This is a genomic window from Alistipes sp. cv1 (assembly GCF_900240235.1).
GTDB lineage: Bacteria > Bacteroidota > Bacteroidia > Bacteroidales > Rikenellaceae > Alistipes_A > Alistipes_A hominis.
Genome location: NZ_OEPW01000002.1, coordinates 288210 through 345880, shown reverse-complemented (window position 1 = coordinate 345880; position 57671 = coordinate 288210). Strand labels below are relative to the sequence as shown.

General features: G+C 54.2%; 45 protein-coding genes (1 of these 45 only partly in view). 25 read left to right on the top strand and 20 right to left on the bottom strand.

Features of this window, described 5'->3' with window-relative positions:
- The 7 genes from clpB to C1A08_RS05805 all read left to right on the top strand — a co-directional run.
- A protein-coding gene (gene clpB, locus C1A08_RS05825) for an ATP-dependent chaperone ClpB (RefSeq protein WP_055202892.1) crosses the window boundary here: on the top strand, positions 1-497 show its end. It extends 2095 nt beyond the left edge of the window; the window shows 497 of its 2592 coding nt (coding positions 2096-2592); the start codon falls outside the window, past its left edge; it ends in the stop codon at positions 495-497.
- A gap of 296 nt (positions 498-793) precedes the next feature.
- Positions 794-1099, top strand: coding sequence for an NVEALA domain-containing protein (locus tag C1A08_RS13075; RefSeq protein ID WP_145996524.1), 306 nt, complete (start codon positions 794-796; stop codon positions 1097-1099).
- 15 nt (positions 1100-1114) lie between these two features.
- The gene (locus tag C1A08_RS05820) at positions 1115-2227 is read left to right on the top strand and encodes a 6-bladed beta-propeller (protein ID WP_101572004.1); all 1113 of its coding nucleotides are present in this window, start codon (positions 1115-1117) and stop codon (positions 2225-2227) included.
- A 41-nt stretch (positions 2228-2268) separates the two neighbouring features.
- Positions 2269-3381, top strand: coding sequence for a 6-bladed beta-propeller (locus tag C1A08_RS05815; RefSeq protein WP_101572002.1), 1113 nt, complete (start codon positions 2269-2271; stop codon positions 3379-3381).
- A 369-nt stretch (positions 3382-3750) separates the two neighbouring features.
- Complete coding sequence (locus C1A08_RS13070) at positions 3751-4047, top strand: NVEALA domain-containing protein (RefSeq protein WP_145996523.1); 297 nt, start codon at positions 3751-3753, stop codon at positions 4045-4047.
- Between the two features lie 22 nt (positions 4048-4069).
- Positions 4070-5263, top strand: coding sequence for a 6-bladed beta-propeller (locus tag C1A08_RS05810; protein WP_101572000.1), 1194 nt, complete (start codon positions 4070-4072; stop codon positions 5261-5263).
- Between the two features lie 8 nt (positions 5264-5271).
- Positions 5272-5802: a hypothetical protein gene (locus C1A08_RS05805; protein ID WP_101571999.1), complete on the top strand. Its 531-nt coding sequence runs from the start codon at positions 5272-5274 to the stop codon at positions 5800-5802.
- Between the two features lie 131 nt (positions 5803-5933).
- Here C1A08_RS05805 and C1A08_RS05800 read toward each other — a convergent pair whose 3' ends face one another.
- Entirely contained in the window at positions 5934-7463 is a 1530-nt protein-coding gene (locus C1A08_RS05800; protein WP_228385826.1) for a sensor histidine kinase, read from the bottom strand.
- 202 nt (positions 7464-7665) lie between these two features.
- On the opposite strand from C1A08_RS05800, the gene folB reads away from it, so the two are divergent.
- From folB to C1A08_RS05785, 3 genes are all read left to right on the top strand, one after another.
- The gene (gene folB, locus C1A08_RS05795) at positions 7666-8022 is read left to right on the top strand and encodes a dihydroneopterin aldolase (RefSeq protein ID WP_055202885.1); all 357 of its coding nucleotides are present in this window, start codon (positions 7666-7668) and stop codon (positions 8020-8022) included.
- A 129-nt stretch (positions 8023-8151) separates the two neighbouring features.
- Positions 8152-10734 (top strand): adenosylcobalamin-dependent ribonucleoside-diphosphate reductase, encoded by a 2583-nt coding sequence (locus C1A08_RS05790; RefSeq protein ID WP_101571997.1) that lies wholly within the window; start codon positions 8152-8154, stop codon positions 10732-10734.
- 167 nt (positions 10735-10901) lie between these two features.
- A complete protein-coding gene (locus C1A08_RS05785) occupies positions 10902-11225 on the top strand; it encodes a DUF3467 domain-containing protein (protein ID WP_055203553.1) in 324 nt (107 codons plus the stop codon).
- A 22-nt stretch (positions 11226-11247) separates the two neighbouring features.
- Here the strand turns inward: C1A08_RS05785 and ruvB are convergent, their stop codons facing one another.
- The 3 genes from ruvB to C1A08_RS05770 are packed head-to-tail and all read right to left on the bottom strand — an operon-like array spanning position 11248 to position 13480.
- Positions 11248-12252, bottom strand: a complete 1005-nt coding sequence (ruvB, locus tag C1A08_RS05780; RefSeq protein WP_101571996.1) for a Holliday junction branch migration DNA helicase RuvB — start codon at positions 12250-12252, stop codon at positions 11248-11250.
- A 47-nt stretch (positions 12253-12299) separates the two neighbouring features.
- Positions 12300-12869 carry a UbiX family flavin prenyltransferase gene (locus C1A08_RS05775; protein ID WP_101572079.1) on the bottom strand — a complete coding sequence of 190 codons (570 nt, stop codon included), beginning with the start codon at positions 12867-12869 and terminating at the stop codon, positions 12300-12302.
- Positions 12870-12871: 2 nt separating this feature from the next.
- Positions 12872-13480, bottom strand: coding sequence for a polysaccharide deacetylase family protein (locus C1A08_RS05770; RefSeq protein WP_055202880.1), 609 nt, complete (start codon positions 13478-13480; stop codon positions 12872-12874).
- 318 nt (positions 13481-13798) lie between these two features.
- Between C1A08_RS05770 and C1A08_RS05765 the strand changes: the two genes are divergently transcribed.
- On the top strand, positions 13799-15193 hold the full coding sequence (locus C1A08_RS05765; protein WP_101572077.1) for an aminopeptidase P family protein: 1395 nt from the start codon (positions 13799-13801) through the stop codon (positions 15191-15193).
- A gap of 342 nt (positions 15194-15535) precedes the next feature.
- Here C1A08_RS05765 and C1A08_RS05755 read toward each other — a convergent pair whose 3' ends face one another.
- The 3 genes from C1A08_RS05755 to C1A08_RS05745 form a co-directional block, all read right to left on the bottom strand.
- The gene (locus tag C1A08_RS05755) at positions 15536-17572 is read right to left on the bottom strand and encodes an alpha-galactosidase (protein ID WP_101571991.1); all 2037 of its coding nucleotides are present in this window, start codon (positions 17570-17572) and stop codon (positions 15536-15538) included.
- Positions 17573-17811: 239 nt separating this feature from the next.
- On the bottom strand, positions 17812-18381 hold the full coding sequence (gene efp, locus C1A08_RS05750; RefSeq protein WP_055202873.1) for an elongation factor P: 570 nt from the start codon (positions 18379-18381) through the stop codon (positions 17812-17814).
- A gap of 87 nt (positions 18382-18468) precedes the next feature.
- Positions 18469-20784, bottom strand: coding sequence for a patatin-like phospholipase family protein (locus C1A08_RS05745; protein WP_055202871.1), 2316 nt, complete (start codon positions 20782-20784; stop codon positions 18469-18471).
- 73 nt (positions 20785-20857) lie between these two features.
- Between C1A08_RS05745 and pheS the strand changes: the two genes are divergently transcribed.
- The 6 genes from pheS (at position 20858) to thiC (ending at position 28827) form a co-directional block, all read left to right on the top strand.
- A complete protein-coding gene (gene pheS, locus C1A08_RS05740; RefSeq protein ID WP_055202869.1) occupies positions 20858-21880 on the top strand; it encodes a phenylalanine--tRNA ligase subunit alpha in 1023 nt (340 codons plus the stop codon).
- 20 nt (positions 21881-21900) lie between these two features.
- The gene (locus C1A08_RS05735; protein WP_101571989.1) at positions 21901-23628 is read left to right on the top strand and encodes a tetratricopeptide repeat protein; all 1728 of its coding nucleotides are present in this window, start codon (positions 21901-21903) and stop codon (positions 23626-23628) included.
- A gap of 2 nt (positions 23629-23630) precedes the next feature.
- Positions 23631-24833, top strand: coding sequence for a murein hydrolase activator EnvC family protein (locus C1A08_RS05730; protein WP_055202864.1), 1203 nt, complete (start codon positions 23631-23633; stop codon positions 24831-24833).
- Positions 24834-24864: 31 nt separating this feature from the next.
- Positions 24865-25359 carry an rRNA maturation RNase YbeY gene (gene ybeY / locus C1A08_RS05725; protein WP_101571987.1) on the top strand — a complete coding sequence of 165 codons (495 nt, stop codon included), beginning with the start codon at positions 24865-24867 and terminating at the stop codon, positions 25357-25359.
- Positions 25356-27227 (top strand): tRNA uridine-5-carboxymethylaminomethyl(34) synthesis enzyme MnmG, encoded by a 1872-nt coding sequence (gene mnmG, locus C1A08_RS05720; RefSeq protein WP_101571985.1) that lies wholly within the window; start codon positions 25356-25358, stop codon positions 27225-27227. Before ybeY ends, mnmG begins: the two co-directional genes overlap by 4 nt.
- Before the next feature lie 76 nt (positions 27228-27303).
- Complete coding sequence (gene thiC, locus C1A08_RS05715; RefSeq protein WP_101571984.1) at positions 27304-28827, top strand: phosphomethylpyrimidine synthase ThiC; 1524 nt, start codon at positions 27304-27306, stop codon at positions 28825-28827.
- 146 nt (positions 28828-28973) lie between these two features.
- Here thiC and C1A08_RS05710 read toward each other — a convergent pair whose 3' ends face one another.
- The 5 genes from C1A08_RS05710 to C1A08_RS05690 form a co-directional block, all read right to left on the bottom strand.
- Positions 28974-29645 carry a hypothetical protein gene (locus C1A08_RS05710; RefSeq protein ID WP_180951531.1) on the bottom strand — a complete coding sequence of 224 codons (672 nt, stop codon included), beginning with the start codon at positions 29643-29645 and terminating at the stop codon, positions 28974-28976.
- 40 nt (positions 29646-29685) lie between these two features.
- Positions 29686-31374: a glutamine--tRNA ligase/YqeY domain fusion protein gene (locus C1A08_RS05705; protein ID WP_101571980.1), complete on the bottom strand. Its 1689-nt coding sequence runs from the start codon at positions 31372-31374 to the stop codon at positions 29686-29688.
- 82 nt (positions 31375-31456) lie between these two features.
- Positions 31457-33595 carry a S46 family peptidase gene (locus C1A08_RS05700; RefSeq protein WP_101571978.1) on the bottom strand — a complete coding sequence of 713 codons (2139 nt, stop codon included), beginning with the start codon at positions 33593-33595 and terminating at the stop codon, positions 31457-31459.
- A 34-nt stretch (positions 33596-33629) separates the two neighbouring features.
- Positions 33630-34574 (bottom strand): quinolinate synthase NadA, encoded by a 945-nt coding sequence (gene nadA / locus C1A08_RS05695; protein ID WP_257937053.1) that lies wholly within the window; start codon positions 34572-34574, stop codon positions 33630-33632.
- A gap of 500 nt (positions 34575-35074) precedes the next feature.
- Entirely contained in the window at positions 35075-36136 is a 1062-nt protein-coding gene (locus C1A08_RS05690) for an Mrp/NBP35 family ATP-binding protein (protein ID WP_055202850.1), read from the bottom strand.
- Positions 36137-36469: 333 nt separating this feature from the next.
- Here C1A08_RS05690 and sppA point away from each other — a divergent pair, with 333 nt between their 5' ends.
- From sppA to C1A08_RS05655, 7 genes are all read left to right on the top strand, one after another.
- The gene (gene sppA, locus C1A08_RS05685; RefSeq protein ID WP_101571974.1) at positions 36470-38266 is read left to right on the top strand and encodes a signal peptide peptidase SppA; all 1797 of its coding nucleotides are present in this window, start codon (positions 36470-36472) and stop codon (positions 38264-38266) included.
- Between the two features lie 118 nt (positions 38267-38384).
- Complete coding sequence (lpxK, locus tag C1A08_RS05680) at positions 38385-39458, top strand: tetraacyldisaccharide 4'-kinase (RefSeq protein WP_101571973.1); 1074 nt, start codon at positions 38385-38387, stop codon at positions 39456-39458.
- Complete coding sequence (locus C1A08_RS05675) at positions 39415-40218, top strand: purine-nucleoside phosphorylase (RefSeq protein ID WP_055202844.1); 804 nt, start codon at positions 39415-39417, stop codon at positions 40216-40218. The genes lpxK and C1A08_RS05675 overlap by 44 nt, the downstream gene beginning before the upstream one ends.
- A 57-nt stretch (positions 40219-40275) precedes the next feature.
- Positions 40276-40764, top strand: coding sequence for a single-stranded DNA-binding protein (locus C1A08_RS05670; protein WP_101571970.1), 489 nt, complete (start codon positions 40276-40278; stop codon positions 40762-40764).
- 25 nt (positions 40765-40789) lie between these two features.
- Positions 40790-41137 (top strand): translation initiation factor, encoded by a 348-nt coding sequence (locus C1A08_RS05665; protein ID WP_101571968.1) that lies wholly within the window; start codon positions 40790-40792, stop codon positions 41135-41137.
- Between the two features lie 2 nt (positions 41138-41139).
- Positions 41140-43986, top strand: a complete 2847-nt coding sequence (locus tag C1A08_RS05660) for a DUF2268 domain-containing protein (RefSeq protein ID WP_257937052.1) — start codon at positions 41140-41142, stop codon at positions 43984-43986.
- Between the two features lie 96 nt (positions 43987-44082).
- Positions 44083-46449, top strand: coding sequence for a transglycosylase domain-containing protein (locus C1A08_RS05655; protein WP_101571966.1), 2367 nt, complete (start codon positions 44083-44085; stop codon positions 46447-46449).
- Positions 46450-46648: 199 nt separating this feature from the next.
- Here the strand turns inward: C1A08_RS05655 and C1A08_RS05650 are convergent, their stop codons facing one another.
- Together C1A08_RS05650 and C1A08_RS05645 are read right to left on the bottom strand one after the other, a co-directional pair.
- Positions 46649-47461: a 6-bladed beta-propeller gene (locus C1A08_RS05650; protein WP_257937051.1), complete on the bottom strand. Its 813-nt coding sequence runs from the start codon at positions 47459-47461 to the stop codon at positions 46649-46651.
- 56 nt (positions 47462-47517) lie between these two features.
- On the bottom strand, positions 47518-47850 hold the full coding sequence (locus C1A08_RS05645; RefSeq protein WP_101571963.1) for a 6-bladed beta-propeller: 333 nt from the start codon (positions 47848-47850) through the stop codon (positions 47518-47520).
- A 356-nt stretch (positions 47851-48206) separates the two neighbouring features.
- Between C1A08_RS05645 and C1A08_RS05640 the strand changes: the two genes are divergently transcribed.
- The gene (locus C1A08_RS05640) at positions 48207-49217 is read left to right on the top strand and encodes an aspartate-semialdehyde dehydrogenase (protein WP_101571961.1); all 1011 of its coding nucleotides are present in this window, start codon (positions 48207-48209) and stop codon (positions 49215-49217) included.
- A gap of 80 nt (positions 49218-49297) precedes the next feature.
- Here the strand turns inward: C1A08_RS05640 and C1A08_RS05635 are convergent, their stop codons facing one another.
- From C1A08_RS05635 to C1A08_RS05605, 6 genes are all read right to left on the bottom strand, one after another.
- Positions 49298-51622 (bottom strand): glycosyl hydrolase, encoded by a 2325-nt coding sequence (locus tag C1A08_RS05635; RefSeq protein WP_101571959.1) that lies wholly within the window; start codon positions 51620-51622, stop codon positions 49298-49300.
- Positions 51623-51672: 50 nt separating this feature from the next.
- Positions 51673-52389 (bottom strand): methyltransferase family protein, encoded by a 717-nt coding sequence (locus C1A08_RS05630; protein ID WP_101571957.1) that lies wholly within the window; start codon positions 52387-52389, stop codon positions 51673-51675.
- Complete coding sequence (locus tag C1A08_RS05625) at positions 52386-52988, bottom strand: phosphatase PAP2 family protein (RefSeq protein ID WP_101571955.1); 603 nt, start codon at positions 52986-52988, stop codon at positions 52386-52388. The genes C1A08_RS05630 and C1A08_RS05625 overlap by 4 nt, the downstream gene beginning before the upstream one ends.
- 71 nt (positions 52989-53059) lie before the next feature.
- Complete coding sequence (locus C1A08_RS05620; protein WP_101571953.1) at positions 53060-54559, bottom strand: MBOAT family O-acyltransferase; 1500 nt, start codon at positions 54557-54559, stop codon at positions 53060-53062.
- A gap of 149 nt (positions 54560-54708) precedes the next feature.
- Entirely contained in the window at positions 54709-55983 is a 1275-nt protein-coding gene (locus C1A08_RS05610; RefSeq protein WP_055202826.1) for a GDSL-type esterase/lipase family protein, read from the bottom strand.
- A complete protein-coding gene (locus C1A08_RS05605; RefSeq protein ID WP_101571949.1) occupies positions 55980-57647 on the bottom strand; it encodes a hypothetical protein in 1668 nt (555 codons plus the stop codon). The genes C1A08_RS05610 and C1A08_RS05605 overlap by 4 nt, the downstream gene beginning before the upstream one ends.
- Between the last annotated feature and the right edge of the window lie 24 nt (positions 57648-57671).

Sequence of the window (57671 nt, the reverse complement as noted above, 5' to 3'; positions counted from 1 at the left end):
ACAACAAAGGCCGCACGGTCGATTTCCGCAACACGATCATCATCATGACGTCGAACATCGGTTCGCACATCATTATGGACCGGCTGTCGAAATACACCGACGATACGCCGCCCGAAAGCGTGCTCGAAGAGACTAAAAAAGAGGTTTTCGACCTGATGAAACAGACGATCCGGCCGGAGTTCCTGAACCGTATCGACGAGATCGTGATGTTCACGCCGCTGACCCGCGACGACGTACGCCAGATCGTCGTGCTGCAAATTCGCCAAATCAACGAAATGCTGGCCCAGAACAGCATCGCACTGCAGGTGACCGACAAAGCGATCGACTGGCTCGCCGCAGAAGGGTACGACCCGATGTTCGGCGCACGTCCGGTCAAACGGACGCTGCAACGGTACCTGGTCAACGAACTCTCGAAAGAGATCCTGGCCGGCCAGGTAGACCGCAACAGCACGATCACCGTCGACGCCGACGCCAAAGGATTGGTTTTCAAAAACTGATCATCCGGCGTTGCCGCACGACCGCCCGCCCGGCGCAAGGGCTATCCATAGGTTAATTTCATAAAAACACTCCGAAAAGTTTTTTTCGGAGTGTTTTTTATTCGTTCCAATTCAGATATTCATTCCGGCAGGCAACGCAAAACGCAACACTATAATCGTTGTCCGTCCCTAAAAATCTTATCTAAAAACAGATTTTCCCGCTTATATTTCTTAATTCAATTTTGATATATCAAAATTTTAATTTATTTTCGTATTCAAAATGACTTCGTTATATTATTAATTAAATTTAAATAATTATGAAAATTTTATCTATTTCAGCCCTTGCAACGCTGGTTGTAGCCGTATCCACCATGAACTACACAAGTTTTACGAGATTGAATGAAACTGATCTTTTGCAAGCCAATATCGAAGCGTTAGCCCGGGGTGAATCTGAAACAGGAGTAGCGGAAGCGATGATTTCTGTCACGAGAGGATCAGAAACCATCGAGAATGACAAAGGGGAAAAAGTTACTCTCGCATACACTAGATATACCACTACTGCTTGTATTGGCAAAGGCGAAGTATATTGTGTATCAGGACAAACGGTAACAGTTTACGACTAGCAGGCATCCTAGCTCATGAAGCGAATCCTTTTTTCTTTTTTTTCTATCCTGTTGTATTCGTGCACGTCTTCTCCTTTGGCGACGATGTCAATACCCGTCGTTGAACACAAACCGATCGACGATTCCGTATTATTCGATGCAAAGCGGATCGTTTTTTTGTCGTCCGATTCCTGCATGATAGGAAGCATCTCACGAATCGTCCTGTGTGACGACAGGATTTATTTATTAGACACTCAAACCGATGCGGTATGGATATACGACATGCAAGGGAATTATATCGGGCATATTCGGGCAGTCGGACGGGCTGCAAACGAATACATTAACCTAATGGACTTTTTCGTGGACAGGGAATCGAAACAAATCGTCCTGTATGCGGACCCTTCTAAATTTTTGTTTTACGATTACAACCTGAAACCCACCCGAGTCATGAAAGCTCCGGCTTTATTTTACGAAACCGTGAATTCCGGAGAACAAATTGTCTGTTTCAATGCGCGAACTGCCGATCCGGAGTGCTGCATTTCAGTACTTGCCGAAAAAAATGGCGACCCGCTAAAAATAAAAACTTCCGTCCCCCTGGCACAGCAAGATTACAGCGACGTATTCGTGTCCGGTCGCCAGCTTACCAAAAGCAAACGCATCAATTTTTCGAAACGGTTCGACAATTCCATTTACAGCGTGGAAAACGGAAGCGTAACCTTGCGATACACGATTGATTTCGGAAAAGCGAATCTTCCGGACGGTTTGTTACAGCAGAAACTCCAATTGCAAGAATTTATCGACAAGGTTGCATCGAAAGGATATATTTATTCGATCGTCAATTTGAAGGAAAACGACTCGCACATTTATTTCAACACTTCTTCACCCGGATTATACCGACTTTCTAAAACGGCTTTCACCGTTCAACACATCCCGGAGATCACAGACAGCGAATCCGGCATCCGACACTCCATGATGATCGCTACCGAAGATAAAAATAACGAATGGATCTGTTTCTGCAAAAACATGATGGAATTGAAAAACGAAGTGGATCTCGATAAAGGTCAGCAAAAAAATAACCCGTTCGTACAAAAAGTAAATTCTTGCAATGAGTCAGACAATCCCGTTCTTTTTTTCTATCATTTGAAATAATCCGACAAATCAAGGAACTGCCAATCTCTTAAATTTGACTTATGAGATATTATTTCCTCTTTTTTCTATTGCTTGTATCGTATTCCTGTTCCCGGGAAGATCAAAATCCCGATTCGATCCGGATCGACCTGTCGCGCAGCTACGGCAATGAACAACTGGAAAGCATCGTAGACGATATCCGTCTGGTTCCTCTGGAAACGAACGACAGTTGCATCGTCGGGCAGTACGACCGGGTAATCGTAAAAGGCCGGTCGATTTTCATTCTGGACAAAATGCAAAACACCGTTTTTTGTTTCGATACAACCGGCAAATTCCGACAGAAAATCAACCGACAGGGACGTTCAGGCCAGGAATATATCACGGCAGACGATTTTATCGTACAGGACAATACGCTTATTGTTTTCGACAACAACAAATCGCAATTACAATTTTACGACTTTCAGGGAAACTATGTAAAAACAATACCCGTTTGCCAGGGAGATCAAATCGCGGTTAATCCGGCAGGCGGCTACATCGTTTATTCATCCGTCGCGGACAAATACCATGTCTACACATTCAACGACAAGGGAGAAAAAACCGGCGAATACCTACCCGTCGAATCAAAAATAATCAACCTCCCGAGCGCATTTTGCAATAACAGATCCATCCTCTCCTATAATGACGAAACATTCATTCTCAATTTTTTCGACTACAATGTTTACTCATTGAAAAACAACGAGCTAAAAATCAAATACCGTTATGACTTCGGGGTGAAAAATATGCCCGACGACCTACTCGAAGTATCCGATCCGGCTTCATTCATGCAAAAAATAGCAAAAGACAAGAGCGTTCAACAAATTGAAAACTTTACCGAAACACGAAATTGGATAACATTCGATGCGCGCTATCCTGTCTATTACAACAAAAATGCACAAGTCTATTATGTATTCAACGAGTTGAAATTTCCTTACAGTCTTTTCTTTTGGCAAGCTCCTTTGGCAATAAACGACGACAATGAATATTTCTCGATCGTTTCCATCAACCAAATCCAGGCTTTGGTCCCGGCTGTGAAAAAATATACCGGACAATACCCTTTCATCGAAACCGTCGCAAGTGCGTCGATTAATGATAACGACAATAATTGGGCCCTGTTTTTCCGGCTGAAAAACAATTAATAATAAACAAATCAACCTTATAAATCCCCGAAAAGAGATCTCGGCCGGCAAGGTGGGCCGCAACAGCACGATCACCGTCGACGCCGACGGCAAGGAGGGATTGGTTTTCAAAAACTGATCGCGCGGCGTCGCCGCGCGACCGCCCGCCCGGCGCGAGGGCAGTCTTTAGGCTAGTTATAAAAAAACATTCCGACCTATTTCGGAGTGTTTTTTTTATAATCCATTAGCCTTTCTATACTATATTTAGACCTGAATAAACAAATAACGCTAATATATTCGTCTTATATTCGTTAATATATTTTCTGGAATCAAAAATATTAGACAATAACCTTATTTAACAAACTAACATAATCACTAAAAACAAAAATCATGAAAAAAAGAACTATTAAATTGTTTTGTGTCGGGATCGCCGGAGCTTTAGCGGTTTCAGCTTATATCCAAAAATTTCACAAATCTGAAACCGATTTACTGTTTTCCAACATTGAAGCATTGGCCGACCCTGAACAGTCGACAAATAAGTTTGATTGGGTTCCTCCCACAATAAATTGTTCAGTCTATGTTGCAAATAAACAAAATCCCACGCAAGAAGGAACCTATATTCCAGGGACAAAAGATACCTGTATTTCAGGATCACAACACTCAGGATGCCCCGACTGTTCAATATAATTGGCAAAACATCATACCATAAATGAAACTTTGGAAATCAATTCTACCTGTTATTGGTATTGCAGGATTATTTTCCTGCAATACCAATAACTCCAAATACAAAGTGGCGACATCGGACTCAATCACGATATTGCATGTACACGATATCGACCCGGACTTATCCATTGAAAACCTGATAGATTCGGTCGGGTATATTCAATTGGAAACGACCCCCGAATCCCTGTTTGCAGACATGCGAGGGTTGGAAATCTTGAATGACAAATTTTATATCCTCGATTTTAAAGGAACGACTATTCTGTCTTTCGACAAAAATGGAAAATTTCTCAGAAAAATTTCAGCCCAAGGAAGAGGACCAAATGAGTATATCATGCTGGACTGGATGCGTACGGATCCTTACACCAATAAGGTTCTGGCCGTCAATGGATTTTCGAATAAAATACTCATTTATGATGAAAACCTGAAGTTGGAAAAAATCGTGCATACCGATTTCCGTCCCCGAATCGTCATTGCGTTCCGCGACCAAAAACTAATCCATTACAATTATGTAAACAAGGAGCAAGAACCTCCCGGTCTACTTAAAGAGTTTGATCTGCATATTATCGACATGACGGGAAAAACGACGGGAGGTTATATCAAAAACCGGACTCCTGAACACAATATCTTAGGTACTCATGCAACCTCTTCACATGCAGACGGTAGTATCTCTTTTTTACCCATATTCGGCGATACTGTCTATAACATATCGGCCGACGGAACCATAAAGCCATCCTACATATTGGAGATGGAAGGCAAACATATCAAAGGATTATCGGAACGACAACGAAACGAAATCGAATCGGACGAAAATAACCCGTCCCACCGTTACGATTCCTGGGAAGAAAAGGGTTATCTCCTTCCTTTTGAAATATTCGATAACGGAACCCCGATCTCAATTACGTTCAATTCCAGAGAAAGCCTTCGTTACCTCTATTCACCGCAAAGCGGAAAATCATATTTATACAACCCGATGAAAATAGAGGGTAACAGTACGCTGAAATTTTTAACGCAGTCCGCCATGGCCCAACAAGGAGAATGGTTTTATCAGCCGCACAATGCGATCACAATGCAAAACCTGAGCGACTATTACAAATTCTCCGGCAAATACCTCGATATGATCAACGGAATGGAACCCGATGCCAACCCTGTGATTATCTATTACAGATTCAAACCGTTCTGAGCCGACGTATGAAAATTTCGCACCTTTTGTTGTGGGCGATCGTGTTGACGGCGCCGACCGGTTGCCAAAGGCGGATCGCCGAAAAGGATAAGTACATCGTAGAATTTCTGTCCCGCCCGGTTCGTTTCGACCATACGTATTCACCGGATCGGGCGGCCGATTCCCTCCTGTTCGGAACAAAACCGAAACTAATCCATTACGTCGACTCTTCGGGATGCATCAGTTGCAAATTCAGCGATCTGAAATTATGGTCGGTAGTCCATAAGCACTTCCGGATTCCGGTCGTATTGGTATGCGAAACACAAGACATCCCGTCGACACGATACAGACTGCAAAGCATAAACTGGCGGTTCCCGGTAGTGTACGATACGGCCGGCCTGTTTCGTACGAACAACCGGATCAGTACTCCGGTACTCCAAACGTTTTTACTGGACAGCGGCAATCATCCGCTGATCGTAGGAAATCCGATCGGAAATACGCAACTCTGGAATCTTTATGAAAAAGAGATCGCCCGGTTGACGGACATCCGGGAACGGTAAGAAGCAAATCACAATATCGTTACGGTCGAACTATTCCCGCGCCCCTCTTCATTTGATTACAAAGTCCTCATTATTAAACTGTTTACTTGTCGGCAAATAGCGATGAACGAATCCCGATCTCCGGTCGGAAATCACGATTCGCCGTCCAGCGGCAGCGTCACCGCAAAGCGGGAACCCTCCCCGAACCGGGATACGAACGACACCGTTCCGCCGAGCCGCTCGGTGATCGTCCTGCAAATCGGCAGGCCCAGCCCGGCACCCTGCACGAAGCTGTCCACTTTGAAAAAGCGTTTGAAAATGTCTCGCTGCTTATCTTCAGGAATTCCGCAACCGGTATCTTCGACGAACAGCTCCACGGTACGTACGTCCGCAGCGATCGCATAACCGAGGCCGATGTGCCCGGCAAAGGTGAATTTCGCCGCATTCGACAGCAAGTGGTCGAGCACCTGCCGCAACCGCACGGCGTCGGTCGTAATTTTCATATCCTCATCCGGAAGCATCAGATCGAACCGTACGTCCGGACGCATATCCAGCAAATAATTGTGATAAATATCGGACAACAACCGGCCGAGCCCGCATTCGGCGAAATTGTATTCCATCGTCCCGGACTCGATTTTCGACAGATCGAGCACGTCCGAAATCAAAGCCAGCAACTGGTTGCTGTTGGTATTGATCAGACTGACGAATTCCTGCCCCTCGGAACTGTCGATAGCAATATCTCCGTGTGTCAACAGATTTGAAAAACCGACGATGGCATTCAGCGGAGTACGGATCTCATGGCTTATATTGGTCAGAAACGCCGACTTGAGCCGGTCGCTCTCCTGCGCCCGATCGCGCGCGGCAATCAGGTTCTGCTCGACGATCTTATGATTCTGGATGCTCTGACAAACTCCCACGATCCGGTACGGAGCGCCCTCCGTCCGACCCAGGTAAACGGATTTCTCCTGGAACCATTCCCAGGTTCCGTCGGCGCGCTGCAAACGGTAGGTGAAAAGATCCGTATTCAATTTCCCGGCTATCTGGGACATCAGCGCTTCGATCAGGCCGTCCCGTTCCTCGGGATGCACCCTGGCGGCAAATTCGTCGGCCGTCAGCGTACAGTCTCCCACCGGAATACCCAGATGAGTGAACCAGCGGGCGTCGATGATCATTTTGTTTTGTTCGATATCGAAAAACCAGGGAAAAATCTTCGCATCGGTCAACGCCATTTCCAGAACGTATTCCCGGGTCAGTTCTTCCTCGATATTCCGGAACAGGAAAAATATCCGGATTAGTCGTCTGCCGTCATATTCTCCGATGAATTGACCTTTGACATAGAATTTATCTTCCGACCCCAACTTACGAACGTATGTATTCACAGGCAACTCAATGGATTGCTCTCCGCTGACAATACGCTCCATCAACTCGGAAAGAATATTGCGCCCGTCGTGGAAAATTCCGAAGAACTCCTGCATCTCCCGACCGGACACCTCGTATCGGTCCAACTTCAAATCACTCAGCGCCTGGGTATTGATCCTTCGTATTTTTCCGGATGCGTCGACGGCCAAAAGTCCCACGGACAATGTACTGAGCATATTGTCCTGCTGCATCTGCGAAACGCTCTGCGATCCGGAAGCACCGGACGAACGCCTGTTTTTTTTAAAGAACCGCATCCGACTCATCACTCGTAGCTTTGTTTGCCGGTACTAAGTTATACTAAAAAAATCGAATTGACCTGAGAATCTGAATAAAATATTGTATCGGCAACGATATCCGGCTCTTTCCGGGAGTCCGCTGCCGATAAAATGTCAATAAGTTCACACGCCGAAACCGGAAAGACCGGACAATTATACATTCCTTTGTATGCATAAAAACCGAAACGCAATGTCATTGACTGTTATCGAACTGGAAAACATGGAATTCCAGGCATTTCACGGCTGCTACCCGCTCGAACAAGTAGTGGGAAACCGTTTCCTGGTGAACGTTACGATCGAAGCCGACCTGTCGCTGGCCGCCGAAAGCGACGACGTGGCCGACACGATCAACTACCTGCACGTCTACGAAACCGTCCGCGAACAGATGGCCGTCAAATCGCACATCCTCGAACACGTCGCCCGGCGCATCATCGACGCGATCTACCGCAGATTCCCGCCGACACGACGGGTGCGGGTCAAAGTCTCGAAAATGGCGCCGCCGCTGGGCGGAAAAATCGAACGCGTTTCGGTAAGCCTTGAGAAATAGGGCATTCCGGAAAGTGTTGATAAAATATTGATAAGATTCGCCACCGGCGCTTCCGGAAAAAACAAAGAGTTCGTAATCTTGTAACGCCGAACCCTGACGAACACGGGACGGTTAACCGAGTTATTGATCATGTCTGAGAAAACACAAAACAACAGCAAGACCGACGCAATGAAGACGTACAACTATGCCGACGCCGTAGAGGTCGCCAAACGATATTTCAAGGGCGACGACCTGGCCGCAACGGTATGGGTGAGCAAGTATGCGCTGAAAGATTCGATGGGAAATCTTTACGAAGAGTCTCCGGAGCAGATGCACCGCCGGATCGCCGACGAAATCGAACGGATCGAACGGCGCTATCCGAATCCGATGACCGCCGCACAGGTGTACGACCTGCTGAAAGAGTTCCGCTACCTGATTCCGCAGGGGGGGCCGATGACCGGCATCGGCAACAACCTGCAGATCGCGTCGCTGTCGAACTGTTTTGTGATCGGACACCGCCATCCGGCCGACTCGTACGGCGGCATCATCCGCATCGACGAAGAACAGGTGCAGCTGATGAAACGCCGCGGAGGCGTCGGGCACGACCTGTCGCACATCCGGCCCACCGGCAGCCCGGTGCTGAACAGCGCGCTGACCTCGACGGGGATCGTGCCGTTCATGGAGCGATATTCGAACTCGACGCGCGAAGTGGCGCAGGACGGACGGCGCGGCGCGCTGATGTTGTCGCTGTCGGTAAAACACCCGGACGCAGAAAACTTCATCGACGCCAAAGTCGAAACCGGCAAAGTAACCGGAGCGAACGTTTCGATCAAGATCGACGACGAATTCATGCACGCCGTAATCGACGGCAAAAAATACCACCAACAGTTCCCGATCGATTCCGACAAGCCGATGTACGAGAAAGACATCGACGCGCGCGCATTGTGGAACAAAATCGTCTTCAACGCATGGAAGTCCGCCGAACCGGGCGTGCTGTTCTGGGACACCATCCTGCGCGAATCGGTGCCGGACTGCTACGCCGACCTCGGATTCCGCACCGTTTCGACGAACCCGTGCGGCGAAATTCCGCTGTGCCCGTACGACAGTTGCCGCCTGCTGGCGATCAACCTGTACAGCTACGTCGACAAGCCGTTCACGAAGGAGGCTTCGTTCAACTTCGATAAATTCAGGCGGCACGTCGCCGCAGCCATGCGGATGATGGACGATATCATCGACCTCGAACTCGAAAAGGTCGAAGCGATCCTCGAAAAAATCTCGAAAGATCCCGAAGACGAGGACATCCGCCAGGTGGAAGTGAAACTGTGGGAGAAAATCCGCGAAAAAGCGCTTCAAGGACGCCGTACGGGCCTGGGCATCACGGCCGAAGGCGATATGCTGGCAGCCTTGGGCCTGCGCTACGGAACCGACGAAGCGACTGATTTCGCCGTCGAAATACAAAAAACGCTGGCAGTGGAAGCCTACCGCACATCGGTCAAGATGGCGCAGGAGCGCGGTAAATTCCCGATATACGACGCCGGGCGCGAAGAGGGCAACCCTATGATCGAACGCATCAAAGAGGCGGACCCGGCCCTTTACGAAGAAATGGTGAAACACGGCCGCCGCAACATTGCGATGCTGACGATCGCCCCGACCGGAACGACCAGTCTGATGTCGCAGACCACCTCGGGCATCGAACCGGTATTCCGTCCGGTCTATACGCGCCGGCGCAAAGTGAATCCGGGCGACAAGGATGTCAAAGTGACTTTCGTGGACGAAGTAGGGGATTCCTGGGAAGAATACAACGTATTCCACCACAAATTCCTCGTCTGGCTCGAAGTGAACGGATACGACATCGAAGAGGTCAAAAACATGCCGATGACCGAAATCGACAAACTGGTGGCCCTGTCGCCCTATTACAAAGCGACGGCGAACGACATCGACTGGGTCAGCAAGGTCAAGATGCAGGGCGCCATTCAGAAATGGGTCGACCACTCGATCTCGGTAACGGTCAACCTGCCGAACGAAGTGACCAAAGAACTGGTCGCCAAAGTATACCTGACGGCCTGGGAGTACGGCTGCAAGGGCGTCACCGTTTACCGCGACGGATCGCGCGCCGGCGTGCTGGTCGACAAGAAGAAGAAAAAGGGAGCCAAGACGGAGGAAGCTCCGGTCAATCCGGACGGATACCGGCCGCCGCTCAAACGCCCGCTCGAATTGTCCGCCGACATCGTTCGCTTCAAGAACGGCGAGGAGGACTGGATCTCGTTCGTCGGCATTTACAACGACCGTCCCTACGAGATTTTCACCGGAAAGATCGAGGAGGATGCGATGTTCATCCCGCAGAAAATCAAAAAAGGCGTGATCATCAAGGTCAAGGACGCCGAAGGCAACAAACGCTACGACTTCCAGTACAAGGACAAATACGGGTACACGAACACGATCGGCGGCATCTCGCGCCTGTTCGACGAAGAGTTCTGGAACTACGCGAAACTGATTTCGGGCGTGCTGCGCAACGGTATGCCGATTCTGGACGTGGTGACTTTGATCGAATCGCTGCACCTGAACAGCGAGAGCATCAATACGTGGAAAAACGGCGTGGCACGTGCGCTGAAACAATACATTGCCAATGGAACCAAAGCCAAAGAGAAGTGTCCGAACTGCGGACAGGAAACCTTGGTTTATCAGAACAGCTGTCCGGTTTGCATGAGCTGCGGTTACTCCAAATGCGGATAACCGGCTCCCGGGAAACCGGGTTCGTCACAGCCGGCGAGTCGCGGACGGTTGATTCCCCGCGGGTCTTGGAACGGGCGTTTGTCGGGAGGCATCCCGAAACGGCGCCCTTTCCCGGACTAACGGGAAAAAACGGGAACCAACACACCCACACCTATAAAACGCGAAACATGATCGAACATAAATTTCCGGAAAGCCGGGAACTGGATATCGAACTGAACGACGAAATCGCCGAAGGCGAATATTCCAACCTCGTCATCATCTCGCATTCCACGTCGGAATTCGTACTGGACTTCGTCCGGATGATGCCCGGCGTATCGAAAGCGCGGATCAAAAGCCGGATCGTCCTGGCTCCGGAACACGCCAAACGGCTGCTGCTGTCGCTGCAAGAGAACATCGAACGCTACGAAGCGGTCGTAGGCACCATTAACCTGCCCAAAATGCCGTCCGAAGAGACCAGCATGGCCATGAGCTTCATCGGGGGCGAAGCCTGAAAAAACGGACGTTTAAAACGGGTTAAAACAGGGTATCCTGCCGGGTCGGCGGAATGATTCCGAGATGCGCGTAAGCCAGCTCGGTCGCTTCGCGTCCGCGGGGGGTGCGCTTCAGAAAACCTTCTTTGATCAGGAACGGTTCGTAAACCTCTTCGATCGTGCCGGTATCTTCGCTGACAGCCGTGGCGATCGTGCCGAGGCCGACCGGGCCGCCGCCGAACTTGTCGATGATCGTCGTGAGGATCTTGTTGTCCATCCGGTCGAGTCCCCGCGCGTCGATATTCAGCGCATTCAGCGCATAGCGCGTAATTTCCAGATCGATATGCCCGCCGCCCTTGACCATTGCGAAATCGCGCACCCGGCGCAGCAGAGCGTTGGCGATCCGCGGCGTACCGCGGCTGCGTAGCGCCACTTCCCGGGCCGCCTGATCGTCGATCGGGATGTTCAGGATACCGGCCGAACGGCGGACGATCCCGCTCAAAACACGGCTATCGTAATATTCCAGGTAACACTGTATCCCGAACCGGGCCCGCAACGGACTCGTCAGCAATCCGCTGCGAGTCGTAGCGCCGATCAGCGTGAACGGGTTCAACTCGATCTGGATCGAACGGGCGCTCGGCCCCTTGTCCAGCATGATGTCGATCTTGTAGTCCTCCATCGCCGAATACAGGTACTCCTCGACAATCGGGCTGAGCCGGTGTATTTCGTCGATGAAAAGCACGTCGCCGGCATTGAGATTCGTCAGCAAACCGGCCAGATCCCCTGGTTTGTCGAGCACCGGCCCGGAGGTCATCTTGAGGGTCGCCCCCATTTCGTTGCAAATGATATTCGCGAGCGTCGTCTTGCCGAGTCCCGGAGGCCCGTGCAGCAACACGTGGTCGAGCGATTCGCCGCGCATCAGCGCCGCCTGGATGAACACCGTCAGGTTGTCGACGATCTTGTCCTGTCCGCTGAACGTTTTGAGTTCCTGCGGGCGGATCTTGTTCTCGAAATCGAGGTCGGTCTCTATGTTCCGGATATCTTTCATCGGTTCGGCTTGACGCTGCAAAGATAACGATTATTTGCCGAAATACGCTACCGCTCGGCTCCCCATTCGTAATGCGGGGCATCGACGCCGAGCAGCGACAAGACGCGTTCGACGATCGTTCCGCACAGTTGTTCGACAGTCGCCGGCTTCGAATAGAACGACGGCGACGCCGGACAGACGATCGCGCCGGCCTCGGTCAGCCGCAAGAGGTTGTGCAAATGGATCGCGCTGAGCGGAGCCTCGCGCGTGACGAGAATCAGCCGCCGCCGCTCCTTCAGCATCACGTCGGCCGCCCGACACACCAGGTTGTCCGAAACGCCCGAAGCGATCCGTCCGACCGTACCCATCGAACAGGGAATCACCGCCATCGCATCGTACGAAGCCGAACCGGAAGCCGGCGCGGCGAACAGGTCGTCGTCGTCGTAACGGGTAAAACGGCTGTCGGACAGCCATTCGTCGCGGTCTTCGAACGCAGCGACGCGGCGGCCGTTCCCGGTGACGATCAGCGCGATCTCGCCCAATTCCGCGACGCGGGAAAGCGCTTCACACAGCAGGCGGGCATAGACGGAACCGCTGGCTCCGGTCACCGCTACGATGATTTTTCGTCGTCCGTCCATCTTCATAATTCGATTACGGAACATTCGAGCCCCTGTTTTTGCAAATACTGTAAAGTGCGCGGCAACGCGTAACGCAGGTTGCGGAACGACTTGACCGAATCGTGGAATACGACGATCGAACCGCCGCGCACGTGTCTGGTAACGTTGTGCAGACACTGCCGCGGCGAGATCAGCCGGCTGTAATCGCGGCTCAGCACGTCCCACATCACGATGTTGTAACGTTCGCTGATGCGGTGCGCCTGCGACGGCTTGATCCGCGCATAGGGCGGACGGAACAGATCGGTATGCAGGATATCGTTCGCGAAATCGACATCTTCGAGGTAACGTTCGAGACTCATGCCCCAACCTTTCTGGTGACTGTAGGTGTGGTTGCCGATGGCGTGTCCGGCGTCCACGATCATGCGGTACAGGTGCGGGTACTGCTCGGCGTTTTTGCCGAGGCAGAAAAACGTAGCTTTGGCGTCGTACTCGGCCAACTGGTCGAGAATCCACTCGGTAACGCCGGGCGTGGGGCCGTCGTCGAACGTCAGATAAACCCGGTCGCTTTCGGGCATCGACCAGATCAGCGAAGGAAACAGGCGTCGTATGAATTTAGGCGGTCGTATGTACATGGTCCGTTATATCCGGATAAAGCGTACCGGCGGATACGCGATACCGTAAAAAAGCGTTATTTTATACTGCACGGAGCAGGCCGGAACCTCCGGAAAATTTTCGCAAAGTAAGCTTTTTTGCTTCAATTGTCAAAACAACGCGATTTTTGCACGTTTTGTTGTTCCGCCGTCCGCAACCGCGCGCCCGAAGCGACGGCCGCCTATCGAAAAAATGAAGGTTCCCCGTTCCGATTCCGACAAAAAAAGCCTACTTTTGAAAACATGCCGCCGCCGTCCGGCACACCGGCGGCGCGGCGTAAAACCTCAACCGAAAAAGCCATGTTCGACAAACAAACCTATATCGCCCGCCGCAAGGCGCTGCACGCCAAATTGTCCGGCGGCCTCGTGCTGCTACCGGGCAACGACGAATCTCCGGCCAACTATCCGGGCAATACGTTCCGATTCCGGCAGGACAGCACGTTCCTGTATTTTTTCGGGCTGAACCGCCCGGGCTGCTCCGGCCTGCTCGATCTGGATTCCGGCGAAGACGTCCTGTTCGGCGACGACCCGACCCTCGAAGACATTATCTGGACGGGGCCCCAGCCTTCCCTGGCCGAACTGGCCGGCGAAGTCGGCGTCGAAAAAACACAGTCGGCCGCCCACCTGCAGAAGCGGATCGAAGCGGCCGTCGCCAAAGGCCGCCGCATCCTCTTCCTGCCGCCGTATCGCGGCGAAACCCGTTCGACGATGAGCCGACTGCTCGGCATCCGCGCCGACCGGCTGGCGTCCTACGCTTCGGCGGAATTGGCGCGCGCCGTCGTCGCGTTGCGCGAGGTAAAAGAGCCTGCGGAGATCGAAGAGATCGAACGGGCCTGCGAGACCGCCGGCAAAATGCACCGCCTGGCGATGCGCATGTGCCGTCCGGGGATTACCGAACGCGAAATCGCCGGGGCGATCGAAGGCGTCGCCCTGCAACACGGAGCCGGAGTATCGTTCCCGTCGATCGTAACGCAGCACGGCGAAACGCTGCATAACCACGATTACGACCATGTCCTGCAAAGCGGCCGGCTGATGCTGATCGACGCCGGCGCAGAGACGGCGATGAACTATTGCAGCGACTTCACGCGGACATTCCCGGTCAACGGACGTTTCACCGGCAGGCAAAAAGACGTTTACGACATCGTGCTGGCGGCCAACGACCGCACGTTCGAACTGGCCGGGCCGGACACGTTCTACTACCGGATGCACAACGAAGCGTCGATGGTGATCGCCGAGGGACTCAAATCGCTCGGCCTGATGCGCGGCAACATGCAGGACGCGGTCGGGGTGGGAGCGCAGGCGCTGTTCATGCCGCACGGGTTGGGACACCAGATGGGGCTCGACGTGCACGACATGGAGAATATCGGCGAAAAATACGTCGGCTACGACGAAGAGACGCTGCGCAGCTCGACGCCGGGGCTTTCGTCGCTCAGAATGGGCAAACGGCTGAAAGAAGGCTTCGTCATCACGGTCGAGCCGGGCATTTACTTTATTCCGGCGCTGATCGCCAAATGGGAACGGGAAGGACTCGGCGGCGGGTTCATCGACTTCGAAAAAGTGCGGGAATACCTCGATTTCGGCGGTATTCGGATCGAGGACGACATGCTGATTACTTATTACGGCAACCGGATGCTCGGCGGTAACCGCCCCCCGGTAACGACCGCCGGGATCGAAGCGTACATGAACGGCGGATAACGGCTCCGCCCGCCTGCCGCAGAGCGCAAAAAGCGGTTCCGTTTTTCCCGTCGATTTTCATTCGATAGAACAGCGGGGACAAGAATGTTTCGTTCGGGGTACGGAACCGCTTTCAGGCAAAAGTAAATAAAATTCCGTGCATTCCGTCCGGCCCCGAAATTTTTCCGAGACGGCACCGTTCGGAAAATCCTCGCCGCCGGAACGGGGCGGAGCGTCGGAACCCTTGCGAACGGAGCAACCGTCCCGGCAACCCGTACGGGACCCCGAATAAAAAAGATTCCGCCCGGCGGGGCGGAATCTTTTCCGTTTTCGTTTTCGGGAGCGCTCCTTCCGGCCGACGCATTACGGCCGGTCGACTTCGGAGATCCGGATCAATTTCGACTCCGGAGCCTGCGTAAAAGTGAACCGCAGCCCCTGGCCTAGCAGCTCCTGGCCGCCGAGCAATACGCTTTGCTGCGTATCCATATCGGTAACCCGGTACCGTTTCTGCGGATCGAGCCCTTTCAGCCGGCATACGCCCGAATCGTAGATCGACCCGGCCCGGTTGAACATCTGCACGAAGCCCGTACCCGTCTCGGGACGGAAGAACATCCAGCCGATCCACACGTCGTCCTGCAAGCTGTACGCAGTCAGCGGATAGAAGTCGCCGCGGTAGTCGCCGCGCACCTCCTCCCACTGCGCCAGCAATCTGCGCAGCAACGGGTAATCGGCGTCCTTGACCCGCGAATCGAGATTCAGCACGATCGACGGGCTCATGTTGCTGCGGAAATCGTAAGCCGTGATCCGGTTGACCCCGGCGCCGGAGAACGGAATCCAGGCCGAAAGTCCGTAAGTCTGTCCCTGCACGCCGACCGGTTCGAACGCGTAGTCGCTGCGCCACAGCGGTACGGCGCGCCGCAGGTTTTCGAGTTCGAGCCGCTTGCCGCCGGCGGCGCAGATGTCGATCAGCATCCCCGGATGGCGGCGTTGCAGCTCGTCCATGTATTTCAGGTAACCGATTACGTGCTTGATTTCGGCGATCCCCTGCCGGTCGGGATTTTTGCGGTCTTCCTCGTTCCAGTAATCGGACGACATGACGGCGAAATCCTGACGGTACAGGTCGATATCCTCGCTTTTGAGCAGACTGTCCACATGATCGGTCATCCAAGCCAGCGCTTCGGGATTTCCGTAGTTGAAAAAGCGGGTAGTGCCGTCGCCGAGCGTCCACTCCGGATGGTTTTCATAAATCCAACTGCCGGCCGTCACGCGCTCCGGCTCGAACCAAAGCAACGACCTGACCCCTTTCGCATGGGCGTGGTCGCTGATCGCCCGCAGTCCGTTCGGGTAACGTTTCGGGTCGGGATACCACGTTCCGAGCAGATCTTGCCACGAACCTCCCCGGTTCGGATACCAGCCGGCGTCCATCCACCAGTAATCCAACTTCACACCCTCTTCGAGGTAACGGTCGATAAACTCCATCTGGTCTTTATCCGTAGCATGGAACATCTCGGCGAAATAGGCCGAACTGGCCGCTTCGAGGATCGGTTCGGGCAAACGGCCTCCCGGACGCGGCAGGTTATGGTCGTACATCCAGCCGCGCCACATGTTTTGCGCCGCGTCGCGCGTCCCGTTCCAGAACATCACTACGACCAGCGGCGTGCGAATCTCCTCGCCCGGTTCAAGGTACAAGCGCGTTTTAATCTGTCCGATGCGAACGTTCAGCGTCGTGTCGGCCTTCCTGTCGAACGAAGCTTTCCACTGCGCAGGCCAACCTACGGCGGTCATCACGCCCCGGGTTCCGCCGTTCCACTCCGCATTGAAGAACGGCAGGTTCTCGGCCGTCGGGAAACCGTACCAGAAAGCGCCGACCTCTTTGGCCTCCTGCCGGCCGAGCTTCATCCGGTTCGGCTGGAAATCCTTCGCTCCAGAGTGCCCTCCCTCGTTGTAGTTCAGGTAAACGTCGTCTTTCCCGTCCAATCCGAACGGAACGTCCAAAGGCAACAGGTTTTCGAGGATTCCGGTTTTCGTCCTGCCGTTATTTTTGAAATAGACGACCCACTCCACGGCCGGGTAATCGGCATAACGAACGATCTCGCAGCGCACCTCCAGGCCGGAAGCGGGATCGGTATAAGTCCGCGCCTCCCGTTCGCGGGCGGCATCCGCCGAACCGGTTTTCACTTTCAATTTGCAGCCGCTTAAAAATTCGCCGGAAGATTTCCCGTCGTAAACGAAACTGAACGGCAGCGGTCCGCCGACGGCAAACTGCCGATCGACCCATGCGCGGCAAGCATCGATCTGTGACTGCGGAACGGCAACAGACGCTTCCGCCTTTTTCGCGGAAAGCGAAACGGCCAGACCGCACGATGCGAGTAAAATAAGAAAAACGCGTTTTCTGAACATAAATCTATTTTATTGAACGTTAAAAAAGAATCCGTACCGCACGGAAAATTTCCATAAACGACGCATACCTCCGTCCGCGGTGACAAAACGGGCGACGGCAACCCATACACGTTCCAAAAAACGGCCCTCTTATCCGAAACAATCGCCGTGCACGTTTTCAAAGATACCGAAATTATTCCGAAACGGCACAAAAAAGCCGCATTTTTACAAATGCGGCTTGCCAATCGTAAGTTCGAGACCTATTCTTTGATCCGTTCGTTGTACTCGCGGGTACGGGTATCCACGCGGATTTTGTCGCCGGTATTGATAAACAACGGCACCTTCACAGTAGCTCCCGTATCGACCGTAGCCGGCTTCAGCGAATTGGTCGAAGCGGTGTCGCCTTTCACGCCGGGTTCGGTGTAAGTCACTTCCATGTCCACTACCGGAGGAAGTTCGGCCGAAAGGACGGTTTCCTTTTCGGTATGGAACATCACCTCCACGACCTGTCCTTCGCGCATCAGGTCGGAATTATTGATCAGATTGCGGTCGATATGGATCTGCTCGAACGTTTCGGTATGCATGAAATTGCAGCCCAGATCGTCTTCGTAAAGGTACTGGTAGGGACGACGTTCCACGCGAACCGGTTCGATCTTCTCGCCGGCCGAGAACGTTTTGTCGAGCACGCGCCCGTTTTCGAGGTTTCTCAGTTTGGTGCGGACGAAGGCCGGGCCTTTGCCGGGTTTTACGTGCAGGAATTCGACGATCGAAAACGTTTTACCGTCCAGTTCGATGCACATTCCGTTTTTGATATCTGCTGTCGTTGCCATTGCATTGAATTGTTTTAGGTTGCAAAAGTAGTTTTTTTTTCCGAAAAATGAAAACCGAAGATCCATCGCCCACTACAACACTGAAAATCAATAAAATAATCCATTACGATTGAAAATCGTGAACCCGAAATTGAACGTCAGGAACCAGTTGTTTTTGTTGGTGACGTCGTATTTCGACAGGGTCAAGCTGACCGGGCCGAAAGCCGTCTGATAGACCAGCGACGAATTGAACATGTAGCGCACGCGCTTGTGGATATTCTCTTTCACCTTGTTGTTGTCGCCGGGCAGGAAGGCGTAGGCGCTGTTTTTCAGGTAGAACTTCGGGGCGAACTCGAACGTCGGCATAATGCCGAGTCCGATGAACGAATTGCTGCGGAACTCCTTGATATACACGAACCGGCTGTGCGGAGTCGGCGTGAAAGCCGGCGAAGAGATGTTGGTCGCGTACTCGTTTGTGAACGAAGGATGATTCGTCACGACCAACTGCGCCAGGTATCCGACCGAGAACCATTTGCACACCGGATAATAGTGCTCGCGGACGAACTGCGCCCCGAACCAGTGCCGCGAATCGCCGCTGCGCCTCGGGACCTGATCGGGCGACCGGGTTCCGGGAGCGTACATTTCGTTGCCGGTAACGAAAATGGCCGATATCGTCTGGCGGATACCCCGCGTCGGGTAGAGCAGGTAGTTCAGGCCGTTGCGGTCGAGTTCCAGCTTCAGGCCGAAGAACGGGAACTGCGTCCGGTCCATCACGTCGTCGTCCGTATAGTCGGTCGTCTGGAAATAACTGTAACGGTCGTAACCTCCGTTCATGCGCAGCGACAGCACCGAATAACGATCGACCGGTACGGTCAGCGCGGCCGTCGCATACGTGTCGATATACTTCGAGTAGGTCAGGTCGGTCTTTTTGGCGATCCCGCCGAAATTGCTTTTAAAATAGTTGTAATAGTTGAAGTTATACCCGTAATCGAGCGAAAACAGCGCCTTCATGAAAAAATCGGTACGTCCCCGCAGCGACAACGAGGAGTAGAGCGGACTGAAATAACCGTCGAAATTGTAGGTCTGCGAACTGAGGCCGATCCGCCGGTATTCGAGTCCGACGTAGGCCTGGTTCATCGACGTCGACGACACGTTGCCGCCGAACATCACTTTGAAGCTCGGTTTGGTCTTCATCTCGATGTCGAGCTTGAAAAATTTCGAGGAATCGTCGTAGGTCACGTCCGGATAATTTCCTTCGATATCCCCGTCCGACAAAATCTTGAAATAACCGGAACGGAATTTTTCGAGGTCGAATGCTCGGTCCTTCTTCTTTTTAGCGTTTTTCGGCCCGTCCAGTTGCAGCAACTCCTTAACATACATCGTCTGGTTATCGTTCAGCCCGGAAATCTCGTACTTGTCGAAAAACAGGTTCGGCAACGAAGCCCGGTAAGCCTTCCGAGCCGCCGACAGCGAATCGGGGTCCACGCGGCGGGTAATGCGCTCCTTGATCAGCGGCATCGCGTCGATGGCGTCGCTGTAACCGCGGTTGATCACATACTCCACCTTGCCGAAATCGAGCGTCGACACATCCTCGAAAGCGTGTTCGATCAGAATGTCGCTGTCCGACGGCAATTTGTAGTCGGTATGCATCATCGTCAGCGCCAGGATCTGGTCCACCACGTTGTCCTCGCTGGGCTTGGTATTGCCGGCCGTGCACTTGCTTCCGATCAGCACCTCCGGACCGAAATCCTCTTTCAGCACCTGCCATGGGAAATTATTGTACATGCCGCCGTCGTAGAGCAGCGTCGAATCCTGTTTCAGCGGTTTGAAAACGAGCGGAATGGTCATCGAAGCCCGGATCGCCTTACCCAAGTCTCCGTTGCGGTACACCACCTCCTTCTGCGCGGCCGCATCGGTTGCCACGCAACGAAACGGGACGAAAAGCTTATCGAAATCGCCTCCGCACTGCGCGTTCGGCGCTGCGAAGAACTCCACGAACGACATGTCGATCTGGTCGGACGGGATCAAGTTGGTGGGCAACTGGGCCACCATCTTTTTGTTGCGATTACGCAGATCGAGCCGCAACGACACCATCGCCGCATTGGGTTGTTTCTGCCGGAAATAATAGATATACTGCGGCTTGATCTTGCCGCTCATCCAGTATTTGATCTGATCCGATTTGAAAACTTCGGCCATTTCGTCGGGCGTGTACCCGATCGCGTAAAGCCCCGCGATAATCGATCCCATCGACGTGCCCGAAACGTAGTCGACCGGAATCCCGTTCTCTTCCAAAGCCTTCATTACTCCGATGTGGTACAATCCCTTAGCCCCGCCGCCGCTCATCACCACACCCACTTTTTGCGCTGACGCCGATATTGCGATCCATACCGACAAACCGGTAATTATGCTTTTTATGCGCGTCATTTATAAAATATTCTTAACTTTGTTCGTTAAATCTATCGGGTAAAAATAGCGATAAAAACATAAACCACCAACGATGATCGACAAAATAAACGATTTGCTGAAGCGGGTCGAAGCGTTCAAACCGCAGGCCGCCGCCGAGGTCGAAGAGTTCCGGGTGCGAATGCTCGGACGCAAAGGGGAAATGAACGACGTGTTCGAAGAGTTCAAGAAAGTGGCGCCGGAGTTGAAAAAAGAGCTCGGCCAGAAGATCAACGCGCTGAAAACACGCATCAACGACAAAATCGCGGAGATGAAATCCGCTCTGGAAAATACCGAAACCGACTCGGACGCGGCCATCGACATGACCCGTCCGGGATCGAACGACCCGATCGGCAGCCGGCATCCGATCTCGCTGGTAAGGAACGAAATCGTCGACATCTTCGCGCGGCTCGGCTATACGGTCGCCGAAGGGCCCGAAATCGAAGACGACTGGCACGTATTCTCGGCGCTGAATTTTCCGCCGGAGCATCCGGCCCGCGATATGCAGGACACGTTTTTCATCCGCAAAAACCCGGATATCCTGCTGCGGACGCACACCAGTTCGATCCAGGTGCGCACGATGGAGCGTCAGAAACCGCCGATCCGCGTGGTTTGCCCGGGGAGGGTATTCCGCAACGAGGCCATTTCGTACCGGGCGCACTGCATTTTTCACCAGGTCGAAGGACTTTATATCGACGAAAACGTATCGTTCGCCGACCTGAAACAGAGCATTCTGTATTTCGCCAAGGAGATGTTCGGCGAAAAGGCGCAGATCCGGATGCGCCCGTCGTACTTCCCGTTCACCGAGCCGTCGGCCGAAGTGGACGTGTCGTGCAATTTGTGCGGAGGCAAAGGATGCAACGTATGCAAACATACCGGCTGGCTCGAAATCATGGGCTGCGGGATGGTCGATCCGAACGTGCTCGAAGCGTCGGGCATCGACCCGCAACGGTATTCGGGCTTCGCATTCGGCATGGGAGTTGAACGGATCGCCATGTTGAAATACGGCGTCAAGGATCTGAGGCTCTACTTCGAAAACGACGCGCGTTTCTTGCGCCAGTTCGATTCTGTTTTCTAAAAAACCCGGAGGGGCTGTTTATGACGAAACTGACAAAATCTCTTTGCGTGGGTGCCGCCGCTGCGGCGCTGCTGTTTTGCGGCCCGTCCCGTCCGGCCTATGCTTCGAAACCGGAAGCGCGGACAGACCGGGGATATTCGCCGGAGCAGACGGCTTCTTATTATTACACCGAAGGGATCAAGAACAACATCATGAACGGCGATCCGCAACAGTCGGTAGACCTTTTCAAAAAGGTGCTGGAGATCGATTCGACGCATGCGCCGACCCTTTTCGAGTTGGCCACGCTCACGATATCCGAGCCCGAAACCGCCCTCCGGTACAGTCTGCGGGCCAATGCCGCCGACACGGGCAACATCTGGTACCGCACCCAGCTCGGACGGCTGCTGATCGCCACGCAGCGCTACGACTCGGCGATGACGGTTTACAATTCGCTGCTGAAGGCCGCTCCGAACAATCCGGACAACTACCGGCTGATCGCCATGCTGTACGAACAGAAAGGCGATCCCGAGAAGGCGCTGATCATCCTCGATTCGGCCGAACGCCAACTCGGCGCCGTCGAAATGCTGGCGGGGTATAAGCGGCAACTGCTGCTGAACATGAAACAGTACGATCGGGCCTTGGTCGAGGCGAAAGCCATGGTGGAAAATTTCCCTTACGACGAAGACAACTACGTCGAACTGGCGGAACTCTACACCACGCTCGGACAGCTCGCGCAGGCGCAGGAAGCTTATCGGAAAGCGCAGGAGATCAATCCCAACAGTCTGCGCGTCATCGCGTCGCTGAATGATTTTTACAAGCGCACGAACGACAATGTCCGCTTCCTGTCGACGGCTGCGCAACTTTTCCGGTCGAAAGAGTTCCCGCTCGAAACAAAACTGAAATTTTTCGAAGAACTCACCCAAACGCCGAATTATTACCGCGACTATTACGTCCAACTCGGAGAACTGGCTTCGTCGCTGGCGATCACTTATCCCGAAGACTACCGGACGGTCGAACTGTATGCCAAACACCTGATCGCCGGAGGATTTCTGGAAGACGCGCTCAGTCTGTACAAATCCCACCTGAACGATTCGACCGACCGCAAAGAGCCGTTCAACACCGTCATCGAGATCGAAGCGTATCAGAAACGGCCCGATTCGGTGGCCAAATACACGGCAATGGCCTTACAGCGCTTCCCGTCCGACCCGGAGCTCTACCTGCGCAAGGGATCTATTTCGGCCTACATGCTGAACAACCCGAAAGAAGCCGAACCGGCCTACCGCGAAGCGCTCAAATACGCTAAAACCGACTCGCTGCGCAGTGTGATCTACGGCGTGCTGGGAGACAATTACCAAACGCTCGGCGACTACAAAAACTGCTTCAAATCGTATGAAAAAGGCATGAAGCTCGATACGACCAATGCGGTCATATACAACAACTACGCTTATTTCCTGAGCCTGCGCAACGAGCGGCTCGACAAGGCGCTCGCGATGACGGAAAAGGCGATCCGGCTGTCGCCGAACAACCCGACCTACCTGGATACCTACGCATGGGTGCTCTACCAGTTGGGCCGGTACGAAGAAGCACGGACGCCGATGCGGCAGGCCGTATCGCTCGATCGTACCGGCAACAAGGAACTGTTCCTGCACTACGGCGACATCCTCTATAAACTGAAAGACAACTTCATGGCTTCGATTTACTGGAAAAAGGCGCTGGAAAGCGGTTACGATCCGGAGCAGATCGAACAACGGCTTAAACAAATCGAATAACGATGACCCGGACAAGACTGTTGCTGACCCTTTTGTTTGCCCTTGCGACGCTGAGCGTGCCGGCCCAGCAGTTGGAATCGTTGCGCGAAGAGATCCGGCAAGCCGAAGAGGAGATCAAAATGACCAACCAGTTGCTGTCGAAAACGCAGAAAAACCAGCAAACGACCGACCGGCAGCTAAACCTGATCCGCAATAAGATCCGCAACCGGAAGAACATCATCTCGAACCTCGAAAAACAGTCGGGATTGATCGAAAACAACATCGGTGCGAAAAACACGACGATCCGGTCGCTGGAACAGGATCTGAACCGGCTGCGGCAGGAATACGCCGCGATGGTTTACGATTCCTATAAGAATTACAAGCTGAACAACTTCATGCTCTTTCTGTTCGCATCGCGGGATTTCAACGACGCTACGCTGCGGATCGCCTATATGCACCGCTACAACCGGATGCGGGAACAGAAAGCCGCCGAAATCGATTCGGTATCGGCCTCGGTCGGACGCGAAATATCCAGCCTGCAAAGTCAGAAGGAGGAACTCGACAAAGTGCGCCGCAGCCGCAACGAAGAGCTGACCTCGCTGGACAAGGACGAAACGCAGTACCGCACCTCGTCGCAGAAACTGCAGCAGGAAGCGGGCAAACTGAACTCGATCATCAAAGCGAACAGGAAGCGGATCGAACAGATGCAGAAACAGATCCGGCAGATTATCGCCGAAGAATCGCGCAAAAACAAAGCGAAACCGCAAACGTCCGAACAACGGGAATTCGACGTCAAGCTCTCCGGGCAATTCGAACAGAATACCGGCAAGTTGCCCTACCCGGTGCGGGGAGTCATCGTAAATAACTACGGACTCCACTCGCACACTGCGATCAAAGGCGTCGTCGAAAAGAACCAGGGCGTCGACATCGCGGCCGAACCGGGAGCCGAAGTGCGCGCCGTGTTCGAGGGAGAAGTCAGCCAGGTGCTGTTGAACCAATGGACGAACAAGGTCGTCCTGCTGCGTCACGGAAACTACCTGACCCTTTACAGCAACCTCGCTTCGGTCAACGTCAAGGTGGGCGACCGGGTCACGCTGAACCAGCCGATCGGGCGGATCGCTTCGTCCGAAGACAGTAACGATTGCACGCTGCATTTCGAAGTGTGGAAACTCGACGCGCAGAACAATCCCGTCAACCTGAATCCGGAAAAATGGCTGAGACGGTAACCCGAAAACGAATTAAACTACGATACGAACAATGCCGGTAAATTACTGCACCGAAGCGTGCGACTTCATATTCAGGGGCAAAAGAAAAACCTCCGCATGGATCAGGCGAACGGCCCGGACGGAGGGGTGGGACACAGGAGCCGTATCGGTCGTCTTCTGTTCGGACGAACGGCTGCTGGAAGTAAATAACAAATACCTGAACCACAACTACTTTACGGATATTATTACGTTCGATTACAGCGATCCGGAGAAGAAAAAGATCGCCGGAGACCTGATGATCGGAATCGGTACCGTGCGCGATAACGCGGCCGCTTTCGGAACGACGTTCGAAAACGAACTGCAGCGCGTGATCATTCACGGTATTCTGCATTTGTGCGGCTACGGCGACAAAACGCCCGAAGAAGCCGCACGGATGAAAAGTCTGGAAAACAAATACCTGGACCTGTTTTACAACGAAATCCCCGGGTCCGCGCCGCGTCGGGTAGACAAGAAGCGGAAAGGGGAGCCGGAAAAACAAAAAAAATGAAATTCGAATACGATATCATCGTCGTCGGAGGAGGACATGCCGGATGCGAAGCGGCGGCGGCGGCGGCCAATATGGGCTGCCGGACGCTGTTAATCACAATGGACATGGGCAAATTCGCCCAGATGTCGTGCAATCCGGCCATCGGGGGCGTAGCCAAAGGACAGATCGTCCGGGAGATCGATGCGATGGGCGGTTATACGGGCATCGTCACCGACCGTACGACGCTGCAATTCCGTATGCTGAACCGTTCGAAAGGGCCGGCGATGTGGAGTCCGCGCGCGCAGTGCGACAAGGCGCGCTTCTCGCTGCTGTGGCGCGAAATGCTCGAAAACACGCAAAATCTCTACCTGTGGCAAGACGCCGTAACCGCCCTTCAGATCGAACAAAATACGGTCGCCGGGGTTACGACTCGGATGGGAGTGCAATTCCGCTCGAAAGCCGTTATTTTGACCGCAGGAACCTTCCTCGAAGGGTTGATGCACATCGGCCGGACGCATGTTCCGGGCGGTCGCGCCGGCGATCCCGCTTCGCACGGGCTGAGCGCCCAACTGGCCGGACTCGGTTTCGAAGTCGGACGCATGAAAACCGGCACTCCGGCCCGGCTCGACGCCCGTTCGATCGACTTCAGCCGACTCGAAGAGCAACAAGGAGACGAAACACCCGGTAAATTTTCATATTCTACTGATACAGAGTGTATTAAAAAACAAATTCCTTGTTATCTCGTTTACACATCGAAAGAAGTGCACGATATTTTGAGGAGCGGATTCGCCGATTCGCCGTTGTTCAACGGCACTATCAAGGGGATCGGACCACGCTACTGTCCGAGTATCGAAGATAAGTTGCGGACTTTCGCCGGCAAGGATTCCCATCAACTTTTTCTCGAACCCGAAGGAGCCGACACCCACGAATACTACCTGAACGGTTTTTCGTCGTCGTTGCCATGGGATATTCAGGTGGCGGCGCTGCAAAAAATCAAAGGATTCGAAAATGTACAACTTTACCGGCCCGGTTATGCGATCGAATACGACTATTTTCCGCCGACCCAGCTCTACCATTCGCTGGAGACGAAACTGATCGGCGGATTGTTTTTTGCCGGTCAGGTGAACGGAACGACAGGATACGAAGAAGCCGCTGCACAGGGACTGATGGCCGGAATCAACGCCGTACTGAAACTGCGGGACGACGAACCGCTCGTACTGCGGCGCGACGAATCGTACATCGGGGTATTGATCGACGACCTGGTCACCAAAGGCGTCGACGAACCTTATCGGATGTTCACCAGCCGCGCCGAATACCGGATTTTGCTCCGGCAGGACAATGCGGATATCCGGCTTACGCCGATTTCGTATAAAATAGGGCTTGCGGATGAAAAAAGGTATCGAAAAACGATGCAAAAAAAATCGTCCGTAGAATCGCTTATTTCATTCGTTCGTCAACTGAGTGTCACTCCGGCCGATTTGGAGGAGTATTTAAAATCGATCGAATCGACGCCGCTGACCCAGGGACGAAAACTTTACGATATCATTTTACGCAATAAAATCACGTTGAACGGACTGGCGGAATACCTGCCCGAACTGGCCGATTTCATTTTTGAAAACGGGTGTTCGCAGGAAGTGATCGAAGAAGCCGAAATCCAGATCAAATATCACGGATACATCGAGCGCGAAAGGCACATCGCCGACAAAATGACGCGACTCGAAAATATCCGGATCCGACCGGATTTCAATTACAGCGAACTGACTTCGCTTTCGATCGAATCCCGACAGAAACTGACGAGAATCCGCCCGTCTACCATCGGACAGGCTTCGCGGATACCGGGAGTCAGCCCGGCCGACATCAACGTACTGTTGGTTTATTTCGGACGTTAATTGTTCCACGTGGAACAAATCTTTATTTAAAACATCCATCGTGGAGAATGTTCCACGTGGAACAAATTTAAAAGAAATGAAAAACATTTTCGACCTATCAAAAAACGGAGCTAAAAAGATTTATATAGACGGGACGCTACATCCGATCAAAGTCGGTATGCGGGAAATATCGCTGCAAAACGGGAAAAAAGTCTGCGTTTACGATACGACCGGCGCCTATACCGACGACAATTATCAAATCGACATCCGGAAGGGAATGCCGAAAGTCAGGGAACCGTGGATCAAGGAGAGGGAGAAAGAGGGAGAATTCCATACCCAGTTGTGGTATGCCCGACACGGGATCATCACGCCCGAAATGGAATACGTCGCCATCCGGGAGAATCAGAACAACGAACGGGAAGACCGCATCACACCCGAAATGGTACGGGAAGAGATTGCCGAAGGACGCGCCGTACTGCCGTCCAATTACCGGCATCCGGAAGCGGAACCGATGATTATCGGCAGTAAATTCTTGGTCAAAATCAACGCCAACATCGGTAATTCGGCGCTGGGCTCGTCGATCGAGGAAGAGGTCGAAAAAGCCATGTGGGCCGTCAAATGGGGAGCCGACACCGTGATGGATCTGTCGACGGGCAAGGAGATCCACCAAACCCGCGAAGCTATCCTGCGCAACGTTCCCGTACCGATCGGTACCGTACCGATGTACCAGGCGTTGGAAAAAGTAGGCGGCGAAATTGCCGATCTGACCTGGGAAGTGTATTACGATACGCTGGTCGAACAGTGCGAACAAGGGGTGGATTACTTCACCATCCATGCCGGTATCTTACAGCGCCACCTGCCCGCCGCACTGAAACGCGTGACCGGAATCGTTTCGCGCGGCGGGTCGATTCTTGCAAAATGGATGAGCATCAACAAACAGGAAAACTTTTTGTATACCCATTTCGAAGACATTTGCAAGCTGCTTAAAAAATACGACATCGCTTTCTCGCTCGGCGATGGCCTGCGTCCGGGAAGCATTGCCGATGCAAACGACGCAGCCCAGTTCGGAGAGCTGGAAGTACTCGGAGAACTGGCTAAAATCGCATGGAAACACGACGTACAGGTTATTATCGAAGGGCCGGGACACGTTCCGATGCAAAAAATCCGTGAAAATATGGACAAGCAAATCAAATACTGCCACGGAGCCCCGTTCTACACGTTGGGACCGCTGGTCAGCGACATCGGAGCCGGATACGACCACATTACTTCCGCGATCGGCGCGGCGATGATCGGATGGATGGGAACCGCCATGCTGTGCTACGTAACCACCAAGGAGCACCTGGCCCTGCCGAACAAGGACGATGTCCGCGAAGGCGTCGTAACTTACAAACTGGCCGCCCATGCGGCGGACATCGCGAAAGGACATCCCGGAGCGGCCGAACGCGACCTGCAAATGAGCCATGCCCGGTATGAAATGCGCTGGAACGACCAGTTCAACCTGTCGCTCGACCCGGAACGGGCCCGCCGGATGCACTTCGAAATGATTCGCGAAGGATCCGACCACTGCTCGATGTGCGGGCCGCACTTCTGCGCCATGAAAATTACGAAGTCTATTTTATAATACATTAATAATCAATTATATAAAAAGAGAGACGGTCTGTCTCTCTTTTTTTATGCCTTCGGAATCCGCAGTATGTTCCGCTTTCGATTCGAAATAACGTTATCTATAAAAATTTCTACCGGTTGTCCGCGCAAAAAAGCGATCGGTCAATTTTCGTCTATTACGAACCGAATCTGGGCTACCGTCCTGAAAGGCACTCCGTTACGTTTAGCCGGACTCCATCCGCGCACCGCAATATCGTAAATCTTATCGATAAACACCTGCGAATACTGCTTCAACGCCCCGCCCAGCTCCACGATCCGGTGCACGATCCCGTCTTCGTCGATATCGACTTCGAGTAAAAACACGTCCGGCCTGTCCGGATCGAGCAGGCTGCGGTCGTCAATTAACTTTTCGATCTGCGGCCGCCAAAGCCCCGGCAATTTCAGCAGCGATACGCCATTAAAAGAGGGCGCCTCGTACTTGGCCTCGGTTTGCTCGATATAATTAAATCCCATGCCTTTAAACAGCCTTCTATTGCGGTCGTACTGCAGACGCACGACCGGTGCATCCGGCGATACGGCAAAACTGTATTCTCGCTGGCCGATCCGCAGCTTCACCAGCGAACAGCCGTCTCCTTTCGGCTCTTCGGTCACCGAAGCGTCGGCCACCTTGAAATCACAGGCCATCTGTTTGGCGAATTCCCGATCCGAATAGCGGTAAATCGACGTATAACCGGGCGTAGTAATGATGATGCGGCAACTATCCGCCTGTGCGAAACAAACGGCGGAAATCCCCGCAAAAACCAGTAATAAAAGCAACTTTTTCAACTTACACAAGTCTTCAATTATTATGGAAACGGAAAACGGAGACCGTTTCTTATTTGGCAGCCATTTTAGCCCAACTGTCTTTCAACGTAACGGTACGGTTGAATACCTTCCCAGCCGCCGTGGAATCTCTGTCCACACAGAAATAACCCAACCGTTCGAACTGGAAAGTATCTCCTTCCGCAGCTTCGTTCAGCGAAGGTTCGAGATATCCGGTTACGGTCTTCAGCGAATCGGGATTCAGGTAATCCTCGAACGTCTTCCCCTCCTCGATGTCGTTCATATCCTCTTTGACGAACAAGCGGTCGAACAGTCGCACTTCGGCCGGAACCGCATGCCGCGCCGAAACCCAGTGGATCACCCCCTTCACCTTACGCCCGTCGGAAGAGCGTCCCCCCTTGGACATCGGATCGTACGTACAACGCAGTTCGACCACCTTGCCGTCGGCATCCTTGATCACTTCGTCGCACCGGATCAAATAGGCGTACCTGAGCCGCACTTCGCCGCCCGGAGAGAGACGGTAATATTTCTTGGGAGGATTTTCCATAAAATCGTCGCGCTCAATATAGATCTCCCGCCCGAACGGAACTTCCCGTTTCCCGGCCGTTTCGTCCTCCGGATTATTGATACAATCGACCGTTTCGGTTTTCTCTTCCGGATAATTGGTAATCACCACGCGGATCGGGTCCAACACGGCCATGCGCCGCCGGGCCCGTTTATTCAAGTCTTCCCGGACGCAGAATTCGAGCAGTCCGAGGTCGATCACGTTATCCCGCTTAGCCACGCCCACCTTATCGGCGAACATTCGCACGCTCTCCGGCGTATAACCCCGACGCCGCAACGCGCAGATCGTCGGCATACGCGGATCGTCCCAACCCATCACGGTGCCCTGCCGCACCAACTGCAACAGTTTCCGCTTGCTCATCATCGTATAGGTCAGGTTCAAACGCGCAAACTCGTACTGATGGCTCGGATAGATATCCAACTTCTCGATAAACCAGTCGTACAGCGGCCGGTGCACATCGAATTCGAGCGTACAGATCGAATGCGTAACCTTCTCGATCGAATCGCTCTGCCCGTGCGCATAATCGTACATCGGATAGATGCACCATTTGTTGCCGGTGCGATGATGCTCGGCATGCAGGATCCGGTACATGATCGGGTCGCGCAGCAGCATATTCGGATGAGCCATATCGATTTTCGCACGCAGCACCTTTTCGCCGTCTCCGAACTCGCCGTTTTTCATCCGTTCGAACAGGTCGAGGTTCTCTTCCGCCGACCGGTTGCGCCACGGGCTCTCCTTGCCCGGCACGGTCACCGTACCCCGGCTCTGACGAATCTCCTCCTGCGACTGATCGTCCACATAAGCCAGCCCTTTACGGATCAATTCGACGGCCCAAGCGTACAACTGGTCGAAATAATCGGACGCATAGTGCACGCCGGCCCACTCGAAACCGAGCCAACGAACGTCCTGCTGGATCGAATCGACGTACTCGACATCCTCCTTAACCGGGTTCGTATCGTCGAAACGCAAGTTACACTTTCCTCCGTATTTGCGGGCTAAACCGAAATTCAGGCAGATGCTCTTCGCATGCCCGATATGCAGATAACCGTTCGGTTCGGGCGGAAACCGGGTCTGCACCCGTTTCTCGCCCCCGGCGATGCTTTCCTCTACAATTTCTTCCAGAAAATTCAAGGATTTTCCTTCAACCGATGCTGATTCTTCGTGCAAATCGCTCATAAAATACCAATTTTGCACAAAATTAATTCTATTTTGATAATATCTGCAAATTTTACAGACATTATAATATCCGGGACGGCCGTCACCGGACGATCGTCATCTCGTCGATCAACCGGGTGTCGCCCGCAAACCGGTCGATAATAAACAACACGTAACGGATATCCACGCAGATGGTCCGCTGCAGCCGGGGTTCGAAAACGGTATCCCCGCTCATCGCCTCCCAGTTCCCGTCGAACGCCAGCCCGATCAACTCTCCTTTACGGTTCATCACCGGACTGCCCGAATTTCCGCCGGTAATATCGTTCGTCGTGATGAAATTTACGGGCAGCACTCCCTTTTCGGCATAAGGCCCGTAATCGCGTTCGCGGTAAAGTTCTTTCAGTTTGTCAGGCACGGCAAATTCGTAAGCGTTCTGCGGATCCTCCTTGGCGATCACTCCGTCCAGCGTCGTAAAGTAATCGTAATAAACGGCATCCTGCGGTTCGTACGGCAATACCTGACCGTACGAAAGCCGCATCGTAAAGTTCGCATCCGGGTAGTACTTCTTGTCCGGATTCATCGCCATCAGGCCCGCCACGTACAGCCGATGCCCCCGGTAAAATACCGAATCGAACGCCCGGATCGAATCCACCAGCGCGTTATAGGTTTTCACCACCTCCCGCCGCATTTTATACGCCGGATCGTTCAGAAACGCATTCGCATCCGGACGCCGTAGGAATTCCTCGGCCTTTTCGGGCGATGCGAACAGCGAATTGTCGTAGACATAATCGATATAAGCGTCCGCATCACCGCCGAAATTTTCACGGATCACCGCAAAACACGAAGGCAGTTCCTCCGCGGAAAGACTGTCGAGCAACAGCCTGAACATCCGTTTGGCGATTTTCCGGTCGGTGGGAGGGTTGTAATCTTTATAAAAAGCCTGCAATTTGCCGGCGATTTCACCGATTCTCGACGTATCGACCTGCTTTTCGGCGTTGATAAGCGGTATCGCCGCACCGACCGCGCCGATGATCTCGGTACCCCGTATCAGCGCTTCCGAAAAGTACTGTAACCGATCCCGCAGCGGCGCCGACCCCTCGACCGCTTTGCGGATCAGCGGAAGCGCCTCCCCGTATTTCGCCCGCCGTTCCGGATCGGTATTCGCCCATTCGGTGAATTTTTCTTCTTCGGCGAGTTTCCGCTCCCGAACGCGCTGCCGCTTCAACCCGCGGTTTTCCCCGATCGAATTTTTCCAGTAATTCGACGAAGAGCTATATTTCGAAGCGTACTGGATACGCACCCGGTCGCTCGCGAGCATGTCCTCCATCATCAACTTCTGCCGCTCCCCGCGGATAAAAATCCGGTTCGGATTGGCCACGTCCAGCGTATAGTCGATTTCGTAAGAAGTCTTGTACCGCTCGGTCGATCCCGGAAAACCGATAATCATCGTAAAGTCGCCCGGCTTATACCCCTTTACCGATACCGGCAAATGTACGGGAGGCCGATAGGGAACATTCTCTTCCGAATAATCGGCCGGAGCGCCGTCCGGAGAAGCATAAATCCGGAAAATCGAAAAATCGCCGGTATGCCGCGGCCACATCCAGTTGTCGGTATCGCCGCCGAACTTACCGATCGACGAAGGCGGAGCCCCCACCAGGCGAACGTCCGTATAAACTTCTTTCACGAACAGCAAGTATTGGTTCCCGCCGAAAAAATCCTTGATTTCCACCTCCTGTCCCGGCCGGTCGAGTTTCGTCTGGCTCTTGACCATCGCAATGGCCTGTACCACCTTCACGGTGCGGTCCTGCTCCGACAGCGAATCGTCCAGTTGCGACAGGATGCGATCCGAAACATCTTCGATCCGGCGGATGAACGTCACGGTCAGCCCCGGCGTAGGGATCTCCTCCCGGTCGGACATCGCCCAGAAACCGTTTTTCAGGTAGTCGCGCTCGACGGTGCTGTGCTGCTGAATCGCACCGAAACCGCAGTGGTGATTGGTCAGCACCAATCCCCGGTCGGAAACCACCTCTCCGGTACACCCGCCGCCGAAAATCACGACGGCATCCTTGATCGCATACCGGTTGACATCGTAAATATCCTCCGCGGACAATCGGAACCCGCGGGCCTTCATATCTTTTATATTCAACTTCTGTAAGTAGGGAAGCAGCCACATCCCCTCGTCGGCCCGGACTCCTGACACGCCCGCCCACAAAGCCAGGCACAGCACGATAAACCGTTTCATATTTTCTTCGCGTTCGTTTTTTTCGTTATTCGAATTATTTGCTTCGGCCGATCTGCAACATGCGGCGGATCGAACCTTCCGCACGCCGGCGCACCTCCTCGTCGATAACCACCTCGGGAGCCTCCCGCTCCAACGCGCTGCATATCTTCTCCAGGGTCACCATTTTCATGAAAGCGCAGTTGTTGCACCCGCAGGTGGAATCGACCGGAGGCGCCGGAATAAACCGTTTCTGCGGATTCTCACGCTGCATCTGGTACAGGATTCCCGCTTCGGTCACTACGATGAACGTATCGGCCGGATCTGTCGAAGCGTACTTCAGCAGAGCCGCCGTACTCCCGATGTAATCGGCCGTCAGCAACACCGCCCGTTTGCATTCGGGATGCGCCAGCACCTTCGCTTCGGGATACTCCTTTTTCAGTTCCAAGATCTTTTCGACCGAAAATTCTTCGTGGACGCCGCATGCGCCGTCCCATACGACCATATTCTGCCGGCCGGTCAGTTGTTTGATGTAATTTCCCAAATTCCGATCGGGAGCGAATACGATCTTCGCGTCGGCCGGCAGGCTTTCGATCACCTGCACCGCGTTGCCCGACGTGCAGCAGATATCGGTCAGCGCTTTGACCCCGACCGACGTATTGACGTACGAAACGACCGTATATCCGTTATAATTCCTCAAAAAACGCTCGAAATCCGGCGCGCTGCAGGAATCCGCCAGCGAACATCCCGCCTCGGGTTCCGGCAACAGCACTTTTTTGTCCGGCGAAAGGATTTTCGCCGTCTCCGCCATGAAATGCACGCCGGCGAAGAGGATGATTTCCGCATCGGTTTCGGCCGCCCGGGCCGACAGCGCCAGGCTATCGCCGGTGAAGTCGGCCACCTGTTGCACTTCGGGAATCGTATAGTAATGCGCCAGAATCACGGCGCGCTTCTCTTTTTTCAGACGAAGGATCTTATCGATCAGTTGACGCTCGTTTTCCACAGTTCTTTTCTTTTTAATTTCTTAAAATTAATAAATAAGGAAAAAAGAGTAATAATAATACCTGTTCATTCTGTTGGTAAATTTTCCGCACTTTTTTTATGCCGTGTTACGAATACTTTTTGAACAATGAGTAAACGAATCCTGTCGATTCATCTTTTTGATTTAAAGTTATTCATGTTTTGTTGTAAACATATATTGAAAACCTTTTCGGGGTTAATCGACAAAATAAGTTTCCGGTATTTTTCCGTTTTTTTCTGTTCATTTCATTGTCCGTAAGATTCTGTAAAATCCGGTATTTTTTCCTTGCGTTTGTACGGTTTTTTGATATACCGATCCGGAAGTCGAAAATGCAAGCCGTTTTTTCCGAAATCGGATATTTTTAACGAACAGTTTCATGCGGGTCGGTTTAACAGATTATTAACATTTTTGAAATGCATTCATAGTATTGGAAAACAAACGAATGCAAATAAAAAGCCGAAAAATTATCATCAATGGCCGGATTAGGGCAGTTCGCGTACGATATTATTTGCCAGCAAGTCGTAGTATTCGCTCGCAGCGTCGGTCTTTGCAGAGACCGGACGGCCCGCGTCGCCGGATTCCCGAACGCTCTGGATCAATGGAATTTGCGCCAGCAGCGGCAGTTTTTGCCGTTCCGCCAACATTTTTACACCCTCTTTTCCGAACAGGTAATAACGGTTTTCGGGCAGTTCGGCCGGAGTGAACCAGGCCATGTTTTCGACGAGTCCCAGGACGGGGATGTCGATTTTGTCGTTTCGGAACATCGCGATGCCGCGGACGACGTCCGCCAGCGCCACTTTTTGCGGCGTGCTGACGACAATGGCTCCCGTTATCGACATTTCGGAGATGATCGACAAGTGTACGTCGCCGGTTCCGGGAGGCAGGTCGATCAGCAGGAAATCGAGCGGTCCCCACAGCGTTTGGCGGATCATTTGCCGCAACGCGTTGGTCGCCATCGGGCCGCGCCACATCAGCGCGTCGGCCGGGTCGATGAAAAATCCGATCGACATGATCCGGATTCCGAACCGTTCGGCCGGAAGAATCCAATCCTTGCCGTCTTTTTTTTCCCCTTCCGGCCGGTAGTCTTCGACGCCGAACAGCATCGGCTGGGAAGGCCCGTAAATATCGGCGTCCAGAATGCCTACTTTATATCCCAAACGAGACAAGGCGACCGCCAGGTTCGCCGTAACGGTGCTTTTGCCCACTCCGCCTTTTGCGGAACTGACGGCAAGGATGCGACGGACGCCGTCCTCGCCGCCGAACGGTTTCTGTTCCTTTTTTTCGGCGGCTTTTTTCGGCGCGGCTTCCTTGATGAAGATGCTGACTTTCCCGGAATAATCTGGGAACCGCGCGGCGATCAGTTCTTCGCAGCGCTTCTTGATCGATAGCGCAAACGGATCGCGGCTGCGCGGGAAAAGCAGCGTGAGCTGGATTTTATCGTCGGTCACCACCGGATTTTCGACCATGCCCAGCGTGACGATGTCGTTATGCAGTTCGGGATGCGCGACCTCGTGCAGCAGTCCGAACAGTTCTTCCTGAGTCATTCGATTGGTTTTTTGTGTTCGATACAAATTTACGGTATCCTGCGGATAAATCAATCATTTCGGGCAGCCGCTTTCGTTTTAAACGGGAAAAAGGCCGTTACAGGGATATTTTGCGCCTAAATAATTATATCTTTTCCCGGAGTGAAGACCATTGGATGGCAATGCGGTTCGGTTCGGAGCGAAATTTTTTCGGTCCGAATCTTCTCGAACCGACCGAAAACCGGCCGGGACTGCGTTATGGAACGATATGTGTGTGTAAATGAAGAATAAATTCGTAATTTTACGCGCAGTAAACGGTTCGGATGAACCGCAAAGCGAAAAACAGGAGATAGAATGAAAAATTTTTGGAGTACGTTTCTGGCCTGCCTGCTTGCACTGGTGGTGGCCAATGTGGTGATCGGCGTCTTTTTAGTGATGGTGCTGGCCGGTATCGGGACGCTTTTTTCGGAAACGGTTCCCGACGTGCAGCAGAAAACGGTGCTGCGGCTCGATTTTGCCGAGCCGATCAGCGACGATCCGTCGCGCAACCCGTTGTCGGAGATGGGATTCAACGACCTGATATCGATGCGGGTCGCCCGCAATTACGCTTTGATCGACGTGTTGAAAGCTATCGAGACGGCTGCGACCGACGACCGGATCAGCGGGATTTACCTGAATGTCAGCCCAAATATGGGAATGGGAATGGCTACGCTGGAGGAGATCCGCGATGCGTTGTTGCAGTTCAAAGAATCCGGGAAATTCATCGTTAGCTATGCGGATTACTATACGCAAGGTTCCTATTATATGGCTACGGCCGCCGATAAAGTATATCTGAACCCGCAAGGCAATGTGACCTGGCTCGGTCTCGCTTCCGGAGTCGTATTTTATAAAGGACTTCTGGATAAGTTGGGCGTGCAGGTCGAAGCGATCCGCCACGGCTCGTTCAAATCGGCCGTCGAACCGTTTATCCTGGATAAAATGAGTCCCGAGAACCGTTTGCAGATGGATGCGCTGCTGGGTTCGATCTGGGGGCATGTCGTGAAAAGAGTCTCCGACGCCCGCGGCATCGATTCGGCTCAGTTGCAGCGATACGCTTCCGACCTGGCTCTGCGGAGCGCCCGCAATACGGTCGATCTGAAAATGGTCGATTCGCTGGTTTACGCGTCCGACGTCGAGCGGATGCTTTGCGAGATGACCGACCGGGACGAAGAGCCGGAATTCGTATCGCTGGGAACCTATATCGACCAGCCGAAGACGGCGGTTCAGAAGCTATCCCGGAATAAGATCGCCGTCGTGTATGCCGAAGGGCAGATCGTGGACGGAAAGAGCCGGGAAGGGCTGATCGGCGGCAGTTCGCTGGCGGCGAGGCTGGCCCGGGTACGAACGGACGACCAGGTGAAAGCGGTTGTGCTGAGGGTCAACAGTCCGGGAGGAAGCGCGCTGGCGTCGGAAGTGATCTGGCATGAAGTGGAACAGATCCGTCAGCTCAAGCCGGTCATCGTGTCGATGGGAAACATGGCCGCTTCGGGCGGGTACTACATTTCGTGTCCGGCGGATGTCATTCTGGCTTCTCCGGTGACGCTGACCGGTTCGATCGGCGTATTCGGCTTGATGCTGAACGGCGAAAAGGGACTTCAAGATAAACTCGGCATTACGGTGGATGTGGCTAAGACCAATCCGTCGGCCGATATGGATATGGCGGTCTTCGGGGCGGTCGGGGTACGCCCGATGAACCAGGCCGAACGCGATTTCATGCAGAATAGCGTCGAGCAGGTTTACAGCGCGTTCGTCGGTCACGTGGCCGAAGGACGCAACATGACCGCAGGGCAAGTAGACAGCGTCGGCGGCGGCCGGGTGTGGTCGGGTGAAAGCGCTCTGCGGATCGGCCTGATCGACGGCTTCGGCGGGTTGAGGGATGCGGTGGCCCTGGCGGCCGACCGGGCCGGCGTGGCGGACGATTTCCGGATCGTCTCCCCGGAGGAGTCTCCCGACCGGCTGACGCAGTTGTTGAAGTTGTTTTCGGCGGAGACCCGCGCGGAATTGTTCCGGGGCGAAATGGGGGAAGCTTATCGCGATTACGAAACATTGCGTAATATGTTATACCAGAACAGTATTCAGGCGTTGTCGCCCTACCGGGTAGCGATGCCGTAACCGGTAAAGCAGGTAAAAAAGGTTGTCCCCCGGAAATTTTCCGGGGGATAATTGTTTGTTAAAAACTTTGATATCCAATCTTTTTAATTTATTTTTGAAAATTGGATAAGTATGAGTTATGAAATTACCTCCGCTGATCTCCGTCCCGCTGTCGTGGCTGTACGGAATGGTCGTCCATATCAGGCATAAACTGTTCGATCTGAAGATTCTTCGGAGCGAGGAGTTCGATATTCCCGTAGTCTGTATCGGGAACCTGACGGTCGGCGGAACGGGAAAAACGCCGGTGGCCGAGCTGTTGATCGAACGGTTTTCGGAACATTACCGGGTCGGGGTGCTGTCGCGGGGATATCGCCGCAAGACGAAAGGATTCGTACTGTCTACGCCCACGTCGTCCGCACGGACGATCGGCGACGAGCCCCGCCAGATGAAACTGAAGTATCCGTCGGTACCGGTGGCCGTTTGCGAAAAGCGGGCCGAAGGGATCCGGTTGCTGCGGAAGGCGCATCCCGAGATCGAGCTGATTATTCTCGACGACGCGTTCCAGCACCGTTACGTCGAACCCTGGGTCAATATCCTGCTGATGGACTACAACAACCCGGTTTACCGCGACCGGCTGCTGCCGTGGGGACGTCTCAGGGATACGCGCAATCAGATCCACCGGGCCAATTTCGTGCTGGTGACCAAGTGTCCCGACGATCTGAATCCGCTGGATATGCGCATCGTGATCAACTCGCTCGGACTGTTCCCGTACCAATCGCTCTATTTTACCAGGATGCGGCAGGGGGAGATTACTCCGTTGTTCGCCGACCGGGCCGTCGGAAAGGTCCGCGAGGGGGATCCGGTGATCGCGATGTCGGGCATCGCCAATCCCGTTCCGTTGCTGGAAAACCTGCGGAAACGCTTCGACGTGGTGGCCGAATTGACTTTCGACGATCACCACACTTACCGGCTCAGCGATATGAGGCGGCTGGAAGCGTTGTTCGCAGCGTATCCGGATGCGGTCGTGCTGACGACCGAGAAAGATGCCGTGAAGCTGACGAACCGTAAAAAAGTTCCGGAAGCCGTGCAGCAGCGGCTCTATTACGTACCGATTCATGTTTCATTCGTGGCGGATTCCGAGTCGGAATTCCTGCGTCAATTGGAGTTATATGTCAGAACGAATCAAAAATACAGCCTCCTTCATCCGGAATAGGGTGAATTTCGAGCCGGAAGTCGGGATCATTCTCGGAACCGGGCTCGGCGGGCTGGTGGAGAGCATCGACATCCGTGCGACGCTCGACTATGCGGAGATACCTGATTTTCCGGTTTCGACGGTCGAAGGACATGCCGGCCGGTTTATTTTCGGTATGCTCGGCGGCCGGCGGGTCGTCGCGATGCAGGGGCGTTTCCATTATTACGAAGGGTACACGCCGCAGCAGGTGGTTTTTCCGGTGCGGGTGATGAAATTCCTGGGCGTCGGCCGCTTGTTCGTGTCGAACGCGAGCGGCGGGGTAAACCCGTCGTTCCGCACCGGCGACCTGATGGTGATTACCGACCACATCAACCTGATTCCGAATCCGCTGATCGGACCCAACGATCCGGAGCTCGGCCCGCGTTTTCCGGACATGAGCGAACCTTACGACGCCGGCCTGATCGCATTGGCCGCCGAGGTGGCTTGCCGGGAAGGAATCCAGTTGCAGTACGGGTGTTACATCGGGGTGACTGGTCCGACTTTTGAAACCCGCAAAGAATACCGTTTCTACCGTACGGCGGGAGCCGATACCGTAGGCATGTCCACGACGCCGGAAGTGATCGCCGCGAATCATGCGGGTTTGCCGGTATTCGCCGTGTCGATCATTACAAACATGGGGCTCGACGGGATGAAGTCGACGCACGAAGAGGTGCAGCGCGAAGGGGCGAAGGCCGAAGCGAAGATGACGCGGCTGTTCGTCGGTATGCTCGAAGCGCTTTAGTACGGCGGTTGCGGGCAAGACGTATCGTATTGTAATATAATTTAATCGGGATAAATCATGGTCAATAAAGTAATTCTTATCGGAAACGTGGGGATGGACCCCGAAGTAAGGGCTCTGGAAGGGGGCGCTAAGGTCGCGCGGTTGCGGATCGCAACGACCGAGCGGATCTATAATCGACAGACGCAGACCGCGACCGAGCATACCGAGTGGCATACCGTGACACTGTGGCGCGGGTTGGCCGACGTGGCCGACCGTTATGTCCGCAAAGGGAGCCAGGTCTATATCGAAGGAAGTCTGCGTACGCGCGAGTGGACGGACAAAGACAACAACAAACGTTACACGACGGAGATCGTCGCCAACGATATGAAGCTGCTCGGTCGTCGCGCCGAAGGCGCGGGCGCGCCGATGGACGGTAGCACTTACGGCGCCGCTCCGCGTCCTGCCGCCGCTGCGCCTGCGGAAGCGCCGTCGGGAGCCGCTCAGCCGTTCAGCGGCGGAGGCGCTGCGGAAACGTCGGCCGACGAGGTGGACGACCTGCCCTTTTGATTTTTCATAGCACGATCAGAACGCGATGACCAACAACGATTGGAAAAACCGGCTCAACGTGGTCTATTCGACCAATCCCGATTTTCGGTACGAGGAAGAGGAGAAAGGAGAGCGACAGACGCTTCCCGCCGCTCAGCAGCAGTTGAAAGTGTGGATCGATCGCAAACAGCGCGCCGGGAAACAGGTGACGCTGGTGCGGGGATTCGTCGGTACGGAAGACGACCTGAAAGAACTGGCGCGGTCGCTGAAGAGCAAATGCGGCGTCGGCGGAACGGCCAAGGACGGAGAGATCCTGATTCAGGGCGATTTCCGCGACCGGGTCGTCGATGTGCTCGTCAAAGCCGGATATAAGGCGAAAAAGGCGGGAGGATAGCGATGAAGCGGTGGATCGGGCGGTTGGTCGCCGGGTGGATGTGCGTGTTGCCGGTCGCGGGTTTCGGCCAGTATTACGACTGGGGGCGTTCGCCGTCGGGCATCCGCTGGAATCAGGCGAATACCGTTGCCGGAAAGATCGTTTATCCGGATTATTTTTCAGCGCAGGCCGCCCGGGTGGCGAATTATATGGACACGGTGCGGTCGCATGTTTCCTACGGGTTCAAGTACGGCCCGTTGCGGTTCCCGGTAATTCTGCATACCGAAAATTTCGTTGCGAACGGGATCGTGATGTGGGCGCCGAAACGGATCGAGCTGGAGGCGATTCCGCCGTCGGCCCCGTTCGCCGAGCCGTGGCTCAAACAACTGGTGACGCACGAATACCGGCACGCCGTACAGTACGGCAACCTGCACCGGCGGTTCATGAAATGGGTCGGTTACGTGGTCGGACAGCAGGCGGGTTTGCTTAGTTCGGTGCTGTTGCCGATCTGGTTCCTCGAAGGGGACGCTGTGATGAACGAGACGCAGATGGCGTCGTTCGGCCGTGCGCTGCAACCCTCTTTTACGATCGAATACCGCGCCTACCTGACCGAAGGGACGAAGAAATTCCCGCTCGACAAGTGGTTTTGCGGTTCCTATAAGAATTATATTCCGGATCACTACCAGTTCGGTTATCAACTGGCCGCCTGGTCGCGCGAACAGTACGGGGACGATATGTGGTCGCGGGTCGCGGAATACGGTTCGAAATATCCCTATACCATTCTGACGACGAAGTGGGCGCTGCATAAGTACTACCGCACGTCGGTCAACGAGATCGCGCGCAACACGCTCGACGAGTTGACTCGGTTTTGGCGTTCGCTGCCCGTCGAACCGAACAGCGGCGAAACGCTGCCGACGCCGATTACCAGTTATACGGTCTACGATGCCCCGATGGCGCTGAACGATACGACGCTGCTGGCGCTGAAACGCGATATGGACAAGACGAGCCGCGTCGTGGCGGTCGATCCGCGGACGGGCTGCGAACGCCGGTTGTTCTGGACGGGAAGCGTCAATACGCCTCCGGTGCTGTACGACAGTACGCTGTACTGGACGGAGTACCGGAGCAGCACGCTGTGGGAACAACGCGTGACGTCGCGGGCGTGCAGTTACGACCTGCGCACCGGCCGACGCCGGACCTTGCGCGAACGCGGTAAGACGCTGTTCCCGACGCCGTTGCCCGACGGCCGGCTGGCGACGGTCGGTTACGATTATGCGGGGCGTTACAGCCTCGATCCGGGCGACGGAAGGCGTTTCGATTTTCCGGATACCCTTTCGATACACGGACTCGCTTACGACGAGGTCACCGGAACGCTGGCCGCGATTGCGCTCGGCGACGCGGGGATGTCGATCCTGCGGATCGACTTACAGGACGGAGCTCTGCGGACGATCAAGGAGCCGACTTATGCGAGCCTCTATAACTTGCGGGCGGGAGCCGGAAAGCTTTCGTTCAATTCGATCCAGTCCGGTAAGGACGAAATCCACCTGTTCGACCTTACCGGGGGCCGGGAGTACCGGCTGAGCCGTTCGCGCTACGGTTCGGTGGCTCCGTCGGCTCCGGACAGTAGCGGAGAACTCTATTTTACGACTTACTCGCTGGACGGATATCGGCTGGCCCGCCAATCGGTTCGCAGCGATTCGCTGATTCCGGTGGAGCCTCGGAAACTGCCCGAGAACCGGGTCAATCCGCCGCGACGCAAATGGGACGTGATGAACATCGATACGGTGACGGTTTCCGGCGATTTTCCGGCGGAAACGCGGAAAAAACGATTCCGCAAAGGATTGCATCTGTTTAACCTTCACAGTTGGGCGCCCTGGGATTTCAACCCGTTCCATATCGCCGACGAGAACCGGATCGACATCAGTTTCGGCGCTACCGTCATGTCGCAGAATCTGCTGAGCAGTACTTCCGGGTACCTGGCCTACGGCTATGCCCCCGAATTCGGCAGCCGCCTGCGCGGAGGAATCAACTATTACGGACTTGCGCCGAAATTTGAACTGTCGTTCGAATACGGTGGAGGCAAGCAGTTGCTTTACGGCGTAAAAAACCTCGAGTACGAAGGGATGAAGCGGAAGAATTATTTTCAGGTCAATCTGCTGGGATACCTGCCGATGACGCTCGCCTCGGGACATCGCGTACGGACGTTGACCCCGTCTGTGGAGCTGCGCCATATCAATGCGCTGATGTGCGGGGACTCTTCCGTTAAAACCGGGTTTCAGCGGTTAGTGACCGGCCTGAATTTTTCGGACAACGTCCGGATGGCGACCCGCGACTTTTTGCCTCGGTGGGGCTATGCGGCCCGGTTCGCTATGGTATGCGCCCCGTTCACGGAAGGTTTCGGCCGACTCTATTCGCTGTACGGGCGGGCCTACCTGCCGGGTGTGATGAAACATCATTCGCTGATGCTGCGCGGAAACCTGCAGCATCAGAACCTGGCTTCCCAGAACTTTTTCTATAAGGAACTTTTTCCGCGCGGAGCCGCGTACAACATCGTGGCGACCCGGCTCGGGGCCGCGTCGGCCGACTACCAGTTCCCCGTGTGGTGTCCCGACGGCGGGATCAGCAGCATCGTCTATTTCAGCCGGATCCGGCTGAACGTCTATTACGATTTCGCCCGGTTCAGACAGGCGATTCCTTCGGTGATCAGAACGTTCTACCGGATGCATACGGTCACTTCCTACGGCGGCGAGATCATCTTCGACATGCATCCGCTGCGGATTCCGGCGAAGACTACGACGGTCGGGTTTTACATCTATAAGCCCAGCGACCGTTCGGGCGTGGTGGGCGGCGTGAAACTGTCGCTTCCGATCTGATCGGAAAGGGCTGTAAAATAAGCGGGCGCCAAAAACGTTGTTTATTAAAATAGCGATTAAAATTGTACCTTTGCCCGAGATAACCGTTGCATCGTCATGACCCAAAAGAAGATTATCGATAAGCTTCAAACCCCCAAGGCCGTAAAATGGTTCTGGATTATACTCGTATCGCCCGTTGCGCTGATCGTTTTGCTGCTACTGCTGATTCGCCTCGGCGTATTCGGGAAACTGCCGACTTTCGAAGAGCTCGAGAACCCGAAAAGCAACCTGGCTACCGAAATCTATTCGGAGGACGGGCAGATGATCGGCAGCTTTTTTGTCCAGAACCGTTCCTATGTCGATTACAGCGAACTTTCCCCGGCACTGGTGGCGGCCCTGACGTCGACCGAAGACATGCGTTTCTACTCCCATTCCGGGATCGATTTCATTTCGCTGGCCCGCGTGGCCGTCAAGACGATGGCGCTCGGCAACCGCAATCAGGGCGGCGGCAGCACGATTACGCAGCAGTTGGCCAAAAATCTCTACCCGCGCGATACGGCCGTCTACGACAACCCGGTTTCGAAGGGTTCCAAACTGGTGATCTCGAAGCTGAAAGAGTGGATTACGGCCGTGATGCTGGAGTATAACTATACGAAAGAGGAGATCCTGACGATGTACCTGAATACGGTGCTTTACGGCAGCAACGCCTACGGCATCAAGTCGGCGGCGCGGACCTTCTTCAACAAACTGCCGTCGGAACTGAACGTGCAGGAGGCGGCGATGCTGGTCGGCGTGGTGAATGCGCCGACGCGTTACAGCCCGCGCAGCAATCCGGATCGGGCTCTTATCAGGCGCAATACGGTGATCGACCGGATGAGGGCCGGGGGATTTCTGACGCGTCACCAACGCGATTCGATCAAGGCGCTGCCGATCGTACTGGATTACCATCCGATTTCGCACGACGAGGGTACCGGCACCTATTTTCGGAGTATGTTACAGATCGTGATGACCTCGGATCGGCCCGACCGCAAAAGTTTTGCGCCGGGAGTGGCCGGCGATTGGGATTACAAGGCGGCCGTCGAACTGTGGGACAAAAATCCGCTGTACGGCTGGTGTCGGAAAAATACGAAGGCGAACGGCGCTCAATACGATTTGTACCGCGACGGGCTGAAGATCTATACGACGATCAATGCGACGATGCAGAAATATGCCGAGAAGGCCGTATGGGCGCAGATGGGCGGTAACGTACAACCGATGATGGATCGGGTGCTGAAGGGGCGGCGGAGTATTTTCTCGAACCTCAGCAAGGAAGAGGAACAGGCGATTATCAACCGCGCAATGCGTAATTCCGACCGCTATCGGATGTTGAAAAAAGAGGGAGCTACCGAGAAGGAAATTCAACAGGCGTTCGACACGCCAGTCAAAATGCGGGTTTTCAGTTACAAGGGCGACCGGGATACCACGATGACCCCCCGCGATTCGCTGTATTACTACAAGCGTTTCCTGCGGGCTTCGCTGATGGCCCTCGACCCGTCGAACGGTTATGTGAAAGCCTATGTGGGCGGCCCGTCGTTCCGTTATTTCAAATACGATATGGTCAAGCAGGGCAAACGCCAGATCGGGTCGACGATCAAACCGTTCGTCTATACCTTCGCGATCGAGCAATTGGGGCTGACGCCCTGTACGCCGGTGCCGAACCTCCCGGTCACGATCGAAACCTACAACGAGCCGTGGTCGCCGCGCGAGGCCAGCAAAGTGGTTTACGACGGAAATCCGAGACCGCTGCGGTGGGGCCTGGCCAACAGCCGCAACAACTATTCGGCATGGATCATGAAACAGGCGCGGCAGCCGGAAGCGGTAGCCGAATTTATTCATAAGTTCGGTATTCACAGCTATGTGGATCCCGTGCCGGCCCTGTGCGTCGGAACGTCGGACTTTTCGCTGTTCGAACTGGTCGGCGCTTACGGGACGTTCGCCAACCGGGGCGTGCATATCGATCCGATCTTCGTGACGCGGATCGAAGACCGTCACGGCAACGTGCTGGCCAATTTTACTGCGCCGGCTCAGGATGCCATTTCCGAACAGACGGCCTATACGATGCTCGGTATGCTGAAAAACGTCGTCAATGCCGGAACGGCCGGCCGCATCCGGGCGCTCGGGATCACGGCCGATATGGGCGGCAAGACCGGGACGACGCAGAACAACTCCGACGCTTGGTTCGTCGGCGTGACGCCGAAGCTGGTCGCCGGCGTGTGGGTCGGCGGCGAAGACCGGAGCATCCACCTCTCTTCGGGCGGCGAAGGATCGCGGATCGCGCTGCCGATTTTCGCCGATTTCATCAAGCGGGTCTACAACGAGCCGAAGCTCGGAATCACGCAGAAAGACCAATTCCCGATACCGGTCGGCGCGGTTTCCTACGACTGCGACGAGAGCGACCTCCATGCTCCCGCATCGCAGACGCGCGACGACGAGTTTTTCGATTAGATTTCCGGTTCGACAGTCGTTTCCGCAGGTTTGAAAAAACGGACGTATGGAATTCTGTAAAAATGTTCCGAGTGTTCCTGTATTTCTTTGATCGGAACGAAAAGTTGAGTCGTTTTTAGATCTTTGTTCATAAGACAAAGAAACGGAACGTTTTCTTTATCCAGTATACCTAATCGGATATCGTGAGTTACATATAATTTCATGGATTATTCTTGATATGAGCTACGACGATGACCGGATTGTCGTTTGCTGTGATTGTTTTGCTTAGGTTCGCTATTTGAGGATTATCACTGTTTCGAAAATGATCGAAATAGAAAGATTCCATAACATAATAGAAGTTTTTACCGTCTGTCGCCATAGGCATAAACGGAATCGTTTTGTCCAGATCGTTGACGACGGGAATCCGGTTATCGGTGTTTTTTTCCCAAATGCGGACTCCTTCCTTAAATGTTTTGCGCCGGGGATTGTAAAATCCGTAATAACTTTTATTGTTATGCCGGTAAAAGAGATAAACAACGCTGTCGCTTTCGAGCATGTTGCAAATTACCGGATATTGAGGCTTAGAATCTTCCTGTGAGGTTTCTTGAGCCGATTTACTACTACTTGCCGTCCGTTGTAGTTCCCGCATTTGGGGGGTAACGCCGAGGTCTACGTAATATTCCGGCTGAACCTTATTGTTACAAATACTGTAAACGGTATCGTTTAGCGGCATAATTAGGTGTACCGTATCGTTCGAATAAGTGCTGGACAGATTGTTGATAAGACCCGTAATTCCTAATCGGTTGATTGTGCTGTTGAAAAATAATTTTGATTGAGTTTTACGGGTTTGCAAGTCGAAAAGAATCAGATTGGGAGATTTGGAACGGATGCTGTAATTCGGATTGTTGATGTAGTCACAATAGCAGGCCAGTCGGTTGTTTCCCAAATAAGCGATCGAGGTCGTGATAAAATCCAGTCTGATTTTTTCGATAAATTCTCCTTCATAAGTGAATATGGAAATTTTCTGGGCCATATCGTCGTGAACGATCAGTCTTTTATTAGAAACATCTACGGCGACGTCGTTCAAGCTCAAATATTCTCCGGGCCCTCGGCCTTTTTATTGATTTTACGGATAAACTTTCCCGATTTATCGAAGATGTAAATCGTTTGCGTGATATCTTTATCCACTATTAGAATACGGTCTTTCAACGGGATTATTTTATCGATTACTCCTATTAGGTTCGAAGTATCGGTAGCCAGTTTGATATAAGATAATGAATCCGCAATGTCAGAAAGATGTAGCAGGTGTTCTGTCGTTTGCAACGGCGGATGCAGAACGGTTAGCCCGGTCGCCGGACGATTCCGGTGGCAGGCCGACAACAGGATTGCACCTGAAAAAATAACAAACAGCGTTCGGGTCATGTTTTTACCGGATGGTCGATCGGGCGTCTCGTATTCCAAAGTTATGAAATAAAATCTTTTCAGAAAAATTCACGGATCGGTTTGCTTCGTATCTCGGCAGCGAAACTTAAAGGTAATCCCTGTCGGTATTCCGTCTTATGATTTTTAATGGAAGATGTTTCGAAAATATGTAAATAAAACAAATAGAATAAAAATTTAACAAATAGTTTATTTTAAAATAAAACCTGTTACCTTTGTCGCAAACAGAAGGCTTTTACGAAAAAAAGTCATTATTTTTGCCGAAACAATAGATAGAAACGTTTTTAATAAAGAGCTTTCCCCGCGGGAAGGTTTCCTGTTTAAAAGTCTTTAAAATTATGAAAGTTGCGATTGTTGGCGCAAGCGGCGCCGTAGGCCAGGAATTTCTCCGGGTGCTGGAACAACGGGAATTTCCGATCGACGAATTGTTATTGTTCGGTTCCGAACGCAGTGCGGGCCGTAAATATACGTTCCGGGGCAAGGAGTTGACCGTGCGTCTGCTGGCCCATAATGACGATTTCAAAGGGGTCGATATCGCTTTTGCGTCGGCCGGAGCCGGTACGTCGAAAGAGTTTGCCGAGACGATCACCAAATTCGGGACGCTGATGATCGACAATTCGAGCGCATTCCGGATGGATGAAAATGTGCCGCTGGTGGTTCCCGAAGTGAATCCGACCGATGCGGTCAATCCCCCCCGCCGGATCATCGCCAACCCGAACTGTACGACGATCCAGATGGTCGTGGCGCTCAAGGCGATCGAGAATCTGTCCCATATCCGCCGGGTGCACGTATCGACTTACCAGTCCGCCAGCGGCGCCGGAGCGAGCGCGATGGCCGAACTGGCCGAACAGCACGCCCAGTTGGTGCGCGGCGAAGAACCGACCGTCGAAAAATTCGCATTTCAATTGGCTTTCAATGTTATCCCTCAGGTGGATGTCTTTACCGACAACGGTTATACCAAAGAGGAGATGAAGATGTTCAACGAGACGCGTAAGATCATGCATTCGGACGTGAAGGTCAGTGCGACCTGCGTGCGCGTTCCGGTAATGCGCGCCCACTCCGAGTCGATCTGGCTCGAGACCGAACGGCCCGTATCCGTCGAAGAGGCGCGCAAGGCGTTCGCGGGCGCAGAAGGGGTGGTGCTGATGGACGAACCGGGAGAAAAAGTTTATCCGATGCCGCTGCCGTTGGCCGGTGTGGACGCCGTGTACGTGGGGCGTATCCGCAAGGATCTGGCCGATCCGAACGGACTTACGTTCTGGTGCGTCAGCGACCAGATTCGCAAAGGCGCGGCGCTGAATGCCGTGCAGATCGCCGAATACCTCGTAAAGGAGGGACATGTGAAATAAGGATTTCCCGGGAACGGGAAGGTATGAATAGGAAACGGGCATGAACCTAAGTTCATGCCCGTTTTTTGGAATCGTGCGTACTATTTTCCGATGGCGAAAACGGCACTGACCGGTTCGAGCGTAAGGCGAATCCGGGTATAGATCGTGCCGTCGGCATGTCTGTCGTATTCGACATCTTCCCATTTCCCGATCGTGCCGGTATGCGGGTTCCACTTTTCGAGTTTCAGCTTTCCTTTCAGGCTCACCTGCGTGTCGACCGGTTTGTCGGTCGAGTTGGCGAACAGGTAGATATCCTGTCCCTCTTTCTGCTTGTGGATATATGAGAACATACCGAGTTCGTCGGCCGGCAGGTCGCGGAACCGTTCTACGCCCAACAGCGGCTGTCCCGGCAGGCCGGCTGCGGCCAGCGTTTCGACCGGATCGACCCGGACGTCCGGGTCGGGCAACAGCGAATCGATCGCTGCGGCCAGCGCGGTCGACTCGGCCTGCGGCAGGAAGATGGTTTTTCCGCCGTTTTCATTGGAAGAAGAGACCTGTCGGGCAGGCATCGGAGCCTCCGGGTCGATGCCGAAAATCTCCCGTACCAGCGCGACCGCTTCTGCGTCCTGCCCGAATTCGGCGGATCTGGACGGCAACAGGTTGGTCGCCAGTATTTTTCCGCCGCTTCGGTAGTAATCCCGTATTTTCCGTAAGGTTTCCACCGAGAGCACTTTTCCGGAGGGCATGATAAGCAGTTTGTACGTCTGTCCGGTGGACGGCGTGTTCAGCTTGATTTGTCCGTTGCCGATCTGGTATTTGTCCGTGACGAAGTCTTCCGGATGCAGGAAAGTAAAGTCCCGTCGGATCTGCCCGGTCAGCAGATCGCCGATCCGGTTGTAGTCGGTGCCGGGAGGCACGTCTTTTCCGCACCGGGGGCGTCCGGTTTCCCAGGCGTACCACGCTTCGAGCGACTGAATCGGGAAGAGCAGCGCGATGTCGGCCACCCGGCGACCGCCTTGCAGCAGGAACGTGCTCCGGCCGGCGAAATCGTTGTATCCGGGCAGGGCCGGGGCCAGCCGCGGATTGTAATGCGCGATCAGCGGCGGGATCTTGACCGTATCCGGTTCGTACCACATCCCGTGCGGAACCAGGAAGTTGACGCCCCGCGCCATGACTTCCATCGCAACCCGGTACAGCATGGCCGAATCGGTCTCCCGATCCGAATAATTCCCGTAAATTTCGGCGCCGACGAGTTGTTTGTCGAATGCGTCGGCAGCCGAGCTGATCAGTTTGAAGCCGGGACGCCCGTACGGATAGCCGTGGATGGCGTCCATCAGCGGAATGTGGACGTGCCGGTAAAATTTGAATGGGTCTCCGTACATATCGACGGTCGTCGGCTCGTAATTTCCGGGCGGGTGTCCCATGCTTTGCAACCCGTAGCGGTCGCACCATTCGGCTACGCAAAGCGGGAAACCGTCGCCCATCGCCTCGGCGCGCAGTCCGAACAAGGCGACCCGTGCCGCATCGGTTTCCGGACCGATATCGTACCACAGGGCCGGGTAATACAGAGCCGCCTTTTTTCCATAGCGTTTTTCGAACAGGCCGGAAAGCTCCGGATTCCAGTAATTCTCGATGCCGTAATAGCCCACGTCGTCGAAAAACGTTTTCGTGATCGTATTCCCGAAATAGGGTTCGAAACGTTCGGCATACTGGTCGTAGGTCATTTTCATGAACTCTTTGACAGCCTTCGGCTCCATGTAGTCCACGTGGTTGTCTACGTGGTTTTCCATCGCGAACGACATGATTTTCCATGTTCCTTCCGGTACCTGCCATTCCAGCGTGCTGTCGGTTACGAATTCGCCGAGATCGATCCGTTCGAGCGTCAGCGTGTTCATCGCTGCGGCCCCCATGAACGAGTCCCGGAGCGGAACGGCGATTTTTACGTTCTTCGGTCCGATTGCCTCTTCTTCGGTTTTACAAAGCCTCTTGCGGGTGTACTGCGGGAATTGTTCGCCCAGTTTGCCGCCGGCGGTTCCGCTCGGGAAATCGACGTCGTCGTACAGGATCACCTGCGCTCCCTGTTCGGCCGAACATTCCAGAATGTCCCGGTAGCGGTTGAAATAGCCTTCCGACAGGTAAACGGGCGTCGTGCCGGGACAGATGCCCTGATTGCCCCACATGCCTCCCGGGTTCAGCGGAAGGACGGCCACGCCGCCGAATCCGTCTCCCTGGATGGCGTCGCTCAGTTGTTTGCGGATTCCTTCGGTGGTCAGCGTGCCGTTGATGTGCCAGAACGGCTGCGGACGGTAGATGTCCGACGGGTCGGCGAACTCTTTTTCCCAGGTTTCGCGCTGACCGGCTCCGCGGCATCCGCATACGGCGAGCACCGTCCCGTATATGAGCAGTTTTCGGAATGTTTTTTTCATTTGCAGAATGATTAACGAACGCTTACAAATATAAAGATATGTGTAAGATATTAAAATTTTTTCCGGCGGATCAGGCTTCCGACCAGAAACAGCAGCAACGCGGCGGCGGCGGCCAACGCTATCTGCCACGAATCGTTCCACGAAAAGGTAATCATGCGCCGTTTCAGAATGGCCGTCAGCAGGAATAGCAGTGCCATTCCCCAGAAATTACGGAAATCGCCGCGCAGAATGGCCAGAAACGAGAATTTTCGCGTCCGGTACCGTTTGCCTCTGCGGTTCGGGATCAGCGCGGGGGTCTGTTTGCACCAGATGCGGAAATCTTCGCCGTACTTGTGCAACATCAGTTCCTCTTCGCGGCTCAGGACGATCAGGTAGCAGGCGACGTATGCGGCTGTCGCGGCGACGATAAACCAGTTGACGCCCACGAACAGGATAAAGCCGAACCAGACCAGAAAGTTGCCCGTATAGAGCGGATACCGCATTCGGGCATAGATGCCCTCGGTCGGGAAGACGGCAGGGCCGTTTTCGGCCGTTTCGGCATTTTTTCGCGCCAGCGGAGCCGATGTTCCGAGCGCGCGGGCGCGGATCAGGAATCCCCACAGCGAGCAGGCGATGCAGAGCGCCGCATAGACGATTCCGTCGTAAACGGAGAACGGCACTGCGATCCACAGGGCGATCCATCCGGCGGGGATCAGCACCAGCGGCAGTTTTCGCCGCGCACGCCAGAGGCGGTAACGGAAAATGGTGTATCGTTCTGAAAGCGTCATTTATCGGAAGAAATGTTTTCGGTTCGTTCCGGGGGCGTTTCGCCCCGTTTCATTAGCCGGCCGAACAGCGCGAACGCGCCGGCTCCGAGACCGAGGCCGAGAGCCGTCCCCAGCAGAATGTCCATCGGGTAATGGACGCCGAGGTAAATGCGGCTGTAAGCGAGCAGCAGCGCCCATCCGAAGATAGCGACCGTATACCACCTTTTTCGGAACAGCCGGGCGGTGAACAGCGCGATCGCGAAGCTGATCGCCGCATGGGCCGATACCGTGCCGTACAGTCCGCCGCGGTAACCCCGCACGGTATGGACGAAGGCTTCGATGTCGGGCGTATGGGTCGGCCGGAATTTCGGCGTGAAGTGTTTGAAGAAATTGCAGATCTGGTCGGCCGCTCCGACGCACAGGCCGAGCACGACCGCTACCCACAGCAGGCGGCGCCAGCCCCACTGTTTCCAGACCGCGTACAGGATCGCCGCATAAAGCGGAACCCAGGTCAGCCGGGCCGAAATGATGTAAAAAAAAGTATCCCAGCCCGCTCCGCCGTCCCCGTTGAGGGCCAGCAGCAGTTGCTTGTCGATATCCAGAAGGGATTGCCAAACCATAGGTGCGGATCGTTTTGATCCCCAAAAATACGATTAAAATCCGTTCCGGTCAAACATCCGGTGCGGAAACCCTAAAATTGGAAGTAGATGAACGGTTGGATTTCGGACGATTTGATCTGCATGATTCCCCAGATCAGGACGGTGATGATGACGGCCTGCGCCAGTACGGGGGCGGCGGTAACGACCCTTTTTCCCCAGGTTTCGGCCGCTTCGGGCAGCAGGTGCAGCAGGAACCCGACGGCCATCAGTCCGAAGATCGTTCCGTAACCGGAAACCACCTGCGGGATCAGCGCGGCATTGAAATGGTTGAATATCTGGGATGTTATCAGCGTGACGCTGTGCATGTCCTGTGCGCGGAACATGATCCAGCCGAAACAGACGACGTGGAACGTGACGATGATACCGATTACCCGTCGCCAGGGAACCATGTCCGCGCCCGTCTTTTTGAACGAAGGGAAGCGGTTCACCGTCCATTTGTGCACGGCCAGCGCCGCGCCGTGCCATGCGCCCCACAGTACGAAACGGATCGCCGCGCCGTGCCACAGCCCGCCGATCAGCATCGTCAGGAACAGGTTCAGGTAGGTGCGGGCTTTTCCCTTGCGGTTGCCGCCCAGCGAAATGTAAAGGTAATCTTTCAACCAGCTCGACAGCGAAATGTGCCACCTGCGCCAGAATTCGGTGATCGTAGCCGATTTATACGGCGAGTCGAAGTTCTTCGGGAAGCGGAAACCCAGCAGCAGCGCCAGTCCGATCGCCATGTCCGAATAGCCCGAGAAGTCGCAGTAGATTTGCAGGGCGTAGCCGTATACGCCCATCAAATTCTCGAACCCGCTGTATAGGAGCGGGTTGTCGAATATGCGGTCGACGAAATTCAAACTGATGTAGTCCGAAATAATGGCTTTTTTGAAAAGACCCGATATGATCAGGAAGATTCCCATGCCGAACATTTCGCGCGTTACGACGATCGGCTTCTGGCGGATTTGCGGCATGAAATCCCTCGCTTTGACAATCGGGCCGGCTACCAGTTGCGGGAAGAACGACAGATAGAACAGGTAGTCGATCCACTGGTCGGCCGGATCGATCCGCCGTTTGTACAGGTCGATGATGTAGCTGATTGACTGGAACGTGAAAAACGAGATTCCTACGGGCAGGAAAATGTTTTGGAAATCGAGCCAGTCGCGTCCCGAAACGTCGTTGAGCAGGCCGATGAAAAAGTTCGTGTATTTGAAATAGCACAGCACGCCGATGTCGATCGTAAGGCTCAGCGCTACGAGCCATTTGCGCAGCGATTGCTTCCGGGCGGCACACAGGAAGCGGCCGATGACGTAGTCCGAGACCGACATGCCGACCAGCAGGAACAGGAACAGTCCGCTGGTTTTGTAATAGAAATAGAGCGAAAACAGCACGACATAGATCATCCGCAGCATGACCGCCCGCCGCATGAATTGGTAGAAAAAGGCGAAGCCGGCGAACAGGAACAGAAACAGCCCGCTGGAAAACAGGATCGGGTGCAGCGGATCGTAACTGAGTATTTCCGTTATTTTGTCGCAAACGGACGAAACATCGGGCATATATCTGATTTTTTCTGGGTCGCCGGAACATCGGGTAACGGCGGGCAAATTTAATATTATTTTCTACGACCGCTACCGGAGCGGAAGAAATACGAAAAGTTTTTCGATCGTTTTCCGGATTCGGACGGGAACGAAGATTCGGGAGCGGATCAATTCAGCAGAATCTTGAGTTCTCCGTTATGTTTGCGGTAGTGGTCGTAGGCTTTCATGATCGCGTCGTAGAAAAGTTTTCCCTGCAGCCGGTATCCTTCGCGCGAAAGGTGCACCCGGTCGGCGTTGGCTATTCCGAGATCGGCCCATCGGCCCATTGCTCCGTCGCCGCCCGCTGCCGCGTAGAAATCCCAGACCGGCAGCCGGTACAGCGCCGCCTGCCGCAGAATGCATTCCCGCATGGCGCAGGCGTTCGGGTTGGGTTTCCGGTAGGTGCGGCCTTTGGAACGTATCCGTCTGCAGTGTTCCATCGGAGTGGTCAGCAGCAGAACGGAAGCGGGCATGTTCCGGCGGATCGAGTCGATCAGCCGGGTGATCTGAACGTCCGCGTCGGCCGGATCGAAAGACGCGCCGTAGCTGTCGTTCGTGCCGAGCGAGACGATTACCAGATCGGGGCACAGTCCGGATGCCTGGCGGACGATCTGCGGGTTGCGGTTAATGGCGGCGTAGGTGTTGCCGTTGATGCCGAAACTGTGGTACAGGACTCCGCTGCGACCGTTTTCGAGGGAAAAACCGTAAAAAGCCGAATGGGCGAACGACGAGTCCGCGACCGAAGCGCACAACCTGATCTGTTCGACCGGCCGGCTCAGCGGGATCAGCGTCATTTCGTCGTTGTCTAGGGCGGGACAGCAAATCCCGTCGGACAGCGAATCGGGAACCGTGAGCAGCGGCGCTTCGCGGTGGTGGAATGCCCAGATGCGGTCGAACGGTTCCTTGGTTTTGATATCCAGTTCGATATGGCGGTCGTAGGTAACGATCGACATGCCCGACATGCCCGGTTCTTCGGTTGCGGCGCGCGTGATGCAGTTGCTGCGGTTCCAACTGTTCGGCGAGGTGATCGCGTAATCCGGCGGTTCGTTCGTTCCGGCCAGCTTCAGCGGGACGATCAGGCCGCGCCCCGCATTGCCGAATTCGCGTTGGAGGTTTTCACGCACTTCGTTGGGGAAAAATCCGGCCTGGATATGCGAATCGCCGATTTGCAGGATCGAGATCACGGCTGTCGTATCCTTTTTTTCGAGTGCCTCCAGTTTTTGGAAAAGGGGTTCGAGCGCTGCGACGTTACCGCCGAGGCGGTTCGAGTCGGGACAGATGATTTCCGGATAACAAGAGTCGGCCGGCTCGGCGGAATCCGCCTGCGCGCGCGCGGTAAACGCCGTGCCGCACAGCAGCAAAGTCAGGATTGTTTGCAGGTATGGTATTCCTTTGAGGATCATGGTTGTGCGAATTCGTTTGTCGTGAAGGTCGTATCTGCGTCCGCGTCTGAATCCGTTTCCGTCTCCGTTTCGATGGTTCCGGGGATCGTATCGTTCCGGTTGTAATGCAGCATCTCGTTTTTCCGGCGTTCCTCTTCGATCCGGTCCCGGCGCTGCTGCTCCGCTTCGACTCCCTGCATCCAGTTCCCGACCAGTTTCCCGGCGATGAATTTTCCGCCGGCGTAACCCAGGTGGGTGTAGTCTTTCGCCGCCCAGTTCTTGCGGACGAACTCGACCATGCTGTTTTCGCCTCCCATCGCTTCGAAAGTGTTCCAGAATGCGACGCCCGTTTCCCGGGCGGCGTTCCGCTGCGCTTCGATCATTCCCCGCACGGCGGGCATCGTGACGAATTCCCCGTCGCGTTGCGTACTGCGGTCGCAGACGCCCATGACCAGTATGCTGCTGTTCGGGAAACAGCGTTTCATGTAATTGATTACCTTTATGAAAGCCTTTTCATAGGAGCCGTAATGCAGGACGTCGGCCGACATGACGTTCAGGCCGTATTGCAGGATAATCAGGTCGTACCCGCGCATGGCGCCGATTCGCGCGTTGACTGCGGCGTTGGTTCCGAACAGGGCTAGTCCGCTGTTGCCCCGGATCGAATAGTTGTCGAGACTGACGCCGTTTTTGTTTTCGAAAACGATCCCGTAACCGATGAATCCCGCCGGATTGGCGATCCGGACTTCGAGCGAACGGATCGGGGTGTGGATGTCGATCTGCTGGACTTCCGGGCCCGGTTCGGGGTTGTAGACTTTATGGATCGTATCGTTGATCGTTACATGGATCGTCGTTCGTTCGCGGTTCGTAAAGATCAGCCGGGCGACCGACGCGCGGTCGATGTGCTTGCGGAACATGACGCCTTTCATTTGCACCGAAGCGCTTTCGTCGGGGATGCACAGGCTGCCCGATACGAAAAATTTATCTCGGTACTCTTCGGGGGCCTGCCGGGCGTTTTTTACGTCCAGCGTCGTCCAGCCGTCGAACGTGTGGCGCACCGTTCCCCGGAACTGGGCGATCGGCGACGAAAACGGCACGAATCCTACGCCCCCGCCGCCGTACAGATCTTGCAGTTGTTCCCGGATGTCGGCCGTGATGATATCTCCTTCGATGAACGAATCGCCCAGCACCGCGATCCGTACCGGGCGTTTGCCCTCTTTTTTCAACAGAGCGTCGTAGAAATGGAGCATCGACGGGCCGTCCGTTCCGAAATCTTCGAGGAATCCGATCCGTTCGACGACCGGTGCGGGAGGTTGCTCCGCCGCGCTGTCGCCGCGCTGCACCTCTGCGGATGACTCGTGTCGGGAATCGTCCCGGGTATGGGGAACCGTTGCCTGAACCGTCCGTGCGTTCGTCTGTGCCGTTTGTTTTTCTGCCTGCGAATCTGCCGCCGCCCGTGCTTCGGCCTCGAGCGCTTCTCCTTCCGCCAGAAAGGTAGTGTCGAAATAGAGATTGGTTTCCGGAATCGGTTCGTGTTCGTCCTGGATCAGATCGGACAGGATATTGATCTTTTTCAAGGTCGTTTTGCCGAAGGTGACTTTCGGAATCCGGGATATGCCCAGCAGAAAGAGGATGACAAAAACGGTGATCAGAAAGCTCCGACCCGTATAATCTTGTTTTCGATTCATAGACGCGAAGGTTCAAAACCCGTT

What these genes read in the sequence shown, in the direction of transcription:
- C1A08_RS13075 (WP_145996524.1), top strand. Translation starts at nt 794, where the DNA reads ATGAAAATTTTATCTATTTCAGCCCTTGCAACGCTGGTTGTAGCCGTA.
- C1A08_RS05820 (WP_101572004.1), top strand. Translation starts at nt 1,115, where the DNA reads ATGAAGCGAATCCTTTTTTCTTTTTTTTCTATCCTGTTGTATTCGTGC.
- C1A08_RS05815 (WP_101572002.1), top strand. Translation starts at nt 2,269, where the DNA reads ATGAGATATTATTTCCTCTTTTTTCTATTGCTTGTATCGTATTCCTGT.
- C1A08_RS13070 (WP_145996523.1), top strand. Translation starts at nt 3,751, where the DNA reads ATGAAAAAAAGAACTATTAAATTGTTTTGTGTCGGGATCGCCGGAGCT.
- C1A08_RS05810 (WP_101572000.1), top strand. Translation starts at nt 4,070, where the DNA reads ATGAAACTTTGGAAATCAATTCTACCTGTTATTGGTATTGCAGGATTA.
- C1A08_RS05805 (WP_101571999.1), top strand. Translation starts at nt 5,272, where the DNA reads ATGAAAATTTCGCACCTTTTGTTGTGGGCGATCGTGTTGACGGCGCCG.
- C1A08_RS05800 (WP_228385826.1), bottom strand. Translation starts at nt 7,463, where the DNA reads ATGAGTCGGATGCGGTTCTTTAAAAAAAACAGGCGTTCGTCCGGTGCT.
- folB (WP_055202885.1), top strand. Translation starts at nt 7,666, where the DNA reads ATGTCATTGACTGTTATCGAACTGGAAAACATGGAATTCCAGGCATTT.
- C1A08_RS05790 (WP_101571997.1), top strand. Translation starts at nt 8,152, where the DNA reads ATGTCTGAGAAAACACAAAACAACAGCAAGACCGACGCAATGAAGACG.
- C1A08_RS05785 (WP_055203553.1), top strand. Translation starts at nt 10,902, where the DNA reads ATGATCGAACATAAATTTCCGGAAAGCCGGGAACTGGATATCGAACTG.
- ruvB (WP_101571996.1), bottom strand. Translation starts at nt 12,252, where the DNA reads ATGAAAGATATCCGGAACATAGAGACCGACCTCGATTTCGAGAACAAG.
- C1A08_RS05775 (WP_101572079.1), bottom strand. Translation starts at nt 12,869, where the DNA reads ATGGACGGACGACGAAAAATCATCGTAGCGGTGACCGGAGCCAGCGGT.
- C1A08_RS05770 (WP_055202880.1), bottom strand. Translation starts at nt 13,480, where the DNA reads ATGTACATACGACCGCCTAAATTCATACGACGCCTGTTTCCTTCGCTG.
- C1A08_RS05765 (WP_101572077.1), top strand. Translation starts at nt 13,799, where the DNA reads ATGTTCGACAAACAAACCTATATCGCCCGCCGCAAGGCGCTGCACGCC.
- C1A08_RS05755 (WP_101571991.1), bottom strand. Translation starts at nt 17,572, where the DNA reads ATGTTCAGAAAACGCGTTTTTCTTATTTTACTCGCATCGTGCGGTCTG.
- efp (WP_055202873.1), bottom strand. Translation starts at nt 18,381, where the DNA reads ATGGCAACGACAGCAGATATCAAAAACGGAATGTGCATCGAACTGGAC.
- C1A08_RS05745 (WP_055202871.1), bottom strand. Translation starts at nt 20,784, where the DNA reads ATGACGCGCATAAAAAGCATAATTACCGGTTTGTCGGTATGGATCGCA.
- pheS (WP_055202869.1), top strand. Translation starts at nt 20,858, where the DNA reads ATGATCGACAAAATAAACGATTTGCTGAAGCGGGTCGAAGCGTTCAAA.
- C1A08_RS05735 (WP_101571989.1), top strand. Translation starts at nt 21,901, where the DNA reads ATGACGAAACTGACAAAATCTCTTTGCGTGGGTGCCGCCGCTGCGGCG.
- C1A08_RS05730 (WP_055202864.1), top strand. Translation starts at nt 23,631, where the DNA reads ATGACCCGGACAAGACTGTTGCTGACCCTTTTGTTTGCCCTTGCGACG.
- ybeY (WP_101571987.1), top strand. Translation starts at nt 24,865, where the DNA reads ATGCCGGTAAATTACTGCACCGAAGCGTGCGACTTCATATTCAGGGGC.
- mnmG (WP_101571985.1), top strand. Translation starts at nt 25,356, where the DNA reads ATGAAATTCGAATACGATATCATCGTCGTCGGAGGAGGACATGCCGGA.
- thiC (WP_101571984.1), top strand. Translation starts at nt 27,304, where the DNA reads ATGAAAAACATTTTCGACCTATCAAAAAACGGAGCTAAAAAGATTTAT.
- C1A08_RS05705 (WP_101571980.1), bottom strand. Translation starts at nt 31,374, where the DNA reads ATGAGCGATTTGCACGAAGAATCAGCATCGGTTGAAGGAAAATCCTTG.
- C1A08_RS05700 (WP_101571978.1), bottom strand. Translation starts at nt 33,595, where the DNA reads ATGAAACGGTTTATCGTGCTGTGCCTGGCTTTGTGGGCGGGCGTGTCA.
- C1A08_RS05690 (WP_055202850.1), bottom strand. Translation starts at nt 36,136, where the DNA reads ATGACTCAGGAAGAACTGTTCGGACTGCTGCACGAGGTCGCGCATCCC.
- sppA (WP_101571974.1), top strand. Translation starts at nt 36,470, where the DNA reads ATGAAAAATTTTTGGAGTACGTTTCTGGCCTGCCTGCTTGCACTGGTG.
- lpxK (WP_101571973.1), top strand. Translation starts at nt 38,385, where the DNA reads ATGAAATTACCTCCGCTGATCTCCGTCCCGCTGTCGTGGCTGTACGGA.
- C1A08_RS05675 (WP_055202844.1), top strand. Translation starts at nt 39,415, where the DNA reads ATGTCAGAACGAATCAAAAATACAGCCTCCTTCATCCGGAATAGGGTG.
- C1A08_RS05670 (WP_101571970.1), top strand. Translation starts at nt 40,276, where the DNA reads ATGGTCAATAAAGTAATTCTTATCGGAAACGTGGGGATGGACCCCGAA.
- C1A08_RS05665 (WP_101571968.1), top strand. Translation starts at nt 40,790, where the DNA reads ATGACCAACAACGATTGGAAAAACCGGCTCAACGTGGTCTATTCGACC.
- C1A08_RS05660 (WP_257937052.1), top strand. Translation starts at nt 41,140, where the DNA reads ATGAAGCGGTGGATCGGGCGGTTGGTCGCCGGGTGGATGTGCGTGTTG.
- C1A08_RS05655 (WP_101571966.1), top strand. Translation starts at nt 44,083, where the DNA reads ATGACCCAAAAGAAGATTATCGATAAGCTTCAAACCCCCAAGGCCGTA.
- C1A08_RS05650 (WP_257937051.1), bottom strand. Translation starts at nt 47,461, where the DNA reads ATGGCCCAGAAAATTTCCATATTCACTTATGAAGGAGAATTTATCGAA.
- C1A08_RS05645 (WP_101571963.1), bottom strand. Translation starts at nt 47,850, where the DNA reads ATGACCCGAACGCTGTTTGTTATTTTTTCAGGTGCAATCCTGTTGTCG.
- C1A08_RS05640 (WP_101571961.1), top strand. Translation starts at nt 48,207, where the DNA reads ATGAAAGTTGCGATTGTTGGCGCAAGCGGCGCCGTAGGCCAGGAATTT.
- C1A08_RS05635 (WP_101571959.1), bottom strand. Translation starts at nt 51,622, where the DNA reads ATGAAAAAAACATTCCGAAAACTGCTCATATACGGGACGGTGCTCGCC.
- C1A08_RS05630 (WP_101571957.1), bottom strand. Translation starts at nt 52,389, where the DNA reads ATGACGCTTTCAGAACGATACACCATTTTCCGTTACCGCCTCTGGCGT.
- C1A08_RS05625 (WP_101571955.1), bottom strand. Translation starts at nt 52,988, where the DNA reads ATGGTTTGGCAATCCCTTCTGGATATCGACAAGCAACTGCTGCTGGCC.
- C1A08_RS05620 (WP_101571953.1), bottom strand. Translation starts at nt 54,559, where the DNA reads ATGCCCGATGTTTCGTCCGTTTGCGACAAAATAACGGAAATACTCAGT.
- C1A08_RS05610 (WP_055202826.1), bottom strand. Translation starts at nt 55,983, where the DNA reads ATGATCCTCAAAGGAATACCATACCTGCAAACAATCCTGACTTTGCTG.
- C1A08_RS05605 (WP_101571949.1), bottom strand. Translation starts at nt 57,647, where the DNA reads ATGAATCGAAAACAAGATTATACGGGTCGGAGCTTTCTGATCACCGTT.